We start from the raw sequence: 57671 nt of genomic DNA on the forward strand, positions 1-57671 counted from the left end.
GCCTGATACATATATTATCTCCATTTCTGCGCCGGTCATGCGGCGCCTGATTTCTTTTCATTTCATTGCATACTGTGTTAAATCGATCACTTCTTAATAAAACGACGAAGCATTGGCAAAACCTTATCGACTGCTGTCAGCGCATAGTCAACCTCCTCCGGCGTGCTTAACACCGAAAAACTGAACCGGAGTGTGGAATCCAAAAGCCGCTCATCCACACCGATCGCACGAAGCGTTCCGCTCAGTTCCGGATGATTGGAAGAACATGCTGAGCCGGAGGATACATAGACGCCCTCCTGTGCAAGCGCATGAAGCATAACCTCGCTCTTGATACCGGCAAAGCTGGCACTGACAATATGCGGTGCCGTCTCCTCCAGAGCAATCTCATTGATCCCGTTGACTGTCACACCCTCCATTGCAAGCAGTCCGTCGATCAGCCGTTTCTTGAGCGCATATAGCTGCTCGACCTTCTGTGCGTGATCCTGATAAATAATGCGGATTGCCTCACCCATACCTGCTATCGCCGGAACATTCTCCGTACCTGAACGCATACCGCGCTGCTGACCGCCTCCCAGAATGATCGGGCTGATCTTCACGCCATCCCGCACATACAAAAAGCCGCTCCCCTTCGGTCCATGTATCTTATGACCGCTCACTGACATCAGATCGATCCCCATCCGTTTCGGAACGATCTTATATTTGCCGTACGCCTGAATCGCATCCACATGAAAAATAACATTGGGATTCTTCTTTTTGGCAATGGCGGATAACTTTTTGATATCCTCCAGCGCACCCATCTCATTATTGACCATCATAACAGAAACAAGCAGCGTATCCTCTCTGACCGCAGCTTCAAGCACCTCCGGCAGAACGTGACCGTTCTGATCCACCGGCAGATACTGCGTCTCATATCCCATCTGCTCAAGTCTGCCAAACGGCTCATGCACCGATGCATGCTCTATCCTTGTCGTGATGACATGCTTTCCGGCACGCGGATTGGCAAGTGCTGTTCCGATGAGTGCCATATTATTGCTCTCTGTACCGCCGGAGGTCAGCACAATCTCCTTCGGCTGGCACTTCAATGTCGATGCGATCTGCTGCACCGCCCTTGTGACATATCCTTCCGCATCAATTCCCTTGGTATGTCTGGAGGAAGGATTGCCGAAGTCCTTCTCCATCACCTGCAGCATAATATCACGTACCTCCGGAAATACCCGGGTCGTTGCCGCATTATCCAAATACGCTTCCATGTTCTATCCTCACTTTTGTAACTGAAACATCATGATCGACAGCAGTGCCATGCCTGCCGTCTCTGTCCGAAGTATCCGTTTTCCAAGCGTGATCGGCTTCGCTCCGATCGCAACCGCCCGGTCAACCTCGTCCTTCTCCAGGCCTCCCTCCGGTCCGATAAAAATACCGACCGATTCCTTTGCACACGCCTCGTCCACAATCTGTCTGGAAACCTGAATCCCGTCCTGTAATTCATACGGTATCATATTGTACTCTAAGGAAGAAGCCATGTCAAACGCCTGTCCCATCGTAACCGGCTCATGAACCACCGGAATAATGCCGCGGTCGCACTGTTTTGCCGCCGCCTCCGCGATCGCCTGCCAGCGCTCGGTCTTCTTTTTGATCTTTTTGTCCTCGGAAAGCTTTACCACGCAGCGTTTCATCATGACGGGCACAATCTCATAAACCCCCAGTTCCACCGCCTTCTGGATGATAAATTCCATCTTGTCCTTCTTGGGAATCCCCTGAAACAAAGTAATGCGTGTATCAAGCTCGGTCCCGCTCTCCTGCTTCTTCTCAATAGAAAGCGTCACATCATCCGGCGAGAGCGATTGGATACGGCATACATAATCAGTCCCCTCCCCATCGCATGCCACCAGCCAGTCTCCCGGCTCCAAACGCAGCACATTCCTGATATGATTAACGTCGGAATCCAGAATATGGATCTCATCCTCCTGTATCTGATCCTGTCCTATATAAAAGCGATACAACGTAATCTGCCTCCTCCAAGTTATATTTTCCTAATTATACCTATAATGTAAAAAAACACCTCCGGAACATAAACGGATAACGTTGTAAAGCCCCGGAGGTGTAACGTTCATTCATATCATATGCTGTGTCAGCAATGTGATCCCGCTTCTGTCACGGATTGCTCCACTGCCATATGCACCTGCACTCCTATAAATATCTGTCCAGCATGCCGTTGGCACCGCCAAGAGCCGCATAACGTCCGGAATATGTATACGCCGAACCGCTCCCACTCTGATATGCCTGACTGTTCGCCAGCTGATAAGTCTGTCTCGTCATGCTCTGCAGACTGTCACCATAGGAACCGCTTCCCTGAAACATGGAAGAAATATCGGTAAGCTTTGCACTTTTCAACTTGTCCTCGTTGACCACAAGCTGGTTATTCTCGCCAAGCGTAATGCCGACCTTGGACAACATGGAAAGATTTCTTGAAGTCGAGCCTACCATATTCACAGACTTACGGAGAAGTGATACATTATCCACATCAGCCGTAGACTTAATGAAGGAATTGTAGTTGCTCACGAAATCCTTGATGCTCTTTGTGATCTTATCTCTGTCGTATACGGCTGCGCCGTTCTCATCGGTGCCGGTCGGCTCATAAAGAGATGCGCTGCGCAGATCCTCCAGACTGTTGTTGAGTGCAGCTGCCTGACTCTTGACGCCGACATATTTCGCCTGCTCCTCCTTCTCCTTTGTCTCAGTGCTCTCGGAAGACTTACCAGCCTTGTCCGTTGCATAATATGCCTTCATCAGCTTTCCGTAAGAACCGTTCTGGATCATCGTCAGATCGCTGAGTCCGAACGAATTGCCCGTATCCTTACTGCTGCCAATCCCGAAGATGCTATTATAAAGATTTGAAATATTCGATGAATCATAAACTCCATTTACTGCCATAAACATTCCCATTCCTTTCTCAATGTGCAAACCTCAGACTGCACGCCTGATATTTGCAAAACGGATATCCTCCGCTTTGTGCCGATGGCTTTCATGCCACCATTCCTGCATACCCTCTTATAATTCTATATTAACACAAATTAACCGTTATGTCTTACTTTTCTCATTAATATTTTCTAAATTTTTTCCGGTCCTTTCCTTTGCCCCTGCTTTTATTTTCTTTCTTACGGTGATCATGCCTTTCTTCCCACTTCTTTTCACGCCAGCGTTCCTTACGCGGGGCGATCAGACACTCCGGACCAAACCCGATCAGATCCTCTCTGCCTGCTTTGATCAGTGCCTCCCTGACAAGATCGTAATTGTGCGGATTGCGATACTGCATCAGTGCACGCTGCATCGCCTTCTCGTGTGGATTGACCGGCACATAGACCTTCTCCATCGTCCGTGGATCAAGCCCTGTGTAATACATACAGGTCGATAACGTTGAAGGTGTCGGATAAAAGTCCTGCACCTGCTCCGGCATATACCCCAGATCCCGCAGATATTCCGCCAGCTCCACCGCCTCCTTAAGCCCTGAGCCAGGGTGGGAGGACATCAGATACGGTACAAGAAACTGCTTTTTGCCGGTCATCTTATTGACCCGCTGATAACGCTTGACAAAACTTTCATAAACGGCATTCTCCGGCTTTCCCATGTAATGGAGTACCCGATCCGCCACATGCTCCGGTGCTACGCGAAGCTGACCGCTGATGTGATATTTGCAGAGTTCCCGTATAAAGGAATCGTCCTTATCCTCCATCACATAATCAAAACGGATTCCCGACCGGATGAAGACCTTCTTGACGCCTGGCAGACTGCGCAGCTTACGCAGAAGCTCCAGATAATCCGAATGATCCACAGTTAAATTTTTGCACGGTTTCGGAAACAGGCACTGCTTTCCGGTGCATACTCCGTGCTCCAGCTGTTTCTGACAGGATGGATGACGGAAATTGCCGGTCGGACCACCCACATCATGAATATATCCTTTAAAATCAGGCTCCCTGATCATCTGCCCGGCCTCAGCAATGATCGATTCATGGCTTCTTGTCTGCAGAATCCTTCCCTGATGAAATGTCAACGCACAGAAGCTGCAGCCACCAAAGCAGCCGCGGTTGCTGGTCAGGCTGAACTTGATCTCCTGCAGTGCCGGCACACCACCCGCCGCCTCGTAGGACGGATGATACGCCCGCATATACGGCAGCGCATAGACATCATCTAACTCCATCTGTGTCAACGGTCTTGCCGGAGGATTCTGCACAACATACAGATGGTCGTTATATTTCTCCACCAGACTCTTCGCTGTAAAATGATCCGTATTGCAGTATTGTGTATAAAAGCTTTCTGCATATGCTTTTTTGTCATTGCTAACCTCATCATAGGACGGCAGCATCTCGGCATCATACACGGCATCTAATGACTTTGTGCGATATGCCGTTCCCTCTACATAGGTAATATCCTCCACTGCCATGCCGCTCTCAAGTGCCTCTGCAACCTCCACCACGCGAGTTCACCCATCCCGTAGATCAGGATATTCGCCTGCGAATCCACAAGGATCGAATGCTTCAGGCTGTTGGACCAGTAATCGTAATGAGCCAGACGCCGCAGGCTCGCCTCGATCCCGCCGATAATAACCGGCACCTGCTTGTACACGCGGCGGATCAGATTGCAGTAAACGATTGTTGCATAATCCGGCCGCTTTCCGGCAACGCCGCCCGGCGTATAGGCATCACTGCTCCTGCGCTTCTTTGAAACAGTATAATGATTCACCATGGAATCCATATTCCCCGCGGACACAAGAAAGCCCAGTCTCGGCATGCCAAAAACCTGAATGCTCTGTTCATCCTTCCAGTCCGGCTGTGCGATCATTCCAACCCGGAAGCCGTGTGCCTCCAGAACACGGGTAATGATCGCCGCCCCAAAGGAGGAATGATCTACATAAGCATCCCCACACACATAAACAAAATCAACCTGCTCCCATCCCCGGTCCAGCATTTCCTGCCTTGTCACCGGTAAAAATCCCTGACTCATATATTAATGATCCTTCCTTAATTAACAGTATTTTCTTGCATAATCCATCACATTCCATTATACTTACATGGGCATTTGAGACCCTTGCATCATAAAGAAAGGACGGTACAAAAGATGCGTAAACTTCTTTTTTTTTGATATTGACGGTACGATCCTGTCAGAAGGTGAAAAACGATATATTCCCGACAGTGCTGTGGAGGCAGTCCACAAGCTTCAGCAAAACGGTCATCTCTGCTTCATCAACTCCGGCAGATCATGGTCTGAGATCAACGACAACATTATTGATCTCGGCTTTGACGGCTTCGTCTGCGGCTGCGGAACATTTATCAACTACCACGGAAAGCCGCTTCTTGCCGATGAGCTTCCGATGGAGCTTGCCGATGCGATCTATGCGGATCTTCACAGCTATAAGCTGGAATGGCTTTTGGAGGGACAGCATGCGATCTATTACAGCACTCTCCCATACCGCACACACATCGGTGATTTCTATAAGGAATACCATACTCTTTTCCCGGATCACTGCGTGGATTATCCACCGGAGACACGGGGACTGCATTTTGACAAATTCTGTATCTGTGTCACACCTGAAAGTGATCTGTCCGGTTTTATGGACAAGTACAAAGACAGACTTACCTTCATCGACCGCGGAAACGGTTTTTATGAAGTTGTCCCTGTCGGTCATTCCAAGGCAACCGGCATTCAGTTTCTGATGGATTATTTTGACATTCCACTGGAGGATACGATCGCGATCGGCGACAGCAATAATGATCTTCCCATGCTGGAATTTGCGGGCTTAAGCATCGGCATGCAAAAAAGTGATGCCGACGTTTTGAGTACTGTAGACTATGTAACAGATACGGTTGAAAACGACGGCATCTATAAGGCAATGAAACATTTTCATTTAATCTGATGTACGTTCCAGTGCAGTTTTATATAACATCATCAGGTATGCGTCCACAAAGCAGAAACGGTTGCAGACAAACTCGTATACCTTGTACAAAAAGCACAGACCAATCAGTGCCAGACTGACATTGGTCACAGCCGGCTGCAGTCCCATGGCGATCAGTACGACATTCGCCACGATATAAAACAGAAACACAAAACTGAACTGACGTGCGATCCGAAATGCCTCCAAAAGAGTGCCCGCAAGGCGCTCTTTTTTCTTGGCAATCTCCTCCGGAGTCCATTCCCGGATACGTTCGCACATTTCCCGATACACTTCTTTGCCATCTGTCTCAATCTCGTCCAGCGGATTGTTCTCTTTCATTTCCTCACGGCACATTGTCACAAAATGCCGGTAGCTCTTCTGCCCAAACTCTGCCCGCAGGCGTTTCCGAAAAACATTCATTGTCTTTTCCCCATCTTTTATGATATCGGACCGCTTACACGGTCCGTTTTCTCTTCTTGCATCATTATATGATGTCGGAGTCAAAAAGTGTTTGTCTCCAACCGGTGCTGAGTATTGCTCCCTTGCATCCCTATATGATAAAGTCAGAAATGGGTGTCTGTCAAGTCTCTGATCGATTCCAAAATGAAATACACTAATCAATTCCAAATCGAAATACAGTGTAATGCTTATACGTCTCTCCCGCCTTCAGCACGATATCCGGAAACTCCGGTGTATTGATGGCATTCGGAAAATTCTGTGTTTCAAAGCAGACAGCACTGGACGGGCCATACACCATGCCATCTTTTCCCTTCTCTCCGGAAAGCTCCGGTGCCGTATACATCTGAATGCCCGGCTGGTCGGTCAGAACGGTAAGCGTCCTTCCGGTCTCCGGTGCCCTGCATACTGCCGCCGTAACAACCTCACCCTTCTCATGCTCAAGCACAAAATTATGGTCATAGCCCTTGAAATAGTCCGGACTACTCTTATCCGAAACAACATCGGTACCGATCACCTTAAATTCTCTGAAATCAAATGGTGTACCTGCCACATCGACAAACTCGCCGGTCGGATATAACAGCTCATTGACCGGATTATACTGCTCTGCCAGAATCTTTACCTCATGATTCAGGATCTGTCCACCCTTGTGACCGCCCTTTCCCAGATTGAAATAAGAATGATTCGTCATATTGACTACGGTGTCTGCATCGGAAACACCCTCGTAATCAATGATCAGCTCATCGTCGTCCGTCAGATGATATGTAATGCTGTATGTGAAATTCCCCGGGAAATGCTGTTCCCCATCCGGCTGATCCTGGAAAATGTCAGAATCTCCTCGCCATCTCCCTTCTCATACTCCGCCTCATACATCAGATAATTAAACCGTAAGAAACCACTGTGAAGACAGTTCGTGGAATCATTCTGATCAAGCTTATACTCGACTCCGTTGATCGTAAAATGACCATCCGAAATACGGTTTGCGCAGCGTCCGACCGGAGCGCCGAAGCTTGGTTCGTTGACTTCGTAGGAAGCGACATCATCATATCCGTGTACAACATCATCAAAATTGCCGTCCCGGTCCGGCACCCAGATATTTGTGATAACCGCTCCGAGATCAATAAACGATACCTTCATTCCGTTCTGATTCGTCAACGTATAACGCGTTACCTCACGTCCATCCTTTGTGGTTCCAAATTTTTCCTTCTGCATCATTTTCCCTCCATACCTTAAGTTTGCTAAGCTCCCTATTTCCAGTCACTTAAAACATTAAGTTAATTATAGCAAAAGTAACTATATATGACAAGACTTCACAACCGCAATCTGATCGATTCCGTAATACAAAAAGACGTCAACCATCTCTCCCGTGATCTCCTCTCCGCTGACGGCGATCGGAATTGCCGGCGGGCATGATACAGTTTCCTGTGCAAGAATCCTGCCAACCGACTTCTTCACCGGGATCATTTCCGAATCTGCAAAAACAGCTTCGCGAATGCTCATCCTGCGTACGGCAGGTGTCTGCCCGACTGGCATTGCCGGCTTTAACGGCTTCCTGCGGTGGCGCAGTCTCGTTTCGCGGACCCAAAGCCTCATATTCTCCCAGTCAATCGGTGAAGTCATCATTCCCACCATCAAAACAACCGTGTTGCAGTCTGCAAATTCACATTCAATGCTCTTTCGGGTGGCTCCATTCACATTTGCCCCACCGGCACGCATTTCTTCTGCGATCACACGACCATCGTAACCGGAGGCTCCCGTGTCAATCACGATCTTGAGCGGCTCGGATTCCCGGACATAAATTCCTGCGAGATCAGTTATCCTTCGAAACCGTTGTACCTGCTCGATGCTGTGCGCAAGCTCTGTTCTGATCCGCCGGTCCAGATAATCATTACACAGATCCAATGACTGCAGAATCAAATACGACGGGCTTGTAGAGCCAAACATCGCCAACCCCTTTCCGGCATAATCCTGCAGAGCCTCCGCCATGTTCCTGCTGATATGAAGGTATGCACCGCCCGTCAGAACGATCAGTGTCTTATGGGCGGAATCACAGCAGATATCTGCACCGAGATAGATCGGATGTAAGCTTTCTTCCAGAAAAGCAAGATATGCTCCATGTGCATTGTCCACGGCAAGCAGTGTACCCTTTTCATGACACACCGCCGCAATCCCCGCAACATCGCTTAAAACACCCAGATAATCCGGCGAGGTGATATACACAGCCGCCGGAAGGTACTCGCATTCCTCCAGAGCCTTTCGGACATCCTCCGGCTCCACCACCGCCGAGCAAAGTCCCTGCGCCGCCCCGCTTCGTATAAACTCAATATCAAGATCTAACAGTGCACAGCCATCCAGCATGGCACGGTGAACATTTCTCGCCGCCAAAATGTACGGTCTTTTCCCTCGGTTCTGTGGCAGTCTCTTCCAGTACATCACCACCGCATAGAGCATTGCCTTGACCGCCAGAGAGGATCCCTCTGTAGAGTACAGCGTGGCACCTGTCCCAAATAACGTACCGGCATTCTTCTGACTCTCCCCAAGGATCCCCTCTGATTCCGATAAAACATCCGCCCCTGCGATCTCCGTAATATCACGTTCTTCGATTCGGAGCGGACCGATACCCTTGTGTCCGGGCATGTGTGCACGGACACCTCTTGCGGCTATGTATTTTTCTACAAAATCATAAACCGGTGTATTCACGATTTCTTCTCCTGTCCGGCAGTGTTCGCCTGCGTTTCCTGCTGTCCGGCTGCATTTTCCTGCGCTTCCCTCTGCTTCAGCGCATCGCGGATCTGGTTCATATAGATCTGCTCACGCATACGATTGTTTGCTTCTGTCTTTTTCTGAAGACCGGCAAGCATATTGATCGCATAGAGAACCATCGGCACAAGCACTGTCATCATGATACTTCCGATAAACCAGTTGCGTGATCCGTCTGATGCAAATATTGCCGTAATGATCGTCATCACATACATAAATACCAGCAAAATAACACCAATCATTGCCAAAACCCGTTTAAATTTGTCCATAAATTCACCCTTCCTTTCTTTTAATCACAATTTTCCAATCTCTTTAAAATGTTCTTTTATCTTCTTCTCATAGCCATTGTCCGACAGGTTAAAGAAGGTTGTTCCCTCAAGCTCATCCGGAAGATACTGCTGCTTCACATAATGATACGGATAATCGTGGGAATACAGATAGCCGATGCCATGTCCCAGCTTCGCCGCACTCTTATAATGTGCATCCTGCAGATGTGCCGGAATCGGACAGGTCTTGGAATGTGCCACAAGATCCATCGCCGCATCGATCGCCATGATCGACGAATTACTTTTCGGGGCACACGCCACATACGTCGCCGCCTGTGCAAGCACGATCCGCGCCTCCGGCATGCCAAGCCGTTCCACCGCCTGTGCCGCACTTGTCGCCACAACTAATGCCTGCGGGTCTGCATTCGACACATCCTCTGCCGCACAGATCATGATACGACGTGCAATAAACGCCACATCCTCCCCGGCATAAAGCATACGTGCCAGATAATACACTGCAGCATCCGGATCGGACCCCCGCATACTCTTGATAAACGCCGAGATCGTATCGTAATGATTGTCCCCGGACTTGTCATAGCGAAGCACCCGTTTCTGAATACATTCTCCGGCAACCTCCATATCAATATGTATCTTATCATCCTCACTGCGCTCTGTCGACAGCACGCCAAGCTCCAGCGCATTGAGGGCGCTTCTGGCATCTCCGTTTGCCACGTCCGCCAGAAAATCTGCCGCATCATCCTCCAGAACAACACGATAGCTTCCCATCCCCCGCTCGTTATCCTCCACCGCGCGGAACAAAAGCTGTCTGATATCCTCCTTTGTAAGCGGCTTTAATTCAAAGATCACCGACCGCGAGATCAATGCGCTGTTCACTTCGAAATACGGATTCTCCGTGGTCGCACCGATCAGGATCACGGTTCCGTCCTCCACATAAGGGAGAAGATAATCCTGCTGACCTTTGTTAAAACGGTGAATCTCATCCACGAAAAGGATCGTCTTCTTACCGTACATGCCTGCCTGATTTTTGGCTTCCTGTACTACCTCTTCCATATCCTTCTTACCGGCAGAGGTCGCGTTGACCTGACGGAATACTGCACTTGTCGTATTTGCGATCACCTTCGCAAGCGTTGTCTTACCGGTTCCCGGCGGTCCGTAAAAGATAACCGAGCTTAACTTATCTGCCTGAATCGCACGATACAATAACCGATTCTTTCCGACAATATGCTCCTGTCCCACCACTTCATCTAACGTCCGCGGACGCATCCTGGAGGCTAACGGGGCATCATCGTCCTTCGTCTGTTCCCTCATATATTCAAATAAATCCATAACAATATAACATTCCTTTCCCTTTGCCGGCTATTCCTCAAAGATCATCGGTTTTCCGTCAAGAACCGCAAAAAACAACGGATCCGACACCTCAAGCTGTGCCTTTCCCGCCGTTGCCTCTGTGATCTCCTTCTGAAGCAAGGTGCATTCCTCCTCCGGCACAAGCACATCCATCTCCACCGCCTCCGCATAGCGCGTATCAAGCACCGGAATATTTCTCTTGCCGACAATATACTGCATTTTGCCGATGCCATTGTAATCTGTGCCGATCAAAAGCTTTCTGCCTGACTGCCTTGTCATGATCCGGCTTGCAGCAAGTCCCGCCTGCGTCGCCTGTGAATATGCGCGGACAAGACCACCGGTTCCAAGCAGTGTACCTCCAAAATAACGGGTCACAATAACAAGCACATTATGTATTCCTCTGCCCTGCAGCACCTCCAGAATCGGGCGTCCGGCAGTTCCGGACGGCTCTCCGTCATCACTGCATCGGCTGATCTCATCATTCGGTCCAATCACAAAGGCATGGCAGTTATGACGGGCATCCCAGTATTGCTTCCTGATCTGTTCAATATGTTCCACAGCCTCCTGTTCGGAATGCACCGGAAACACATGCGCAATAAACCGTGATTTCTTCTCCACGATCTCATCGCTGCCTCCCTCATAAACAACATCATAGGTCTGTTTCATTGCCATATCATTCCCTTTCTTTCTGTCCGGTCACCTTCATCATACCGGTCCCCAGCGTTACAAACGCTCCAATGATCATCAGTATATAGAAATTAACACCGCGGCTGAGCAGCATCGCCGACATCGCCGTTTTCTTATTCATGATCTGTTTAAACATCGTCACAAAGAAGCCTTCATTGATCCCGACCCCTCCCGGCATTGGCAAAATATCAATGCAGACGGCAACAAAGCTCTGCAGCATAATGACCTCCCACGGCGAAACGCCATGCTGTCCGAGTGCCAGATATACAAACCATGTCACCGCAAAAAAGCTGAGCCGCTGCAGCACCGTCACTGCCAGCACAATAAAGAACACTTCCCAGTGTGTTCTCATGTAGACAGCTCCCTCCTGATACAGTTCCAGCGAACGGTCTAACTTCTCCATAAAACGTTTCTTGTGGCGGATGATCCGCAGCTTATGGCAGATCCAGGTTCCAACGTGTGCCAGATTGCGGACACCGTTTCGGGAAAATACCACGATCGAGTACAAAATAATGGATACCAGATTCACAACGATCCCTACCAGAAACAGCCAGTAATAGTGTCCCAGATACTGATGAAGAAATCCTCGGAAAAACAGCATCACAACGCCTTCGATCAGAAGAAGCGCTATCTTGTAAATGATTGTCCAAAACAAAAGCGCCACGGAAGAAACACCGATCGAGATGTTGTCCTCATGCATATAATAAACCTGCATCGGCTGCCCGCCACTCGCAGACGGTGTGATCGCATTAAACAAAAATCCGATAAACGTATAACGGATCCCATCCTTCAATCTCATCGGTGTTCCTGCCGACTGTACAATAATTTTTAAGGAAACGGCCTGCAGTACAAGATACGCCACTGCAAACAAAGCCGCAAATATAAGCCAGCTTTTGTCTGCCCCTCTCAATACTTTCAGGATCGATCTAAGATCTTCTCCATGCAGAAGGGTATAAAAGGTAAAAATAAGAACTACGATCATCAATATGATGTTAAATACATAGGTTGTCTTTTTACGCATCAAATGACCTCACCTTTCTATCGAATCTGCCTTCTCCCCGTCAAAATCACCGCAGCCTGAACGTCTTCGGTGCCAGCTTCCATACAAACAAAATACCAACCACCATCGTAACTACGGTCACGCTAAGCAACAGCACCGCAAAATAGGTTGGCGGTGTGTGAAGCTGCAGGCAGCTGTATGCGGCAACATATACGCCGATGTTACATGCCTTATAGCCGACACTTGTCGTATTGCCTGCTTCCGTGAATGGCTGAAAAATATAATACATGCACAGAAACAGAACTGAAAAGAATACAGACAGTATCACGATACAGCCCAGAATTGCCACAATCTGCAGCATGTTCCGAAATCGACCCAGCAGCATCAGATTTACAAATACGCCGACACAAAATGTCAGAATAAATGCGACTTCTGTCTGAAGCATATATTTCAGGCGGATGCGAAAGCTTGAAATGATCGCCTCCGGCGTCCGGTAATATCCATATTTTAAAAGGGAAGCATCACAATGGAAAAACATCGCCTGCGTCAACTTCTCACCACTCGAAAAACTGTACATCACAAACACAAGAATCGGAAGCAGTAAATTCACGGCTTTCCATGCGCTGTCACTCATCGACTGAAACTGTGCACCGGAGAGCACAAAACGACTGACGATCACAGCTAAAGCCGCAACTGCAAAAATTCCTTCTGCCAGCCAGCGCTTGATCTGACTCGGCCTGCGAAGCAGCTTCTTATGCCGTTCAAAAAAGATTGCATGAAGATAATCATAGCCATTCTTATTCGGAAAAAGACGTTCCGGTACCTCATCCTCATCCAGCGAATTTTCCAGTTTTGTTTCGATGGAACCGGCACCCTCCGCCTGCTTTTGTTTCTCCGTCACACGCGCAAAACCGCAGCATATTCTTGCAACCTGCAGATACTTCGGATATGCTCTCAGATACCTTACACTGACAACGGCTGCCACCAGAAGGATCAAAAGAAGAACCGCCTGCAGTCCCAGCGAGAAACGTCCCACATCGAACAGCGGATGAAACACCTGTATATGTTTGTCACCCAGTCTGCTCTGCAGCAGATACAGAACCGGATAACACAAATACGCCAGAAGCACCATGGCAAAATTATACATGTAATATCCGCCCTGCACTTTAGGGCTTTTATCCTGATACGGAATCTTGTCATAATATTCACAAAGTTTTAACGAAACCGCCTCCCCGATCGGGCGGCAGCAGATGTAGCACAACAGCACCCACAGAAAAACTCCGGTATGTCCCGGACAGATCCGTCCCACGATCAACAGAAATGCAACCGCCCAGTAAACAGTCTGACTGGCAGACTGGAACAGAGACCTTGTCAGATAATACTGCTTTGCATCGATCCGCATCAGATTCAGAAGAAGGTAATCCTCCTCATTACCATCGGTAACGATCCTGCTGTGTGTAAAGGTTCCCATAAAGCAGCTGCATATCAGAAATGTCCACGCAAACATATTGCCAAGTGCCTTATTATCCTCAAAGCCAAGACCGCCGGCAAGCAGACTATTCGGCACAATGATCACCAGTATGAAATAAAATGCCTTCCATATAATATCCTTTAACACATTCCATATCATGCAGAGGATTCCCAGCGCCTTCTTGATATCGCTGCGCACATACCACTCCTCGGAGATCAGTCCCTTCAACGGTCTGAAATTCAGGACCGTGTAGATCAGCTTATTGATCTTCTGCGCAATGATCAGCTGGAATTGACAAATTATATTATTCATTCACAAAATCCTTTCCCGGTCTCATTACTGACTCAAAAGCTCCATCACATGCTCTTCGAAGCCTTTGTCGTGACAGTCAAGATCCTCAACTCCGGCAAGCTTTCCCTGATGCAGCAGCACGATCTCATCACACAGATCCTGTGCAAGCTGCAAAATATGAGTTGATAATATAATGATGTGATCCTTCTTCATTTCCAGCAAAAGCTCCTTCATCTCATGAGCTGCCACAACGTCAAGAGACGTCAGCGGCTCGTCCAGCAGAAGGAGCGGCGGTTTACTGATCAGCAGACAAAGCATCTGCATTTTATTCTTCATGCCGTGGGAATATCCCTTCAGCAGGCGGTCCAGATCCGGAAGTTCCATTCCAACCATCTGTGCATATTCCTCCACGGTCCGCGGATCCTTGATCCTGTCCCTGTTGATATCCAGAAAGAACTTGATAAATTCATATCCGGTCAAAAACTCCGGCAGCACCGGAGTTGAAAAGGCATACCCCATCATATCATAGGAAATGTCTTTCTTCTCGCCGTTCTCTTCCATATAAACCGTACCCTCGTCATATTCTATCTCCTGACTGATACAGTTGAACAGTGTAGTCTTACCGGCACCATTGCGTCCCAGCAGTCCGTATATCTTTCCCTTTTCAAACTGAAAGGATGCACCGTTTAAAACCTGCTTCTCCTCAAAGCTCTTCCCGATCGCATCGACAACTAATCTCATATCAATATAAATCCCCTTTTCTTAAGCAGCCTGTTACAAAGAAAATCCACGCAGGCAGTTGTCTTCTGCCCCCAAAGCTATCTGTTGTCCGGCAGCAGCTTTGCCACCGCAGGAAACAGCTCCACGCTTCTCTTTAATATACCTTTCACATAGGCAATAAAAATCCCATAATTAACAATCGGCACCTGACACTGCTGTGCCCGGAAGATCCGGTGCTTCATTTCCTTCTCATGAAGCGTACAGCCACCGCAGTGAATGATCAGAGCATAGCCTGACAGATCCGTCGGAAAGCCTGTTCCGCTGCAGGTTTCAATCGTAAGAGACTTACCGGTGTACTCTGCAAGCCACCGTGGAATCTTCACTGTCCCGATATCGTCACACTGGCGGCGGTGCGTACAGCCTCTGCGATCAACACACGGTCACCATCCTTCAAGCGGTCCACTGCAGTCACACCTTCCACCAGCGCCTGCAGATTACCTTTGTGCCTTGCAAATAAAATGGAAAAAGACGTCAGTGGAATGTCCTGCGGTACAATGCGGGACACCTCACCAAACGCCTGTGAATCTGTAATCACCATACGCACCCTGCCCTTCAGCAGATCAAGTGTCATAGCAAGTGACGGCACCTGCGTCACCACCGATACCGCCTGATTATCCAACAGGTCACGAATAACCTGCTGCTGTGGCATGATCAGACGTCCCTTTGGGGCTGCCGAATCGACCGGAACAACAAGCAAGACGACATCATCTTTCTCGACAAGATCTCCCAGGATATGCAGCTTCAGATCCGTATCCGGTGCGAGCATCACCAATGCATCCTTCAGGGCATCGAGTCCCATATTTTGGACAGTGCTCACTGCACAGACCGGAACCGTTCCATTCTTAGCCATAATACACTGGCGGCGGTGCGTAAGCTCCTCCCCGGAAAGCTTGTCCGCCTGATTTAATACGATCACATAGGGAAGCTTTTTCTCCTCGATCATCGCAAGGATCTGCTCCTCCTCAGCGCCCATTCCTCTGCCACTCTCCAGCTCCTGCTTCGTAAGTCTGGAAACATCGAGAACAAGCATGGCGATATCCGTTCGGTTTAACACCTCAATCGCCTTCTCCACGCGCATCCTTCCTAGTGCGCCCTCATCATCCAGTCCGGGCGTATCAATAAACATACACGGTCCGATCGGCAGTATCTCCATCGCCTTGTAAACCGGATCTGTCGTAGTTCCCTTCACATCTGATACGATGGCAAGCTGCTGCCCTGTCACCGCATTGATCACACTGGATTTACCGGCATTCCTCCTGCCAAAAATCGCTATCTGCACTCTGTCTCCATTTGGTGTTGCTGTCAAACTCATGATGTCGCCTCCTGCTCATAATCCACTGTCTGTCATCTATAATTACCGGATCTGTCCATCTCCACTGATCAAATACTTCATGGTGGTCAACTCCTTCAGTCCCATCGGACCTCTTGCATGAAGCTTCTGCGTGGAAATGCCGATCTCCGCACCCAGTCCAAATTCACCGCCATCGGTAAAACGTGTCGAACAATTCACATATACGCATGCCGAATCCACCTCTGCCTGAAACTTCGCAGCGTTAGCGTAGCTTTCGGTCACAATGCACTCGGAATGACCGGTCGAATACTTTGCAATGTGTGCGATTGCCTCATCCACGGAATCAACGACTTTCACCGCCAGCTTATAATCTAAAAACTCTGTCGCATAATCCTGCTCAATTGCCGGAACCACACAGTCCCCAAGAATCTGCGCCGTTCTCTCACAGCCTCTGAGCTCCACCTGATGCTCATCCAGCTTTGCCTTCAGCATCGGCAGAAATGCCTCTGCCACGCTCTTATGTACCAGACAGGTCTCAAGTGCATTGCAGACACTCGGTCTCTGCGTCTTACCGTTGTCAGTGATCTCCACTGCCATCGCAAGATCCGCTGTCTCATCCACATAAATATGACAGTTACCCGTTCCTGTCTCGATAACCGGAAGTGTCGCATTCCGGACAACTGCCCGGATCAGTCCTGCTCCTCCTCTCGGAATCAGAACATCGATCAGACCGTTGGCTTTCATCATCTGTGTGGAAACTTCCCTGGATGTATCCTCCACAAGCTGTATAATATCCTCCGGAAAACCACAGGCTGCCACTGCCCCACGCATAGTATCCATCAGCACCTTGTTAGAGCAGATTGCCTCCTTGCCGCCACGCAGGATTGCTGCGTTACCACTCTTAATACAAAGTGATGCCGCATCCACCGTCACATTCGGGCGGGACTCATAAATAATGCCGACCACCCCCATCGGTACACGGATCTTGGTGATCTTCATACCGTTCGGACGGGTAGAACCCTCAATAACCTGTCCCACCGGATCCTCCAGATTGATAAGCTGGATACATGCATCCGCAATTCCCCTGATCCGCTCCGGAGTAAGTCTTAAACGATCCACCATCGTCTCGGAAATTCCGTTCTCCCTTGCGTTCGCAATATCCTTTTCATTCTCTGCAAGAATCTGCTCCTGCTTCTGTAAAAGCCGGTCTGCGATACAGCGCAGGATCTCGTTCTTCTGTCCTGTGGACGCTGTCGCCAGACTCTTCTTGGCATTCTGTGCTTTCTGCCCTAACTCTTCAATATAATTCATCCTTCTGCCCCCTTCTGATGCTTCTGTCATTCTCTTCCTGCATTCCTGTAAGGTCTACTTAGGAATTGCTTTTGAACATGCAACTGCCAATGCACCCGGTCCGATATGGCAGGATACACTGAGCGACAACGGATTGCAGACGATTTCGTCCCTTACCCGAAAATGCTCCCGCAGCTCTTCTACAAACTCTGCCGCCGCTTCCTCGTTGGCGGTATGTGCCACCTCAATATGAATATTGTCCATATTATCCAGACCGCCGAAACGCTCCTTAATATCTGTCTCCATCGCTGCGATCATTTTGGATACCCCCTGCTTCTTGGTGCGGGCAATCGTAAAAGCATCTAACTTCTCTCCCTGGATCTGAAGCACCGGCTTTAAACGAAGTGCTGTTCCAAGAGCCGCTGCTGCCGGCGTAATTCTTCCGCCCTTCTTCAGATACGTCAGAGTATCTAACATAATATAGATACTTGACTGCATTTTCTCCTGTTCGAGAAGTGCCTTGATCTGTGCTGCATTCATGCCGCGCTCTGCAAGCTCTATGGCATCCATCGCAGACTGACGCTGTGTAACGGAAATTCTCTGGTTGTCAACTACCTGCACTCTGCCATCATAATCCTGTGAAAGCATCTGTGCTGTGGAACAGGAACCTGACAATCCGCTCGACATCGGGATATATACAACCTCATCGGCATCCTCAAGTGCCTTATCCCAATACTTTGTGACATCCTCCACGGAAGGCTGTGATGTGGAAACCGTGGCATTCTGTGCCAGCTTCTCATAAAACTCCTCCTGTGTCAGACTGATATCCTCATAATAAATCTTATCGTCAATGATAAACGGCATCGGCAGAACGGCGATCCCCATTTCCTTTGCCTCAATCTGTGTAATTCCACTATTGCTATCTGTCATAACTGCAACTTTACTCATGATAATCCTCCATATTCCATCGGAATCTGCATTTACACATACTTCCTTAAATTATATATGAAATCCCCGCCAATAGCAACATTTTCCTTGATTCTTCGCATACCCCGTAGTAGAATGATTATTGTTTAAAAAAAGGAGGTGATCCCATGCATCGTTTTTTACGTTCCATCGGTTTCAGTCACATCAATACCAGGCAGGACATGGATAAGCTGCTTGGAATCATCATGAATGAACCGGATCAGACGAAAAAGATCGCTTTATCAAAGAATCATATATATACAGAATTTACCAAAGAATTTGCCAGCCACGCCGGCATTGTTGTCCGTGGAGAGTATGATGAGAAAGGTTTTTTTCATATTGAACATCATTTTCCTTATCTGAAAGGAACGCTTCTGTCCACTAATTCCGATATCACGGTGAACAAGCGCGTGGATACCGATGCCTTTACCGGCATGTGCGATGATATCCGTCTTGGTATTTCAATGATCTTTTATCTGCAGAATGCCGTGGATTATCTGATGCTTAACTGCAGCGACAACACGCCGCATAAAGCAAGAACTTACCTTTCCGGGCTCGCGCTGGAGGGCACGATTCTTCTCGGCGTCGAGAATAACGAGGATACCCGAAAACGTAAGTCATACCGCACACGTATGCGTAATCAGCTCATCGCCATGGCAAAGTCCGGTGATCAGGATGCCATCGACAGTCTTACCGTGGACGAGATTGATCTGTCCTCACAGATCAATCGCCGAATCCGCACAGAGGATCTGTACAGTCTTGTCGAGACAAGCTTTATCCCATACGGCTCCGAATCTGACAATTATCAGATCCTTGGAACGATCATCAACTGGAGCTGTGTCAAAAATCAATATTCCGGCGAGGATATTTATGAATTACTGATTTCCTGCAATGACATTATTCTGACCATTGCCATCAATCGGAGTTCTCTGGTCGGCGAGCCAATGATCGGACGCCGTTTCAAGGGCGTTATCTGGATGCAGGGTACCGTGGATTTCCAGAAGATTAATTCATAAAAGAAACCTTCCTATGCCACCAATCGATGTATGCTCATAATATTTCTTATGACAGAAAAATCAAATAGGCATTTTGCCTCGTAAAACAAATGAATCCGTGAACTGTGACGAAAAAATTGACGCAGATCAGTAGGATTTCTGAAAAGTCTTTGCTTTGCAATGCTTTGATAAATACGCATCCGCACGACTGAGCCCCGTAGGTGGGCTCAGCTATTTCGGACGGCACGCTCCCGCTACCACTGCACCACGCAACGGTACATAACGCCCCAAGTACTAAACAAATTAAGAATATATATTTAAAACTTGGGCGTAAGTACCGGCGGGTGCAAGTGCCTTTCGAAACATCTGAATCCCACCTCGGGGCGAGTACGGTAGGATGCGTTTATCAAAAATCAAAGCAGCAAAGCATATAGACTTCTCGAAATCCGCAAGTGACAAGTCAATATTTTCGTTATAGTTCACGGATTAATTTATTTTTTGAGGCAAAATGTCTATTTGATTTTTCTGTCATAAGAAATAATATGACCACACGTTTACCATCATTTTAAGTGGTATCTTTTAATTTGTATAGGCAACATCGGAGTCTAGTTTATAGTCGTAGCGTTCCCATGTGACGTCGACGGCGGTTGTTTTGCCGCGTTGATATTCTATGTTGATCATTGCCTTGCGACCGCGATATGCAAACATGCCAAGACTTACAATGATGCTGCTTCCATCGCTCCCATACAAATAGTTTTCGAAGGATTGATGATCTTTTCTTTCCAGTCGGATATACATAGTCTTTCCCGGTTGGATGACAAGTTCAGCATCATCGGCAAGTTTGCGATACGCATTGTTTTTCCTCTGCTTATACGATATCGCCATCTGGTCGATCGAGTTCACATCATTTCCGAGACCTCCCATCTCCATATCTCCGATAAAGAAGTCGAAGCCCCCGCCCCAGCTTGTCCGGCTATTATATTTCTTTCCAAAACAGATATCTCGTTCGTCCGTAGAGTGGATCTTAAATTCATAATATTTGATTCGTCTGGCATTCTTTACATTGATCTGAGCCATGCATTTTCCATCGGAATTATCGGTTGCGAGCCAGCGCACCTCGGATCTTTCCCCAAGCTTACGTTCGCCGCCAACGATGACATATGGTCTGACCTGATAAGTGTACACCTGCTCCGGCTGTGCCGTGTAATCCTCATAAAGAAAACCTCTTTTCCCCGTGTCAAGCTTTGTCTTCTGAAGCTTTTGTTTCTTCACAACGTCAATCCTTTGCATATTACTCTTTGTCGTACCGCGGTATATTTCAAAGCCATCCGCTTGAACCGAACCAAAGGTTCGGAATACGAGACGGGAAAAGCCTTTGTCTCCTCTGATGTCATCAATTGACTGATCCAGCGTTGTGCCATACATTTCACAGAATATCTCGCGGCTGTTTCCCTCGCTCTTCGGATCTAAAAGCCACATTCCTCCCTCCTGGAATACCTCGATCTCATAACGAAATACATCGCCGTAAGAAAACTTCTGTGTAAACTCATACTGCTTCTTCCCCGGCTTGTATGTTTTTGTCATTTCCTTCCGGTCAGGCTTATCGTCCCAGACGCGGTATCTGGTCAATCGATATTCTTGTGCATTGGTCAGCGCCTCCCAACTCACCTTGATCGTCTGTTTCTTCTGATCGAGCTTTACCTGCAGATAATCTTTTCTATGTACCATTGACAGAATCTCTTCCTCATCTGCAGCCGGCGCAGCTGTTGGATCCGGTGTCTGCGCCGTATAGGACTGCTTTCCGGCACCACCGCGCTGCCGCATACTTTCCTCACGATCCGTCCACAGGATTGCGCCGATTACTATGATACCCAGTAATATAACACCTGTCACTATAAGAATTTTCTTGTTTATTGTTTGCATGGGCACCGCTCCTTTCACGCTGATCCATCTTACACTTGCGTGAATAATTCCTGCTCAACAGCTTGCAGTTCGGCTTCGGAGTAATCCATAGAAAGGATCATTTCACGGGATAATCCGCTTCCCAGCATTTTGCGTATTGCCTCCAAACGCCCTGCCGTCAATCCTTCTGAACGTCCCTCAGCCAATCCCTCCGAACGTCCTTCTTCTCGAACGATTTTTTCACGCTCTTCCGCATAATTTTTCGCATAATCCTCTACTGTTTTGCACATTTTCCCCAAACCTCCCTCCGTCTCTTTGAAATACTTAACTGCTTTGCTTAATGCGGGGAATCTGGCATCTTCAAATACATCTTTTCGTAAAAATAACTGGAGTAGTTCGGATTTGTCCGAACCATCCTTCACTACTGTGTTGGCAAAGAAAATATCTTCCCCGTCATCCACAGGAGCATACCCCTCATTTGTTTTCATGCACCTTTTCACATGTGTGATCATCTGCCCGTTATGTAGAGCGTCATACTCCGTAATATATAAGATGGTTACCTGCGGGATATCCGAAAAATCGGTTCCCTTTGGCGTATATGCTGCCGTAGTTGATGATGCATAAAACCGATTCCTCTTGATATCGTCATTACCGGAACCCTTCTGCATCTCAATGTTCATATATGTTCCGTTTTCCAGAATACAGAGTACATCCAGAATAATCTCTCTGTGTAAACTCGTGATAACACACTGCGGTGTTACACTTACCACTTTTAGCTGTGGCCGGTCCAACAGTGTGCGGAGTATCTCCTGGCAGACTTCCTTTCGTTCCGCCACCAGCCGGAACATGGCATCATCAATGATCCTTAAATTCTCTGCTGTTTCTCTTATCGCTTTTGAATATTGTTCAGTACCCACTGCCTTACCTCGCTTCCCCTACTTATCGTAGACGTGTTCCAAAACAAGTAGGGTTCAGCTTCTGGTCTGACATCCCCGCTTGCTTTATGGGGATACCTGGCCCGGAAGGTATCATATAAGCTCTGCTTGAGAGACTCATTTAAGTTCTTTGTTTATATGTTCATCATATCATCATTGGTCAAGCAAATCAACACCAGCTCGTTAACCGGTGGCGTAAATTTATCTTTGGATTATGTATTGCAGAATATGCCTGTCGTGCTTTGAAGCACTAAATGCGAATAAATAAGTTTATTATACTCTATTTTGCATTATTGACAAGCCTGTTTTTAACTGGAAACGATACTAAGGATATGTAACTGAAAAATGACTTCGTACAAGCTGTCTCTTCAGGTTCTGCGGATATACCTTATCCGTCACCGCAAAAATCTGTATCATCAGTACCTGTCGGTAATTCTTCTGCTCCAACGCCGTACGAAGCAGCGCCTCATATTCCTCCTCTGTCAAACGGTTCTGAATATCTTCGTGGTTGCTCTTTTTGCGGATATTGAGACTCTTGCACTGCAGATCTGTACGACCGGCAAACTTACAATACGACTTAATACTGGCAATGATCGAATTAATACTACATGCCTCATATCCCGCTTCCGGCAATGACTTCAAAAACGCATCCAAAGAATTCTGAGACAGAGTCTGGGTTTGATCCGACAAAAAATGTGCGAGCTTTTTCACGTCTCGCACATACTTTTTCACTGTATTCAATTTTACATTAGAATCCATCAGATACGATTGAAACTGTTTGATATCTGATGAAGTGAGTGAATGTGTCATAATACATATTATGTCGCTTTTTTATAGAATCGTTGGAAAGATCCTGTTTTTCCTGCTTCCGGCAGCATTATCGCTTTGTTCAATCTTCTGATACCACTGCTCCCATTTCTTTTTGTCCGATCCGGAAAGGGTACTCATAAAACACATCATCTCCAGAGGAAATAATATCCGCTGTGAAAGATAGGTGTTGTCTGCCATAACACGGACGTTTTCGGCTGTTGCCAGTATGATCCCGGATTCTGTTGTCCGTACCGGCTCATGCCCTGCCAGCCCCCCATCTTTGTGGTCAACGACCATGTTCATCTGATCGAGCTGCTGCTTATGCTCCTTTCCAGTTGATTTCACGTAGATGCGGGTTGTGTCAATGCTGCTGTGTCCGAGTACATCAGCGAGCTTGACGATATCTCCTGTCTGCTGATAGAACTCCCTTGCAAACAAATGGCGCAGATTATGGGGAAATGCTTTGCCGGAGGGCACTCCGGCTGCCATTGCCGCTGCTTTCATCCGCCGCCATACTTCCCTGCGGTCAACCGGCTGATGGTTGCGGTTCTGAAAGACGGCGCCTTCACAGATATTATGCTTCTGTACATATTCTTTCAGCAGTTCCTGCAGAGCGGACGGTAACAGGATCCGGCGCACCTTTCCCTTGTTATGGACATCGACCATGCCGTTTTGTAAGCATGCTACATTGATGTAGCTGAGTTCACCGACACGGATGCCGGTCCCGGCGATCGTCTGCAGAAGTCTTGCTGTTTTCTCTTCTCCCTGGCGGCTGGCTGTGCTGACCATGCTTTTATATTCTTCCATGGTCAGCTCTTTTCTTCGTTTTCAAATGCGGTTCGCTGTACTTTGATCGTCTTGATGCACAGATCGTTCCATTTCATAACGATGCAGAACCGATTGATCGCTGTGAGAAATGAGTTGATGCTGTTCGCTTTATAACCACCCTGTTCCTCCAATTCTTTTTTGTATGCAATCATCAGGTCTCTGGTGAGACCTCTTCCGTCTGCATATGTCTGCAGTTTCCGCACATCACGTACATATTTGTGGATGGTGTTTGGTGTTTTTTCGGATTTTTTTAATTCTTTTTCAAACCGGGCGATATTCTGCTCTGTTACGATTTTTTCTTTCATCTTTTGTCCTGCTTTCTCCAATAAATGGCATATTTTCTATCATTATATCCAAACATACCCGGAAGCAAAAGAAGGGAACGCCTCCCCCTGCTTTTCTGCCTGAAATAATTCTTCAAAAAATATACTCGTAAGAAAGTAACTTACGAGTATATTTTTTAATCCCTATAAAACAGAGGAAAAATTCCCACAATTGCCTACAATAACCGATCACATAATGCTCCCCAGCCAGTAGATCACCCCGACCACCCAGCTGCAAAATATTCCATACAATATCACCGGTCCCGCGATCGTAAAGATCTTGCAGCCGATACCAAAGACCTGTCCCTCTGCCTGAAACTCGATCGCCGGGGATACAACGGAATTGGCAAAGCCGGTGATCGGCACGATGCTTCCCGCGCCGCCAAACTGTCCCAGCTTCTGATAGATGTTTAGTCCGGTCAGGATAATGCTTAGCAGGATCAGAGACAGTGTGGTATAAAGCCCCGCCAGCTCCTTATCATTGCCGAGATACTGATAAAGACTGTTAAAGCCTTCTCCCACGACACAGATCGCGCCACCCACCAGAAACGCCTTGGCACAGTTTAAGAAACGATTGCTTTTCGGCGTGATATTGCTGACGTAGTCATTATATTTTTGCTTCTGTTTTTCGCTGTCTTTCTCCTGAAGAACCTCCTCAATGGATGGGTCATTATTTGAATTCATATCACTCTCTCCTTTTCTCTGTCCAATTTTACGGACACGTCAATTTTATGGACATATCTGTTTTAATGCTGCATCCGGAAATATAGTTGATAGAAGCAGGCAATCGCCTTGCCAAGTGCAAGCGCCAGGATCACAAGCGGAAGTCCCGCCGCGAGTTTTACTCTCTGTACCAGAACCGGAATGACCTTAAGCGTTTCCGCCAGCGCCATGGCAAGACAGCCCACAAAGATGCCGGAAAATAGTCCGAACACGGCTAATGTCGCACTTCCAAACGGAATGGAAATGTGAAACACCGTCAGTACTGCCCCTGTTACACCTCCCAGAAATATACAGTTTTCCAGAAAATAGACACGGTTCGCTGTATGCAGACGGCTCGCCAGTCTCGGCAGCATTTCCAGAATAGAGATAAATGCGAACACGCCGCCGGCAACACTGATTCCGCCCGCAAATCCGATCGCTCCCAATAAGATCAACTTCCATATCATGAGATTTCTTTGCCCTCCCTGGATGCATTTTTGATGATCGCATTGTTCATTTCCTGCTCATAATTGCGCATTTCCAGATGAAGCGGTGTCGGATCATCCCTCTCATTCCGGGCAGAGAAATGATTGTAAAAGCCGAGGATTCCTATGGCAATCCCCACGCAGTAGGTAATCTCCATGATGCTGCCCTTGGTCTGCTCCGTCCCCATGACCAGCCTGTAGAACAGAGAAAATACATCACCCACGCTGACATCCGTGTTAAATGTCATAATTGTAAAACCTGCGCCGAAAAATATGATCAGACTGACAAAGGCAGCCTTGACAATCTCCAGCCACTTGGCAGGCTTCGGTGTGTCCTTATACTCTACGATAAAATCCGGTTCTCCGATATTGATCACCTGCAGACCCGGGCGCTGTTTCTGCAAAAGCTCAATGACCTTCATCGCCGAAAAGACAAGCTTTTGCTCTTTCTCCTGCGAAAAAGTATAAAGCACCAGCTTGCCGGATTCCTTCTGCAGCGTCTGATCCGCAGTCAGGATCTCGGCAACATCCTCCAGTAGAACTTTTTTGTGTGACACCTGACTATTTTGTTCCAATTTTAAGTAGATAATATCTGACTTCATTGTCGGTTCCCTCCTGCTCCACAAATTTGCCGTTTGCATAGGTTGTCCGTGCATTACGCATAATTGCTATATAGCAGACGGTACTTAAGGTCATGATGCCAATGAGCAACACATAAAACCACATTTTCTTTTTCCGCATTGCATACTCCGCCTTTCTCTTTTGTGTAAAGCATTTCCAAAATCGGAAATTTTATACTAGTTGTTGACGCAATCGAAGCAGAATTTTCTTTTCCAGGCGGCTGACCTGCACCTGACTGATCCCAAGCTCAGCCGCCACCTGCGTCTGAGTCATGTCCTCGTAATAACGCAGACGGATCAGTTTGCGTTCCTTGTCGCTCAGCGTATCAAGAAGCTGTTCCAGCAAAACATGATTGATCACATGCTCTTTTTCTGCATCAACTCCGGAGTCTGTTTCTCCGGTATTGGCTCTTGCAACTGCTGTTCTTGACACATAACCGACACTTGCATTCTCCCCGGCAACCACCTGATCGATCAGGCAGATCTCTTTGCCCTCCGGCTGATAGACCGGACGATAGATAGAGTCCACATCCCTGTTTGCCTCGATTGCCACTGCGATCTCCTCCGGTGCCAGCTCGGTTGCAGCCGCAATCTCATCAACCGTCGCCTGCCGTCCAAGCTCCTGCCCCAGCCGCTGCGCTGCCACTTTGATTTTCCATCCGTTCTCTTTCATGGTACGACTGATCTTTATCATTCCGTCATCCCGCATAAACCGCTTTATCTCCCCCATGATCATGGGCACTGCGTATGTACTGAACCTGACCTCAAAGTCAGATTAAAATGATCAATCGATTTGATCAGCCCGATGCAGCCAATCTGAAACAGATCCTCCGGATCATATCCTCTTCCATTGAAACGTTTCACAATATTCCAGACAAGTCCCACATTTTCTTCCACCATACGATCTCTTGCCTGTCGGTCTCCGGCACGGGCTTTTTTCAATAATTCTATCGCATCCATAGGATCCTCCATACCTCTGAAATCCCCATTTTACAGGGAATTTTCACACGAATTGCCGATACGCTTACTGAGTTTTACCCGCGTGCCTTTTCCCACCTCCGAATACACCTGCAGCTCATCCATGAATGCCTCCATAAAGGCAAAGCCCATCCCTGACCGCTCCCACTCCGGCTTAGTTGTATACAAAGGCTCCATCGCTTTTTCGATATCCGGGATCCCGACTCCGTGATCTGTGATCTCCACAAATACCTCCTGCCCCTTGATCTCACAGGTAATCTCGATCAGTCCCTCCCCGTTGTTGTAACCGTGAAGAATGCTGTTTGTCACCGCTTCCGAAACTGCTGTTTTGACATCCGCCAGCTCCTCTAATGTCGGATCAAGCCTTGTAATATATGCCGCCACAACCGTTCTTGCAAATGCTTCATTCTGCGAATTGCTATCTATGATCAGCTTCATTTGTCCTGTCCTCCTCTTTTATTCAGTCCTGCCACCGCCTGCTCCGGCGTGGCGTACCGCTCGATGATCTTAAACAGCCCGGACAGCCGGAAAATCCGCTCTATTTCATTTCCCACATTAGTCACAGCCGCCTTGCCGCCCCGAAACATCACTCTCTTGTAACGTCCCATGATCAGACCGATTCCGGAACTGTCCATAAAATCGGTCTTTGCAAAATCGAAAATAATATGTCGAATATTGCCGGCATCGATCAGCCGGTCCGACTGCTCCCGCAGCAGATTCACCGTATGGTGGTCAAGATCCTGTGATATGTAAATGATCAGACAATTCTGCTGTATTTCATAATGGATCGATTCTCTTTCTTTCTGGTTCAAAATATCTCCTCCTTCTCTCCAAAAATATAAAGCCCATAAAGAGTCGCTTGCGACTCTTTCGCGCTCGAGCGGTGCTGTTTACAGCTAACTTCTTCTCCGCGAGATGCGCATCCTCGCGGAGCGTTTTTTGCTTTATAGGAAACGAGAAGTTTCCTATAAAGCAAAAAAGACCTGCCAGAGTCATACGTTCTGTATACTCTGACAGGTCTCCCTATCATTTTCTCATGCGATATTCTGTGGTTTCCCACCTTGTCTTATGTGTTACTGACCAATCTCACGCAGTCTGCTCTTTGCCTCCGCAACTCTTGAGGAATCCGGATAATCATTGACCACCTGATCATAATACTGCTTTGCTGTTTCAAAATCGGACTTCTGCTGATAGCTGCGTCCCAGAAAATACATGGCATCGGTATTATCCGCGTTGAATTTGAGGGACTTTTTCAGAAGCTTAATCGCCTTATCATAGTCCTTCTGTCCGGAATAATCACCCTGACCATTATAGCAGTCTCTTCCCTTTTCAAAATAGGAGGTCGATGCTGTATCGTAGGTTTCCTTCTTGATCTTGTTATAGAACTTCTTAGCTCCGTCGCCGGACAGACTGTCGGCATCCACCTTGTCCAGTGCCTTTGCCGCAGACAGCTTATCATCATTCATGTAATACTGCATTGCCTGAATGAGATTATCATAGACCGCCTGAACACCGTCCAGATCAGTCGGACTGCCACTCTGGTAATCGGATAACCGCTTTGTCAGCTCATCCACCTGCTTCTGAAGCTCCGTGTTAGCATTCTTCAAGGTACTGACATCGCTTTCTCCGGATGCCAGATTCTCGCTATAGGTCTTGAATGCCTTATTATCGTTGCTGCTTGATCTCTGCTTCAATGCCGGTGTGATCAGAAACTGCATGATCACAATACCTGCGATCAGACCGAGAAGGACATGCACAAACGGCAGGACAGATGGCTTTTCTTCCTTGTACAGCGTGATCGGCTTATACGCATTGTCATCCACTCGCGGAAGTGTTTTGCGTGCCGGCTGCTCACTTGTCTTTTCTGCCTTCGGCGCTGCAAGCTCCCCTTTGACATGGACGTCTGACAGCTCCTTCAGATAAGCGAGTGTCGTTGTATTGGTCACATCGACACCGCTGATGGATTTCAACAGCTTGTAAGCACGTACGCGGTTCTCCTTCTTGCCGGTCTTCATATAAAGAAGTGCCAGCAGCTGATGCGCACGTATAAACTTCGGATTGGTGCTGACTACCTTTTTGAGCTGGATGATCGCCATATCCTCATCGCCGTTCTGCGCAGACATTAACGCAGAGTTGTACTTTTTGACCATCTGACTGTATGTCTCCAGACGGTTTGGATTGGACTGAACCAGCTGAATGTAGTGGTCTGCCTCGTTATGCTCCTCCTGAAAATGCTTGCTGATCACCCACTCACTCAGTGCGGAAACGATCTCGCCCTCTTCAAAATAAATGAGTCCCAGCAGGTTTCTTGCGTTGGTATTTAATTTGTTAAATTTTAAGCTTTTGTGCAAAGATGCGATCGCTCCGGACAGATCTCTGACCTTTGCCTGTTCCAGACCGCGGTTATAGCAAATATTGGACGCACTGAGAACTCTGCGGTAATTGCGCAGCTCCTGTCCACAATTGTCACAACGATCTTTCTTGAAAGACACCTCTGCATTACATCTTGGACATCTCATGTTTCTTCCCCTATTCTGCTTTCTTTGAGCCTGTATTCACATCTGCCAGAATACTCTGGAGCAGATCCATCACATCGGTTGTACTGTTTCCATAAATGGCATCCTCCGCCTGCTCAATATCAAGACTAGGCTGAAATTTTTCTAATTCTGCCTCGAAATCCATCTTACACTACCTCCATTTATTCATCAAATCATTTTTGCCGCAATAATCGACATTCGTCGGAATTATTTGTCCAATGCCTTTAATTCTTCTTCCACCTTTGCCATCATGCTGGTGTATTTCTCTAATTTCGCTTTCTCCTCAGCGACCTTTGCCTCCGGTGCCTTGCTCATAAACTTCTCGTTGTTCAGCATTCCGTTGACACGCTTTAACTCGCCCTCCAGACGCTTCTTCTCCTTGGTCAGACGTTCCTTTTCCTTCTCGAAATCAACCAGATCAGCCAGTGGCATATAAATGGTTGCCTTCGGAATAACAACAGAAACAGCATTGTCTTCTACGCCTGTCTTATCCATCTGTACAAACAGCTCAGATGCATAGATCATATGCTCATAAGCATCTCGACTTCCCTCGAGTACCTTACAGGTCTCCTCATCATCTGCCACGATATATACCTGCGCCTTGCGGGCATTGGCAACGTTCATCTCGGTACGGATGTTACGGATACCGCGGATCACGTTCTTGATGTGCTCTGCCATTGTCTCTGCTGCAGGATTGTTCCACTCCTCCTTATACTCCGGCCATGAAGAGATCATGATAGACTCCTCCTCTGACTGGATCGTGCAGAAGATCTCCTCTGTGATAAACGGCATGTACGGATGAAGCAGCTTCAGAGAATCGATCAGCACGGTACGGAGTGTCCAGAATGCTGCATTTGCAGATGCCGGATCCTTTTCCTGCGCAAAAAGTCTTGGTTTAACGATCTCAATATACCAGTCACAGAACTCGGTCCAGATAAAGTCGTTGATCTTCTGAACCGCAACACCGAGTTCGTATTTCTCCATGTTCTCGGTAACTTCCTTCGCCAGAGTATTTACCTTGGAAAGGATCCACTTATCTGCCTCCTTGAGTTCCTCATAAGCAGGCTCTGTGATCGTATTATCACCCAGATGCATCATAATGAAACGGGATGCATTCCATACCTTATTGGCAAAGTTACGGCTTGCCTCAACACGCTCCCAGTAGAAACGCATGTCGTTACCCGGCGCATTACCTGTAACAAGGGTGAAACGAAGTGCGTCTGCACCGTATTTATCAATAACCTCCAGCGGGTCAATACCATTGCCGAGGGACTTACTCATCTTACGTCCTTGTGAATCACGAACGAGTCCGTGAATCAGAACCGTATCAAACGGAACCTTTCCGGTATGCTCAAGTCCTGAGAACATCATACGGATAACCCAGAAGAAGATAATGTCATATCCGGTAACAAGTGTACTTGTCGGATAGAAATAATCCATCTCCTCGGTGTTGTCCGGCCAGCCAAGTGTGCTGAACGGCCAGAGGGCGGATGAAAACCAGGTATCAAGTGTATCCGGATCCTGACGCATCGGCTTGCCACACTTCGGACAATTGCAGCTGCTTTCCTTGGTAACAACCATCTCGCCACAGTCATCACAGTAAAATGCCGGAATCTGATGTCCCCACCAGAGCTGACGGGAAATACACCAGTCACGGATGTTCTCAAGCCAGTGATAATATGTCTTATCGAAATGAGGCGGTACAAACTTGGTATCACCGTTCTTCACTGCATCGATCGCAGGCTTTGCCAGATCCTCCATCTTCACAAACCACTGAAGAGAAACTCTTGGCTCAACCGTTGTATGACAACGATAGCAGGTACCTACATTATGCTCATGATCCTCGATCTTAAGGAGTGCTCCCTCTGCCTCCAGATCCTTCACGATTGCCTTACGCGCCTCGTAACGATCCATGCCTGCATACTTTGGATAATCGTCCACAATCTTCGCATCGTCTGTCAGGACATTGATGACCTCCAGGTTGTGACGCTTTCCAACCTCGAAATCGTTCGGGTCATGTGCCGGAGTAATCTTTACAACACCGGTACCGAACTCCATATCTACATAATCATCCGCGATGATCGGGATCTGACGGTGTACGATCGGCAGATCAAGCATCTTACCAACCATATCCTTGTAACGCTCATCGTTCGGATTAACAGCAACTGCCGTATCACCGAGCAGTGTCTCCGGACGTGTCGTTGCAAGATCAATATATCCGGTGCCGTCTGTGGTCTTATAACGCAGATGCCAGAAGCTTCCTGCCTGATCCTCATACTCTACCTCAGCATCGGAAAGGGATGTCAGACAATGCGGACACCAGTTGATGATACGCTTTCCACGATAGATCAGACCCTTATTGTAAAGATTAACGAAAACCTCCTTGACTGCCTTAGAGCATCCCTCATCCATGGTGAAACGCTCTCGATCCCAGTCGCAGGAAGAACCGATTTTCTTAAGCTGTTCTACAATACGTCCGCCGTACTGTTTCTTCCAGTCCCATACATGCTCCAGGAACTTCTCTCTTCCGATATCATCCTTGGAAATACCCTGCTCACGAAGCTTCTCTACTACCTTTGCCTCTGTAGCGATGGATGCATGGTCTGTTCCGGGCACCCAGAGTGCCTCATAGCCCTGCATTCTCTTAAAACGGATCAGAATATCCTGAAGTGTGTTATCCAGTGCATGTCCCATGTGGAGCTGTCCTGTGATATTTGGCGGCGGCATAACGATCGTAAATGGTTTCTTGCTGCGATCTACCTCCGCATGAAAATATTTTTTCTCCTGCCATTTGTCATAAGTTCTTTTCTCAATGTCCGCAGGATTGTAGTTTTTCTCCAGTTCTTTTGCCATTATCTTACATCCTTTCTTCTCATTATCTATAAAATTATATGCTTTATCATCACTTGGCAGAGCTTCAAAGCCCCTTAATATGAGCTCGTCAGAGCTCCTTAGATCTTACGTTTGTCCACCGGGTTAAGTCCAAAGCTTTCATACGTACAGTCATAATACTTCCAAAAATCTTTCGCCTTGGAAAACAGATTATCGTATACCCTGCCGTTTAATTCAACCCACGCATGACTGGTGTCGTGGCAGACATATACGTTCCGGTAACCGATCTCATGAAACAGAAATGCCAGTGCCGATGATTCGGACACGCAGCAGCCTGCATGATGCTTGAAAATATCATTGGCAAAGGTGGATTCCCAGCCCTTTTTCTTGTAGATCGGCTCCAGAAAACGATATCGTCGGTAATCACATTTCATGATGTACCGATAACATTTCATTTTCTTTTGCTCCATCGTATCCGACGGCTTTGTGATCTTTGCTGCGACCCTTGCCGCCGTACGCATCGTGTCGATCTTTCGTACATTCAGCCTGCTTTTGACCGCATGATCCTTCCGGATGCGGATACCGTCCACCTTTCCCTGATGTACCATCACACCACTTGCACGGTCAAGATAATAATACTGACCGGCTAATTTCAGCCAGCCCTTATGCATATCTCCGCTTTTATCGAAATAATATGTCTTCTTCCGTATGGTAATAAAAGAATGCTTCAGCTTCTTTCCACCGCAAAAAACATAATTCGTCGTATATTTTCTGTGCACAAGCCTGCCCGGCACCGGTGTTACTGTCGGTTTGACCGTCGGCGATGGCTTTACTGTGGGCGGCTTGCTCTCTGCCGGCTTCGCCGTGGATGCCGCTGCAGGACTTTCCGACAAAGCTGCATCCGCCGGCTCCGGCGAATTCACAGACTTTACTGTCTCCGGAGTGTTCTCCGGGCTGTCGACTCGAAAAACACCTCTGGAATCATCATAAAAGGAAATGCCTGCATGGACATTTGCCTCATGTTCCTTTACGGCTGCCTCACCGGTCCGCACTGCACCTCCGGTCAAAAGCAGGACTGCCGTCAATGTCAGGACGGTTCCCGTCCAAAATCTGTTCTTATTCATGCTTCTTCCGCCTATTCTACACTATCTACGATCCATGTCTTTCTGTTCTCGGTGTGACAGTAGACGACGAAACCGTCATATTTGGCAATACCATCATATTCATTCTCATAATAGCAGCTTGCTGCTTTGGAAAGCTTCTTGTACTTTCCGATGGCCTTCACAAGACTGGTCAGCTTCTTTCCAATATATTTCTTCGCCTTTTTCTTCTGCTGCCGGATCTTCTTCCGGGATTTCTTTGTCTTCTTCCCGGAAGTCGTTGTCTTCTGCGTCTGTGTCGTCGTTGTTGAACGGCTGGCAGCACTGACATATACTGTTTCCATTCCTGCCTGACCGGCAATATCCGATGTCGGCGCCGTCATGCTGACTGCCAGAATACATGCCAACAGACTTGTAAGTGCTCGTTTATTTTTTTTCATACTAATCCTACATCCTTTCTCAGTCCTCAGATTTCGGACCGCTGGCACAATATCTGCAAAGCACATGATCTCATACGATTGCCTCTTTTACAGATCAATGCCTACAGTATCATGCTCATTTTATCACATATTCCCCCAGAAATCCAGTTGTGTAGTAGTTTCTGTCTTTTTTTGTGATAATTTCCAGCCGATAGTCATCTGACGGCATGGAGGAGATATCAATATACGCACCGTAGCTGTAGGAACGGTCTGCTTTTTCGTCCATCGGATCATAGACTGACGGAAACGCCTCAAACATCAGAAGGTTCTTTTCCCCATAGAAGCTGATATAAACCGGCGAATCGTCATCCGTAAAACGGGGATCCGTCTGACCGCTGACCCGGAGCACCCCGTCCTGCTTCTCCGTTTCCATTGTGGCAGTCGTTCCTTTGATCTCTTCCACATCCTTATCAAAGGAAACGCCCGGTGCCATCATATACGGCACTCCCTCCAGTAATGTCGGGATCTGCCGCTGCGCCAGCTCGATCACCACATCATCCGCCTTACTCTGTGACAACAGGCTCAGATCATACGGCACCTCCTTGGTGAAAAATCCCTTCTTATACTCCTGTGCCACAAACGGGACAAGCGCATTGCCAAAGGAATCCCGGTACATTAAAATGTTCCGGTGCTTTGTTTTCTTTCCTCCGGCAGATGAGTCCACAGATTTATTCTCCGTTCTGATCTCCATCTGCTCCGTGGACACCACCTTATTGGTATAGCGGTAATCCTGCTTTTTCGAATAGATCACGTTCCAGTCCTTTTTGCTGCTCTTCGGAAACAACATCCCCTGAAGATCTCCGTCAAAACTTTTCTTTCTGGTATACGCCTCCTTCTCATAGGAGGTATGCTTCTTTCCAAGGGCATCCAGAATATTCTCACAGGCAATGGAGGCTCCGAGATTATTCCAATGTGTGTCCAATTTATGGTACACCTGCTCCTTCTGCTCAGAAAGGACTTCGCGCAGATCGACATAATGAACCCCCTGCTCCTTCATTGAAGTGATCAGAGCATTCAAATTACCCTGTCCGTTTAATGGGACATACCGGTCCGGCATATATTCTCCGTAAAGCGTGTTCTTATTCGGTGCTGCCACAAATACAAAATCAGCATCACAGACCTCAACGCCCTGTTCAATCAACTTCAGGACTCTGGCACAATTGTGGATCTGCCGTTTATTCAGACAGTTCCGTTTCATATAATCGTCTAATGTCTCCTCAAAAAACAGCCATCCATCCTTGCCGACGATCACCTTTTCATTTGCCGAGCTTTGAAACAGATCCGCCTTCACCCCGGCATCTGCCGTGATAAGTTCCTGCCGGAACGCAAAATGATCCGCCATATAATCGGTCAGCTCCTGAAAAAACTGCAGATTCACCTTTCCGTCCGTCACCGGCTGTGGCAGTGCTTCGTCATGCTTCTTCTCTATGCTCAGATCCGCCTTGTAGAAGCGCATTCCCACAAATGGAACAAGAAGCAGTCCCATAAATATGATGATAAAAAGTTTCTTCTTCATCAAGCCATCCTTTCCTCTGCTCAAAACAAAAAGTGCAGCGAAACAATGTATCCGGCTCTTCGCTTTCTGCAGATCAGCTTCTCTTTTTAGAACCGGAAATAAATAAATGGGTTGTAAGCCGCTCCGGCAAGACTGCAGACGCACAAAAACAAAAGCACCAGTACACCGAGATACTTAAGTACCTCCCATACCGCCGCATATCTGTCCCGCAAGCTTCCGGTACATTTCAAAAGCTTTGCCGTCACCGGATAGGAAAACAGGATTCCGCCGGCGATCAGCACCACCGTATATCCATCAAGCTGCTCCATCAGAAAGCTGCGGGACACCAGATCAAACCGCAAGCCGGTAAACATCGTCCGGATCATCCTCCAGCCATACGCCGCCGTGTCTGCCCGAAACATAACAAATGCCGTGATCGCAATGATCCATGTGTACAGATTCCCGATCCACTTAAACCGGCACTTGCGGATCGGCAGAACCGTATCCTCCAGTACGTTCATAATACCGTGGATCATTCCCCAGATCACAAAGGTCCAATTGGCACCATGCCATATTCCTGTCAGAAGAAAAACAAGCAGCTTGTTGCATTCTGTGCGAAGCTTTCCCTTTCGGTTGCCCCCGAGCGGAATATATACATATTCCTTAAACCAGGAAGACAGGGAGATATGCCAGCGACGCCAGAATTCATGAATGCTGTCCGCACTGTACGGATGCTTAAAATTCTCCTGAAAATGAAATCCAAACATGGATGCCATACCGATTGCCATATCGGAATATCCACTGAAATCATAAAATATCTGAAGCGCATAACACACAGCACCCAGCCAGGCAACCGCCATCCCGTACTGTCCGATATTCAGGCAAATACATGATCTGCCACCTTTCCCAGTCCATTTGCAAAGATCAGCTTCTTAAATAAACCTTTTACAAAACGGCAGATGCCATCTGCAATCTCTGTCTCGTTCAGACAACGGTGATCGATCTGCTCCTCGATCTCATTCCACCGGACGATCGGACCGGCGATCAACTGCGGGAAGAATGAAATGTAGAGAAGCACCTTCATGAAGTCCTTCTGACACATGTCCCGATTTCGGTACACATCGATCACATAGGACATTGCCTGAAATGTAAAAAAGGAAATCCCAACCGGCAGCCTGATCGCCGGAACCGGAAGTGCAATTCCAAACAAAGCATTAACATTCGTAACCGCAAAGCCCGCATATTTGAATACACCGAGAACAGCCAGATCACAGATTACTGCAAGTACAAGGAGCAGTCTTTTCATCCTCTTACCGCGAACCGCCGCAATGCCTCTGCCAAAGCCATAATTGACGCCTGCCGATGCGATCATCAGAAATACATACACCGGCTCGCCAAATGCATAAAAGATCAGACTTGCCAATGTCAGAAATGCGTTCTGCGCCCACCGCTGCCGGATCAGTAAACTGCCGATAAATGTCAATGGTAGAAACGCAAATAAAAATATCGCCGAACTAAATACCATCTTTTGTCCTTTCCGATACCAGAAGAAAAAGAGCCCCGAAGGACTCTCCTTGATTTATATTCGTATGGAATTATGCAAGTTTGCTCTTAGCAACCTCAACGAGAGAAGCGAATCCCTCCGGATCAGAGATAGCCATCTCAGAAAGCATCTTTCTGTTGATATCAATCTCAGCGAGCTTCAGACCATACATGAACTTGCTGTATGAAAGACCGTTAAGTCTTGCTGCTGCGTTGATACGAGCGATCCAAAGACGTCTAAACTGTCTCTTTCTCTCTTTTCTGCCTGCGAAGGAAGAAGTCAGGGCTCTCATAACAGACTGCTTAGCCACTCTATACTGCTTAGATCTTGCTCCTCTATATCCCTTTGCAAGCTTTAAAACTCTATTGTGTTTCTTCTTTGCATTTAATCCGCCTTTAATACGTGCCATTTGTCTTTCCTCCTTTTATTATTTAGAATATGGTAAAATGCGCTTCATCATCTTAGCGTTTGTTGCATCTACCTCTACAGCTTTTCTCAGGTTTCTCTTTCTTTTTGTTGACTTCTTATTCAGGATGTGGCTCTTGTAAGCTTTCATCTTCATAAGCTTTCCTGTTCCTGTAGTTTTGAAACGCTTTGCAGCTGCGCGCTTTGTTTTCATTTTTGGCATGATAGTTTCCTCCTTATTTGCATAATATTTATAAACCGGCGTATCTGTCTGCGACAAAACACCATCTTGAAAGCCTTGCTCACCGATAAACGGTCAGCCAATCTTTACTGTCTCTTCTCTGATAAGAACATTACCATGGTACGGCCTTCCATCTTGGCCGGCTTGTCAACAACGGAAATGTCCTCAAGCTTCTCATAGAAGCTGTCCAGAATCTGCTTGCTGTAATTGATGTGTGCGAGCTCACGACCACGGAAACGAAGCGATACTTTAACACGGTCGCCCTTACTCAGGAACTTTCTCGCTTGATTTGCCTTTGTGTTCAGGTCATTGACATCGATATTCGGAGACAAACGGATTTCCTTGACTTCCATTGTTCTCTGCTTTTTCTTTGCCTCTTTCTCACGACGTGCCTGCTCATAACGATACTTACCGTAATCCACGATCTTACATACCGGCGGCTTTGCGTTCGGTGCAATCTTTACCAAGTCAAGATCTGCTTCTCTCGCAAGCTTCATGGCATCTCGTGCTGACATGATTCCCAACTGTTCCCCGTCCTCGCCGATCAGACGAATCTCTCTGTCTCTGATCTGCTCATTTACTGCTGTCCTACTAATGATTCTGCACCTCCATAAAAAAAGTGGATAAGCAAAGCTCTATCCACTGATCCTATCACAAACCCCAAACCGGAGACTGATGTCATTATTTAACCCGAGTCACGCTCTGTGCTAAGGTGAGAGTGGATTTCTCTGCTTTGTTGTTATATTCTCCGCTGTACATCGGCTGCATCACAGCACATTTACTGCACAACAAAAATCATGTTATCATATGTTTTTTTATTTGTCAAGCACTTCTTCCACAATTTCCGAACCGTTTTCACTGCTTCCAGCCACTTCACGGATCTGCTTTTCATAATCCTCTTTGACTTCGGTGTTATAACGGATCTGCTCACGCAGCTTCTGCCGTCTCTGATTCAGGTCATGACGGATTTCCACCATCTCGCGGTCATCTAAGATTGCGTAGGTCTGCACCAGCCATACCTCGGTGTCGGAAACCTCATGGCGGTCAAGCTGCTGCTGCAATGCATCATTACTCTTAGAAAGCTGCTCGGTGTTTTCCCGGAATCTCCGCTCGTATTCCTTCGCCTTACAGTATTCCCCCCAGAGTTCTTCAAAATCAGCAGCATTTTTCACACCAAACTTTTCACGGTTATAATCAAGCACACTGACATTGTTGACATACTTGATCTTCGTCCTGTTCAACAGCTCCACTGCCTTGTTATATTTTTTCTCGGACAATGTGATCTCATACCGGTTCTTGTTAGACTCAGTAAAGATCACAACCGCAGATACCGCCGCAAGTGCCAGTGTTCCAATATACGGATAGGTCATATTGCTGTCCAGATTAAAGTACAGCAGTATAAACAGCACGATCAGCGAGCCGATCAGACCGGAAATACCCTTGGCAAGCTTTTTTAAAAAGTCCTGTCTCCCGGCAATCTCTCTCTGATTCTCCTTAATATATGCCTTTTCTGCCTCGAGATGCTTCATATCACTGTCGATCGCCTTCTGGTACATCTCATTCTCATACATTTTCTTGATCTCATCGATCAGCTCGTCCTGATACCGGTCAAACCGCCGCATCTGACGCTCTGTGATCGTGAGTGTCCGGTTCTTATATTGATTTCTCTCCTGCAGCAGACGCTGGATCCGTTTGCAAAGCTCGAGCAGTTTTTCTCTTTCTTCACCTGCAATCCGGTCAATCTTCTGAATGTCCGTCAGGTATTCCGTCACCTGCCCGTATTCTGCGCGGGCAATCTCTGTCTGCCGCTCACATTCCCGGATCGACTCGAGACAGGCCTGTACGAAGCGCTTCTGCTCCGCTTTCCCCTTTGGAACCACACGCTCTGCCGCAAGCTCTTTCTCAGAAAGACGTTTCTCTTCTCCAGTCATCTCTTCTGCCACTTCCTGCGAAAGGTTCTGCTCCTGTGCATTCTCCTCCGCCCGGAGACTATTTTGCTTTTTCTTTTTCCGATGCCAAAATGCCATCTGTGATAACCCCTCTTTCTACCTATGAAAGCATGCTTTTGCGGTACTCGTCTTTCCACTGAAATACCAGCTCAGCTGCCTGCTTCCGATAAGCTTCATCGCCCTGTTCCTTCATCCGCCGTATCCTTCGCACCACACGGCACTCTCTGCTGTCCACACTCTGTCTGAGTGCCTCCTCATACTGTGCCTCCATGAGGTCTGCTGTTCTCTTGTCACCCCAAGCTCCTGAATGCGTTTCTGATATTCTTCAGTCCGCCCCGAAAGCTTGAGGCAGTAAAGACAGGATTCCAGTGCCTTCTGGTCATTGACATATTCGTAGGATTTCTGGAATGCCTGCGCCGCCTGGCGGTATTCTCCCATGCCTGCCGCCGCTGTTCCCAGCCGGTAATACAGATCTGCATACTCCCCGGACTGCGCATTTAACATATCCGGCTTTTCAGGATACGCTCATACTCCTGTCTTGCCCGCTCGAGACTGCCGCTTTTCAAATAGGTGTCCGCCTTGATCTTCTGTCTTCCCCTCATCGGCACATTCTGTGTCTGATCCATAATGACGATCAACTCATTGATCTCACTCTCCGTATAATAATCGCAGCTGCAGCACAGCGTAACAACAATATCCTTGAGATTATTGTGATCCTCCCGCATACGGTCAAGCTTATCGGCGGTCTCCTCCATGCCAAGCTCCCCTCGGATCCAGTCCGCGAACCCCCGGTCAAAGACCTCCTCCTGCATCATATAAATATTATTTCTAATGTAATAGCAGACCTCCTCGATGGAATACACCTTCGTCTTCGTCATCGGAAAACAGTAGGGATTCTTCGCAATGACACTGCTGCATAATATTAACTTTCCCATGAAATTCCTCCAATCACAGACTGAGATAACGTTCCCAGATACGATTGCTGGACGGACAATACTCTCCAAAGCCATTATCCTTCAGCGTCACAATGCAGTGAGAAGCATCGGCAAATCGAAGCCTCAGCGTAAAACGCGTCATTTTATTTGGACGCTCGTCAAAGCCCTCCAGCGATAACAGATGTACCGTTGTCTCTCTTCGAAGCACATTCTGTATCGTCAGCTGCAGCTCCTCCTCGTCATCCGTAATAAAATCCACACTGACATCTACATCCTTCCACGGAACTCCTGCTCTGACCAGAGGCAGTTCCTGCATTTTGGCATCCTTATAGACCCGCAGGGAAATGCCGGTGTGGATCATCTCCTGATCCAGAAACAGAAAATCGCTCATCACACCTTCCCCGGCAAACTCCCTCGCCGCAATGCAGGCACCCTTTGTAAACAGATTTCCACCACGAAAAACACGTCTGCCGGTACACAGCTGGCTTAATGCGGTATTGGCCCATTCTCCCTGAAAACCCTCCCCGGTCACATAGATCGTGGAGATCATCTGCTTATGCATCTGTGTGTTGGCAAGATTGACAAACGCATATTCCATCTTGAAGCTGCTGTCATGCTCCATCATATCCCAGTTCAAATTCTGGCTGAGATCGATCTTTTTGACGCCGACAATATACGGAATATTTCTGCGGTCAATATGGATCTGCGAATAAAACAGACCGTCCCTGCCAAACTCAAACAACGCCACATCATTGAGCCACAGCTCTTTCTTCTGGCTGAGTGCATAATACATATAACTCTGCTGGTGCAGCTGAATCACATAGCGTTCCTCGCCGATCCCGATCCTGTTCAATGCCCCCTTGAGCGCATTCACCAGATTGTCCGTTTTATCGGACACTGAGATGACCAGCTTACGGATCGTCTCACTCGGAAAATATTCCTTCAGGCAGCTTAACAGCTTGACAAAAAAACGCACCAGTGCATCGACCGGTTCAAGCTCCATATCTCCTGCCGTGACCTTGTTCTTCTCGGAGATCTGTTTTAACATGTCCCGAAAAAGGTACACCTCTTCGCGCTCTGCTGCCATCAGTGCCTCTGTTCCAAACAGCCACTCTTTCTTGACCGGCTGCCAGGATAAAACGGTTGGGCATTCATATTCTCTCTCTCTTCCAACCAGACGCCCTGCCGGTATCACCTTGTCAATATCCCGTCGATAGCAGGACAACTGTGTGAAATCATTACTCAGATCAACTCCTACCAGTAATTTTCTATCTTCGGTCATTTATTCCTCTGCCTCCATCATCCGGTTTCATCAATAGCTTTACGATCGCCCGTTTCTCTGCATACTCCTGCATCAGATCCAACAGTTCCTCATCTCCGGTATTCTGTCTGGAAAGCATATTGTTTAACATACGGTAACCATTGATGCCTTCCTCTTCACCCATCTGATCCACATAATTTAAGCAGACAGGCTCCGTGCATTTCTCGTTGCCGTCCTCATCAATCTCCAGCACCTGATACTCTACTGTCTCATCCTGAAACAGGATAAAGCCGCGGACACGGATTCCTTCAAACACATCCGGCATCACCTCCGTCACCGTCGGCTGATGCTGTCCGTCCACAATATAGGTGTACCGGATTTTCACCTCATGCGCCGGATCTGCCGTATATTCTACATACTGCTCCTTTAGCAGGGTATCCGGCAGGACAAGCTTATCCTTAAACTTCTGAAAATAAGGAAGAATAATATTCTTTTCGTAGAGCTGATGCAGATTGTAATCCACAAACACAGCCTCCGAGCCGGCAAGCATACCATGATCCGACAAATGCTTCAGCACTGCCAGCAGACACGGCCGGTTCTCCTCGACCTGCACATGTTGGTAGAAGGAAGCGAAAATCTCCTCCGGCAGCGTTTCTCCTTGCACCAGATAGCGATATGCCGCTCTCTTCAAAAAAGCACGGATCAGCTCCTGTTAAAACCGTTCTCCTCATAGGAAAAGAATACCTGATACGCCTCCGGAACCATCTGATCCGTAAATAGGATCTGTGCCAGAAGTCTCTCTGACAATATCTGGATATCAATCCCGAACTCCCGGCAGGCATTCCAGATCTGCACCATCTCCGGAATCGTCCCGCTGTAATGATCGCACAGATACATCAATACCGGCTTGTCAAATTCTCCGGCACGAAAAATGTACCACGCAAGCTTCGTGAGTGTGACATCCTCACCGGCACCGACAAAGGCATGACCGGCGATCTTGAGCACACGTTTCGGATCCATACCTTCCCAGCCAAACATCATAAGACCTTCCATGCCTTTTTCATACTTATGACGCACCGCACAATACTCGATAAATTTGCCACGGTCTCTCGACAGAACCTGTTCCCAGTCCATATGCTCCAGTTCCCGGTCCAGAAGCTCCCCCTGAAAATTATCAAAATAATATTGCATTTGTATGGCAAACAGGGATCTCTTCCATTCCGGTTCCAGCCCCGCAATCCCAAGGATCCGTCTGCGCATTCCGGCAATATCCTCTCCGGTGCGGTTTTCACTGACCGCTTTTTCGTACAGATGCAGGAGCACACGCACATTATCTCCGACATACGGAAGGCATTTTACGATCAAATGATCCAGATGCACCATGCGGTGTACCGTATAACCGATCGAGGAGGAATAACGCCTTCCAAGCCGATCCGTCAGGAATATCTGCGGCTGTGCCGTAAACACCGCGATCATCGCTCTGCCATTGACAAAGGCAGCCGTCTCCTCCTGCTGAAGCTGGCGATGACGTACAACGACGCCTGCGATATGCGGATCATCACAGCGGATCTCTCTGGCAAAAAGAATTGCCGGTAATGCAGCAGCAAGCTGCTCATCCACATCCTCCTCGCCGATAAATTCCTCATAGATCACCGCCAGATGATCATTGAGCCTTCCCTGCAAAAGCTGCTCTCTGGCAAACTTTTTCATCGTATCGCAATAGTGATCGTAGGTCGACTTATCGCGGTCCTTATGGCGGATCACATAGGCATAAAGCATCGCCTTCTTAGTCGCATTCAGTTGATTATTATAAGAAAAATAAAGCAATATGCGGTTCGGAAGCACCATATCCGGCGTCTCCTGAAGTGCATAAATATAATTTTCATAAAGATCGGTGATCTTTAAGTTGTGTTCGATTCCCAGAAGGTACCATTTGACATTCTCCGCAGATGCTCTGCGCTCCCGCATCAGAAGCTGGCAGATCATCGTCAGCAGATCATCCGATGGCTGCTCCTCATACATCCGGTACATATCCTGCAGCATGACCCCGGAGAAATCTCTCGTCCGGCTGATCAGATAGGCATAGCGGAACTTTAATTCTTCCTCCAGCATACGGTTTGCAAGTCCCCAGTGAAATACCTGCGCCCTGGCATCGGACAACTCCAGTACAAGCTCCGGCGTACTGTTATAAAGACGGCACAGCTCCAGATACATCAGCGGACTGTGGCAGCCTGCCTCTATCTGCTCTAACACCGCCTCCTGCCGCTTCACGGAAATCTGATACCGTTCATCCATCTGCAATAAAAACCACAGGATCAACCAATGATGGGACTGCGTCCGATAGCATTCCCGGATCTGTTCCAGCGCCCCTGCTCTTTGTGCCGCCTCCGGCTTCCACAGATACATCAGATAATAATAAGAACAGTATAAGAGCGGCTCCTGATTTCGGATTTCTATAAGATTTCCCTCTAACTGGGACATTTCCAGATGAAAGATTTCCTCCATGCCGTTAAGAAGTGCCAGATGGATCCGAAACACTCTGGCAAGCCAGCCGTATTTATCTCTGTCATGCTCCGGCTGATCCTGCTCAGACTGAGCAAGGCTGCCGACATTCTTTTCGACGGATGTGGCATAATCCTTTTCGGATAATTTTCCTGCCTGATAATAGACAAAGCTTTGATACAGGCTGCTGACCGCCTTCTGCTGCGTAATCTTCTCTCTGCGCTCCTCGTCCGACATGCAGTACCGGCGTGCGATCACCCTGATCTCCAGCGTCTGTCGGGCACTGCTGATCGTGATGCGCGCAAAATTGTGTCCGATCGACATGCAATCCGGATTGATCACAAACGGCAGCTCATAGACGTCCCCGGCAAAGTCTGTCGTACGGACACAGGAACGGTCAAAACGCACAAATGCCGCATCCGACTTTACCTCATATTCACCGTAACCCCAGGTGTCCCTGCGAAGTACAAGCTTGTCCGCAAATACTTTCTCGCAGTTCGGGTACTGCAGCTCCCTCTTCTCCACCGTAAGCTGTACCGGTGTTTTCTTATGCGCAGCGATCAGAAACTCCTCTAATGCCATGCTTTTGTCGTTGCCCTTCATGAGACCGTGGTAGCGCTCCAGATATGTCTCCTTATTCTGCAGAAAGATCCTTGCAAAGGACGGACTCTGAAAAAGGCGGAGTGCCTCCACATAATGGCTGCGCACCAGCTCCGTAAACTGATTCAGATCGCGGATACGCCCCGCAGAGGTATCACATGCAGGTACGGCAACGTTCACGGTAAATGCAAGCTCTGCCACGCCGCAGTCCGAAAGGATGCGGATCCTTCCGTGGATCACATCTCCCGGCTCACAACAGGTTCCCCGGAAGGCGAAAGAGATTTCATTGTCCGTCCCCTGAAATGCTTCCTTTTCCAGTATCATACTTCCACAATCCGTGCAGACGATCCCCTTCATGCTGCGTCCCGCACTATTGGAAACCCGGAAGCTTCCCTGCGCGATCTCACCGGCATCCACAGACACAGAAAGTGCAGAAGGCGTCATAATCACCTCCGGCATATGATATTCAAATATTCCCTTTGCATACTGATCGATCTTCTCTTTCATGCTGCCTCCCGTAGCTTACTTGCATACCAAGCATAATTATAAAAATTATACCATTTTGGCAGGGAGCATTTCAAGGGTAATGTCTTGAAAAAGGACAAAAAGGTCTCCGGCTGCTGCCGAAGACCCTGATGATACAAGCTATAAAATTGTGTTGCGATACGGATGCAATCATATGCATCATTCCATATCCGAAAAACATCGTCCGAGGGATCAATAATCTAATGCGATATCCTCTGAAAATACCGGATGCTTTCCATCCTTCTCGGAAATATTCGGAACGACTCCCTCCGGAATCGGCCACTCTACACCGATCGTCTCATCATTCCACATAATGCCTGCCTCGGAAGAAGGATCATAAAAGTCCGTACACTTATATGCAAACTCTGCTGTATCAGACAATACATAGAAGCCGTGAGCAAAGCCTTCCGGAATATAGAACATGTTCTTCTTCTCTGCGGTCAGTGTCACACCGAACCACTTGCCGTATGTCTTGGAGCCGCGACGGATATCCACTGCCACATCAAAAACCTCACCGCTGAGCACACGGACCAGCTTGCCCTGTGTATGGTTCTTCTGATAATGAAGACCACGAAGCACGCCCTTTGTTGAGCTGGACTGATTGTCCTGTACAAATACCATATCAAGACCAGCTTCCTTAAATGCATTGTAATTATATGTCTCCATGAAGTATCCGCGGTTATCACCAAATACCTTTGGCTGGATCAGATAAAGACCCTCGATCTCACCGCATTTTTCAAATGTAAAATTCCCCATTGTTCTCACCTTTCTTGGTTTTCTCTTGTTTTTCTGTGGCTCATTATACCACTACGGCACTTACTTCGCAAATAATTTTTTCCTCTTCGCCTTTTTTCGTTCTTTTCGCCGCTCCCTGTGGCAAAACTGCGTCACATCCCCCGTATTTTCCTGTGCGGCTGCAATCTCCTTCGCCGCCATTGAAGCATCCCCGTTTTCAGGCTGCATCTGTCCGCCGGAAACGTTTTCTTCCTGTTCCCCCTTGACCTGCTGTAAAATTTCCTTCAGAAGATGAATCTGTTTTTCCTGCAATTCCTCCTTCTGCATCAGAAGATAATTCATCTCCTTCTGCATCCGCACGGAAACCTCCTCACAGATCCGCCGTTCGGACTCCCTGCCGACCTCCTCGACCGAGGACCGGATCATCTGGCGAAGCATTGTCTCAAACTGGCGAAGACGCTCTAATGAAGCCGCCTGCGTCTGTCCATAACGGCTCTGCACCGGCTCCTTCTCCCGGCTCTGCTCCAGTTCATAGCTTTTCTCCTGCCATGTTTTCTGCCGCTTCTCATAACGGTCCCTGGCATGTTCGATCGAGGTGACGGATCCTCTGGCATGCTCCATTGCCTCCCGAAGCACCTCCCCATTCAGCTCCTCCCGAAGCTGATACAGCATCTGCGGATCCATATTCTCCACCCGTTCCAGATCCGGCAGAAGCTTTTTGATCGCCTTAAGCTGAAAACCCTGCTCCTTTAAATCCTTCACAGTCCGTAACAGTTTGATCTCCGAATCCCTGTAAAAGCGATGTCCGAGTTCATTGCGCGGGATCGGCAGTTCCAGTTCCTCCTCCCAGTACCGCAGAACGTGATTTTCCACCTCCAGCATTTTTGATGCATCCGATATCATATATCCCTTTTCCATGTCCATCCTCCATTTTCATTCTACATATATTCTTCTAATATCTCCTCAAACAGCCGCGCCTTTTCCGCCGCTGTCTGTTCGGATAATGCATTCTGTTTTCCGGCGATATCCCGGTCAAGCTTCATTTCCTCCCGGAAGGTTTCCAAAAGCTCCTTTAACTGATTGAGTGCGGAAAGCTTTGCCGCAGCCCCCTCGCCGTTTCCTTCCTCCAGAGCCGCAGCGGTGGCGGCAGCATCCTGCGTATCCTCAAAATATTCCCTGCGATACTGCTTCGTTGCCTCCTGATTGAAATATTCGTTTTCCAGACGAGCCCTCATTGTATTTTCCATGTAATCGATCAACTGGATCCGGAACACCCGCAGACATTTGTGGGTATCAAAAAACAGCTCCGATGCTCCCTGCACGCACAAAAGCAGGAGACTCACAAGCCCCGTCACCCAGAACCATTCTGCCGTCATCCCATAATATCCCGCCAGAAAACAGGAAAGCCCCGTTCCCGCCAGAAGCAGACCCGAAAAATAGTAGCCGGTGTTTTCCCAGGTCTGCAGGGAAAGCCCCAAAAACCGGTAATGATACAGGTAACGGTCCACAAAATTCTCCACATTATGTACACTGATATGCAGCTTATAATACGCTTCAAACTTTGACATCATTGCTTTCATCCAACGGTTTCTCGTTGTCCCCATCTGATTGGAATCCCATAGCAGCTTATGAAACATTCCGTAGCTTACTGCCTTCATCAGAACCGCAAATGCACAGATTCCCATCAGAACAAATAACACATTGTAATTTTCCAGTTGTGCCTTCATATCCATCCTCATTCTTTCCTCCCTTTTTCTCGATGAAATAACCAGCTTCACCCGCCTGTCACAAAAAATAATTTACGGTATTTTCTTTAACAGGAGATTCAAACTGTTTCTTTCATGATAGCGGCAGGAGACGGTTCTGAACAGACGGCATCGCTTGTCATTTTCATGTTTCTTTCGACAAAATGTGATTCCGACATCTTTTTTTCATGTTTCTATGGTAAAATGTATAATATAGAGATTGTGGAAATTGCCCGGCAATGGAGCAATCCGTAACATCACTTGGAATATCATATTTTACAGAAAGGGGGCTCTTTTTGAAAAAACATACCATTACCGCGGTCCTTATAACCGTCGCCCTTACCGTATCCGGCTTTAACTGCGTTCCTTACACACAGGCATCGGATACCTCCACACTGTCGATCATCCGCCGCATTGATACCAAAGGCACCGGCGGGCTGATCCACTCCCGATACATTGACGAAGACGGCGAAGAGGTTTCTATCGAGACACACTCCTCCAAAACCGGTTCCCGCCGAAGGGCTGCCGCACTCCCGTCAAGCTATGACTCCCGCGAGTACGATCTTGTCACACCGATCCGGAATCAGGGCGTCACCGGAAGCTGCTGGTCCTTTGCAGCTATCAAGGCACTGGAATCCGACAGCATCCGTCAAGCGCTCGTCTCCCTGAATACTGCAGACTTTTCCGAGAGCCATCTGGTCTGGTATGCTTATGATCCTCTGTCCGATATTACGGACAGTCTTTACGGCGACTGTCTGACTGACTCCTCAGATCCGGACAGCTATTATAATCTCGGCGGTAACGCTTATATTGCCAGCTTCATATTAGCGAACTGGTGGGGTGTGGTATCCGAAAGTGCCGCTCCGTTTTCCGCAGGAAGCTCACAGGAATTAAAGCAGATGGTCAGCGATATGTCCCAAAAACCGGACACATTTCGTACGCAGTCCGAGCTTCATCTGAAGGAAGTAAATTTCTATGATACCGATGATATTGCCGGCATCAAGAAAGCTGTCATGGAGCATGGTTCCGTTGATATCTCTCTTTATTTTGACAGCTCCAATATGTACCATGATGACACCGTCACCTCTGCCTACGAGCACAAACGTACCGCAGATGACGCCAACCACTGCGTCACGATCATCGGATGGGATGACATCTTTAATCAGTACTCCCGCGAGGCTCCGGGCAAGGGAGCATGGCTGATCGCCGGAAGCTACGGCGAGAATTACAAGTACAGCACCAATGGCTATTACTGGGTATCCTACTATGATACTTCTCTGTGCGAGGCATGTACCTTCGAGGCAGAACCGGCAGACCGTTATGATACGAATTTCCAGTATGACGGCATTGGCTGGGGCAATATGTTTTATGATTCCTCAGATATTTCCTTTGCAAATATATTCACGAATGATACCGACAATGCCTGCAGCATCGGTGCCGCCGGTTTCTACACCTATACCGATGATCAGCCGTATCAGATTCAGGTATACCGCCATATCACCGGCACCCGCCCGACAAGCGGCACACTGATCTCGCAGTGTACCACTTCCGGGACAGCAAAGCATGCCGGTTACCATACGGTTTCTCTGACCACTCCTGCTGCGATTGCCACCGGCGAGAGCTTCTCACTGGTCATGACCTATTATGCGGGAAACGGTAATCAGGTCTATGTTCCGATCGAGGGATCCAACGATTCCTCCACTCTTGCCACATATCACAGCAGCACAGGACAGAGCTTTCTGTACACAGACGGAAAATGGATGGACAATACATCCTGCACGATCGGACACAAAACCTACAATATGAATAATGTCTGTTTGAAAGCACTGGGAAACAAGATCTCCGGAACGGAATATGATGCCGTGGATAATTGGAAAAACACAGAGGCTCCATCCTCTGCTTCACCATCAGCCACTCCTGCTCAGACCGGTTCGGCTGCGCCGGTGCCTTCCGCCGTTTCCTCCCCCGATCCGGCAGCATCACACACCCCGGCAATATCACGTACCCCGGCAGTATCACCTGCCCCGGCCGCTTCATCGTCAGCAGCTCCGTCCGGTTCCGCTTCAACATCACCTTCTTCTTCATCCGCTCCGTCTGATCCATCCGTCTCTGACACACAGACGAGTGCCAAAAGCGGAACAGTAACGGTGAAACTGAAGAAGAAAACCATCCGGATCAAAAAGGGACGTTCTAAAAAGCTGCCGATCATCGTAACCCCTTCCGGTTCATACCGGAAGCTGACCTTTCAGAGCAAAAACAAACGGATCGCATCCGTCAACAAGAAGGGAAAAGTTAAAGCAAAGAAAAAGGGAACAACAAAGATTACGATCCGGCTTCCGAACGGCAAAAAGAAAACGATTAAGGTGATTGTCATGCGTGCGGCGCGCAAAAAGGCAAAGTGATAACACCTTCCTAATACGGTAAGAACAAAGTGGGCTTGCCCACTTTGCGCGTCACCGCACAATTGCTTATGCAATCTTCCTCTGTGCGGTGATCGCATCCTCGCGGAGCTTTTTGACATTATAGGAAACAACAAGTTTCCTATAATGTCAAAAAACGGAGATTTCTCCCGGGCTTTCGCCCGGAAGAAATCTCCGTTTTATTAATCATAGGGAATGACCCTTGTTCTATTTACACCAGGCTCCATACGGTTCCCTCACGGGTATCCTTGATCGCAATCCCCTTGTCCAGAAGCTCCTGACGAATCGCATCCGCCTTTGCAAAATCCTTTTCCTTTCTGGCTGTCTGACGCTCGGCGATCTTCTCCTCAACAAATGCTGCAAGTGCATCGTCCGCCTGATTCTCTTCCTCCTCTACGGTCAGATCAAGAGAGAATACCTTATCGAAATCCTCAACCAGATAACGCTTCGTTGCATCGCTGATATCTGCCTTTAAAACATCATACAATACCGTCAGTGCCTGAGAGGTATTGATATCGCTTCCCATTGCCTCTGCAAATGCATCCTGATAAGATGCTGCTGCCGTCAGATCCGGCTCACCATCCTTCGACAGTGCTGCCACACGCTTGCGAAGCTTCTCGTATGCCACCTTGGAATTATCTAACACATCGTATGTGAACAAAAGAGGCTTGCGGTAATGTGACTGAAGACAGAAGAAACGGTATACCAGAGGGTTGTAACCCTTCTCCTCCAGAAGAGAAACCGTCAAAAACTCGCCCTTGGACTTACTCATCTTGCCGGACTTGTCATTCAGATGCTGTACATGGAACCAGTAGTTACACCACTTGTGTCCCAGATAAGACTCACTCTGCGCGATCTCATTGGTGTGATGTGGAAAGATATTGTCCACTCCACCGCAGTGAATATCCAGATATTCGCCCAAATGCTTCATGCTGATGCAGGAGCACTCAATATGCCAGCCCGGATAGCCAACACCCCATGGACTGTCCCATTTCAGCTCCTGATCCTCGAACTTAGACTTGGTAAACCAGAGAACAAAGTCTGTCTTATTGCGCTTGTTCTCATCCTCCTCAACGTCATCACGCACGCCAACCTGAAGATTCTCCTCATTCTGACCGGAAAGAACATAGTACTCTTTAAGCTTACTGGTATCGAAATAAACATTGCCGCCTGCGACATATGCATATTCCTTCTCCAACAGCACCTCGATCATATGGATAAATTCCGGAATACAGTTGGTTGCAGGCTCTACAATCTCCGGAATCTTGATATTTAACTTCTCGCAATCTGCGAAAAATGCCTTGCGGTAGAACTCTGCAATCTCCATAACGGACTTGTGCTCACGCTTTGCACCGGCAAGCATCTTATCCTCTCCGGTATCTGCATCGCTCGTCAGATGTCCGACATCCGTAATGTTCATACAACGCTTCACATCATATCCCGCATATCCCAGATACTTCTCCAGAACATCCTCCATCATATAGCTGCGGAGATTACCGATGTGGGCGAAATGATATACGGTCGGTCCACAAGTGTACATCTTCACCTTGCCCTCTTCGATCGAGTGGAACGGCTCCACCTTCTTCGATAATGTATTATAAAGTGATAATTCTCTCATGACTATGTCCTTTCCTTTCCAAAATACTGCATGCTTCGGATTGCAGTCATCATTTTTCTTTTAGAATCTCACTCTATACTGTACAGGATTTTTGCCATTTCTTCAAGTCCTACTTTGCCGCCATCAACGCCTCATAGCGTGCAGAATCTATAAATTCATCCACAAACGCCGTTGCCGGATGCAGACAGATCTCCTCCGGTGTGCCGATCTGCTCAACTCTACCCTCGTTGGTGACAATGATCGTGTCTGCCACCTCCATCGCTTCCTCCTGGTCATGCGTCACAAATATGCTCGTCACACCGACCTGACCGATCATTTCCTTCAGCCAGTTTCTAAGCTCCCGCCGCACCTTTGCATCGATCGCCGCAAACGGCTCATCCAACAGAAGCAGATGCGGGTTCGGTGCCAGTGCTCTTGCAAAGGCAACTCTCTGTCGTTGACCACCGGACAGCTGGTGCGGATATCTTTTTCCAAGATCCTTCATCGAGGTCAGCTCCAAAAGCTCATCCACCCGCTCTTTGATCTCCTTTTTGCTCTTTTTCTGGATCTCCAGTCCAAACGCAATATTCTTCTCCACAGTCATATAACGAAACAGCGCATAATTCTGAAATACGAAGCCGATCCCCCGCCGGCTTCCCGGAATCTCATTGATCCGTTTCCCCTCTACCAGAATATCTCCGTCATCCGGACGGTCCAGTCCGGCGATCATGCGGAGAATCGTTGTCTTACCGCTGCCACTCGGACCGAGCAGAGCCGCCAGATGACCTTTTTCTATGCCGAAGGACACATCTCTTGACGCATGAAAGCCGTCAAAGGTTTTATTGATATCTTTCATTTCTACATACATAATTTATCCCTTTTTCCTTTCTCCGACAGCCCTCTTACACTGCTTCGGATGCATTTTTACCGCTTATCTCCACGATCAGGGTGCGGATCACAAGGATCACGACCGCCATGATCACAAGAAGCGAAGATACTGCAAATGCCGCCGTTGTATTAAACTCATTGTAAAGAATCTCCACATGCAGCGGCAGAGTATTCGTAACGCCACGCAGATGACCGGAAATTACGGAAACTGCGCCAAACTCTCCCATTGCTCTTGCTGTACACAGAACGATGCCGTATAACAGCGCCCATTTCATATGAGGAAATGTGATCCTTGAAAAGATTCTCCATTTACCGGCACCCATCAGTGCCGCCGCTTCCTCCTCGTCTGTCCCCTGACTCTGTAAGACCGGAAGCACCTCCCGGAATACAAACGGAAAGGTTACAAATATCGTTGCCAGAATGACACCCGGCACCGCAAATACAATCTTGATATCATGCGCCTGCAAAAATCCTCCCATCCATCCCAGATTGCCGAAGGTCAGGCTGAACACCAGACCGGCGATGACCGGTGAGATGGAAAAAGGAATATCGATCAGTGTCGCAAGCACCTGTCTGCCACGGAAATAATATTTCGAAATCAGAAGGGAAGCAAAGATGCCAAAGATCGTATTGACCACCACGGCTGACACGGTCGCAAGCACGGTCAGACGAAGCGCCTTGATCGTGTACTCGTCAAGCACCGCCTGAAGATAGGCATTCCAGCCATCTTTTAACGCACTTGTTACCACAAGGATCAAAGGCAGAACCATCATCACCGCCATAAATAAAACGGCTGTCCCGATCAGTCCCCATTTCACGGCACTGTGGCTGTCCTTATCATAGGCTTCGACCACCTTTTTCAGAGAACCGCCATTCTCTGCTCCCCCCTGAAAGCGCTGCATATACACCTGAACAGAATTGATCAGCAGCATGATCACAAACGAAAGGATCAAAAGTACCACAGCAATTGCCGTCGCATCATTATACTTATACTGCTCTAACTTCGACATAATAAGAAGCGGTGCGATCTGTGTCTTATACGGAATATTTCCCGCAATAAAAACAACACTTCCGTATTCTCCGATCCCTCTTGCAAGAGCAAGCCCAAAACCTGCTAACGCCGCCGGAAAAAGCTCCGGCAGTATAACTTTGAAGAAGGTTCTTGTTCTACCGGCTCCAAGCATCTGCGCTGCCTCCTCGCAGCTTCGGTCAAGCTTGACAAGCACCGGCTGCACGCTGCGCACAACAAACGGAATACCGATAAAGATCATCGCGATCGTAATTCCGGCACGGGTATAAGCAATCTTGATCCCCGCCTTGGCAAACAACGCTCCTACCCAGCCCTGATCGGAATATAATGTTGTCAGCGAGATGCCTGCTACCGCTGTCGGCAGCGCAAAGGGAAGCTCGATCATTCCGTCCAGCAGTCTCTTGCCCGGAAACTCGTAGCGCACTAACACCCATGCGAGGATCACACCGAACACCACATTGATCAACGCCGCTGTCAGTGCGCAGGAAAGACTGACCGCATAACCGGACATTACCTGCTTCGAAGTTACCACCGCAAAAAACTGTGCCGGGCTTAATTTGCCGGCTGACCAGATAATGGAAGCGAGCGGGATCAACACCAGACAGCTAAGCATTGACAATGTCACACCAAGCGTCAAACCAAATCCCGGTATTACCCGGACCCCATGGGGATTTTTCTTTTTTATGATTCCCTGCATTTTCGTTCCCCCGTTCCCATGATTTATTCACTGTAAATCTGATCGAACACGGCACCATCATCAAAATAGTTCTTGAATGCCTGATCCCAGCCGCCAAAATCATCAATGGTTACCAGATTCATGTCCAAATTAAACTGATCCGAAAACTCCTTTAAGATCTTCTCATTCGATGGACGATAATAATTCTCCCCGGCAAGACGCTGTGCATCGTCGGAATACAGATAGTTCAGATACTCCCTGGCAACCTCCTCGGTTCCGCGCTTCTTTGCCACAGAATCCACGACTGCCACGGATGGCTGCGCCAGAATACTGATGCTTGGCGTCACGATCTCATAGTCGTCCGGATACTCTTCCATCGACAGATATGCTTCGTTCTCCCAGGCAATCAGAACATCGCCCTGACCTTTTTCTACAAATGTAGAGGTTGCTCCTCTGGCTCCGGAATCCAGTACCAGCACATTCTGATACAGCTTCTTCATAAACTTCTTGATCTGTTCCTCATCGTTGTCAAACTGCTCTCTGGCATACGCCCATGCTGCCAGGAAATTCCAGCATGCACCACCTGAGGTCTTCGGATTCGGCGTGATCACGTCCACACCGGTTCTGACCAGATCGTTCCAGTCATGAATATCCTTATCGTTGCCCTTACGCACCAGAAAAACAATTGTTGAAGTATACGGTGAACTGTCTTTGTCAAACTCATCCATCCAGCCGTCCTCGATCAGACCGGCGTCCTGAATTGCCGTGATATCATGTGCCAGTGCCAGCGTCACAACATCCGCCTCGTTGCCCTCGATCACGGAACGTGCCTGGGAACCGGAGCCGCCGTGAGATGCGGTAACCTTAACGGTCTGTCCTTTCTCCTTCTGCCAGTGCTTCTGGAACAGCTCATCATATGCTGCATAAAACTCTCTGGTCGGATCGTACGAAACATTTGTGATCGTTATCTCCTTTGCATCCTTAGAAGCAGTCTCTTTATTTTGTCCGCTGCAGCCGGTAAGCACCGTCCCTGCTGCCACAACGGTTGTTAACAATAATGCGATTAATTTATTTTTCATCTGTGATTTCCTCCATTTCTTTATTTCAATCGATTGATTTAGGCATAGTATATGCTCCCCGAAGCAAAAAAGCAATAACATATTCCAAATTATTTATGAATCCATATGTAAATCAATATGTTTTATCAAAAACCCATACGGGAACACTTATGATGATAACAATCCGGATTTATCCCGGATAACGATTTCATGCCTGCGCACCCCCGGATTCACAGGCATTCGGAAAGGTATGGTGATCCACATGATCAAAAAAGAAAAACCGGAAATCAAGACAATGGACGATGTCCGTCTTCTGCCCCGCGAGGAACAGACCAAATGGGAGATTGCAAACGAGCTTGGCTACTTTGACAAGATCGTAGCCTCAGGCTGGAAATCCCTGACCAGCCGCGAAAACGGACGCATCGGCGGCGTTTTGTCCGCCCGTGCCAAAAAGAAGGAGTCCGTAAATAGCACAAAAAATGAGCCGGAACACGGGAAATAACCCGCCTCCGGCTCAGTACCATCCAATTTAATCCACAAAATATCAGTAGTACTTTTCGGAAAATCCCAGCTTACAAAATACCGGCAATCTCCTCAAAAAATCGCGCTTTATAATATATTCGCGATATTCTCCCGGTTGCCCGGCATAAACAAAAACGGAAGTTTGCGCGACTCGTCGCCGTAAATATACCTGGCATAGCGTCTGCACATTGTCTCATATGTCTCTGAGGTATACTTGACGTTCAACGCTCTCGCCATGCGGTGAAGCACAAGCGGCGCAATGCAGTGTCCCCAGAGCTCACCGTCTCCCTGATTGAACATATCCGGTGTGATCGTCATCCGTTCCTTCGTCCGGTCATTGACCACCTCCAGACGGACAAAATCATTGTCCGGATCCACCGAACACTCAAGCACACAGACATCCTCACCCTGACGCACCGTTACGAGTTCTGCAAGTGCCCCCGATACCTCGCCAATCGTTAGGATCTCCTCGTTCTTAGCTCTGCCATCGTTAAAACGAAGCATCTCCAACAGCTTGTCAATGCTCGCCTGATTGAGAACAGAGCTGTCAACCGTCTCTCTCTTGTCACTGATAAATTCGATCAATGTATCAATTTCCGACTGCGAAAGCAGCGAAAAATCCTGATTCTGTGCATTTTCCATAATTCTTCCTCCTTTCAGTTCCGTATCGTCAGCCTGTGTCTCCTGACACGATTCGATTCTGTATCATATGTAAATGATAATGGGTTCAAAAGGTATTTGACCCTTGCATCATATAAATGATTCTTTTCCTTAAAACGCTTTCATATACACATCATGATAGCACGGATCTGACCCTGCCGCAAGGATTTCCTTCCCCTTACGAAGGCGTTATATCCAGTTATAATCTCCACCGGTGACCGCCAGACTCAGGAGCTGATCATACTTCTCGATTTCTTCCTCTCCCTCAAGCATCTTCACCAGCTTTGCATCCTCACTGATCTGTGGCATTTCTTCGTCCGGTCCGATCTCCATATCCGGCTCTTCTCCACAATACGGGCACACAAGAACCGGTCCGATCTTAATGTCAAGAAAACGATTTCCACAGCTTTTACATTCATAATAACCACAGCGTGTGGTTCCATCCGGCACATAAAACATATCTCATCTTCCTTTCTCTGTCGCATGCAGCGTTTTATCGCTGCCGATCACTACCCTTGCTCCCTCGTCAAGCTTCCGCTGATACATCATGGCGTCCTCCATCTCAAGAACCCGTTCCATCCCCTGCTCATCCTTAAGATAGACCTTCACCATCGGAACATAGCCCTCCGGTCGTCCCTCACAGCCAAAATCAGCCTCCTCGATCCGGGTGATCGTATATATTGTCTGTTCTTCTTCCGTACAAAGATCAAATTCCAGCAGGGAACAGTTGTCGATTCCGAATGCCGCAAATTCCTCATTGGTCATTTCCCGAAAATAGGACTGCACAATTCTTGCAATACCGTTAT

At 47.9% G+C, this 57671-nt stretch carries 55 protein-coding genes and 7 pseudogenes (2 of these 62 cut by a window edge); 4 read left to right on the plus strand and 58 right to left on the minus strand.

The window, feature by feature from the left end:
- The 5 genes and pseudogenes from thiI to DXA20_RS04005 form a co-directional block, all read right to left on the minus strand.
- Positions 1-11, minus strand: a pseudogene (gene thiI / locus DXA20_RS03985) (tRNA uracil 4-sulfurtransferase ThiI); it reaches 1170 nt to the left of the window's first position.
- A gap of 75 nt (positions 12-86) precedes the next feature.
- On the minus strand, positions 87-1250 hold the full coding sequence (locus DXA20_RS03990; RefSeq protein WP_118559389.1) for a cysteine desulfurase family protein: 1164 nt from the start codon (positions 1248-1250) through the stop codon (positions 87-89).
- A 9-nt stretch (positions 1251-1259) separates the two neighbouring features.
- A complete protein-coding gene (locus DXA20_RS03995) occupies positions 1260-2000 on the minus strand; it encodes a 16S rRNA (uracil(1498)-N(3))-methyltransferase (RefSeq protein WP_118559390.1) in 741 nt (246 codons plus the stop codon).
- A 187-nt stretch (positions 2001-2187) separates the two neighbouring features.
- A complete protein-coding gene (locus DXA20_RS04000) occupies positions 2188-2931 on the minus strand; it encodes a hypothetical protein (protein WP_147403691.1) in 744 nt (247 codons plus the stop codon).
- Positions 2932-3097: 166 nt separating this feature from the next.
- Positions 3098-4926, minus strand: a pseudogene (locus DXA20_RS04005) (YgiQ family radical SAM protein); the annotation flags it as partial.
- Between the two features lie 211 nt (positions 4927-5137).
- Between DXA20_RS04005 and DXA20_RS04010 the strand changes: the two are divergent.
- Positions 5138-5908: an HAD family hydrolase gene (locus DXA20_RS04010; protein ID WP_279222351.1), complete on the plus strand. Its 771-nt coding sequence runs from the start codon at positions 5138-5140 to the stop codon at positions 5906-5908.
- On the opposite strand, the gene DXA20_RS04015 is transcribed toward DXA20_RS04010, so the two are convergent.
- The 13 genes and pseudogenes from DXA20_RS04015 to DXA20_RS04075 form a co-directional block, all read right to left on the minus strand.
- A complete protein-coding gene (locus DXA20_RS04015; RefSeq protein ID WP_147403692.1) occupies positions 5900-6430 on the minus strand; it encodes a hypothetical protein in 531 nt (176 codons plus the stop codon). The genes DXA20_RS04010 and DXA20_RS04015 overlap by 9 nt on opposite strands.
- A gap of 109 nt (positions 6431-6539) precedes the next feature.
- Positions 6540-7208 (minus strand): aldose epimerase family protein, encoded by a 669-nt coding sequence (locus tag DXA20_RS17090; protein ID WP_118559394.1) that lies wholly within the window; start codon positions 7206-7208, stop codon positions 6540-6542.
- Positions 7136-7597 (minus strand): aldose epimerase family protein, encoded by a 462-nt coding sequence (locus DXA20_RS17095; protein ID WP_118559395.1) that lies wholly within the window; start codon positions 7595-7597, stop codon positions 7136-7138. The genes DXA20_RS17090 and DXA20_RS17095 overlap by 73 nt, the downstream gene beginning before the upstream one ends.
- A 78-nt stretch (positions 7598-7675) precedes the next feature.
- Positions 7676-9082 (minus strand): PLP-dependent transferase, encoded by a 1407-nt coding sequence (locus DXA20_RS04030; RefSeq protein ID WP_118559396.1) that lies wholly within the window; start codon positions 9080-9082, stop codon positions 7676-7678.
- Positions 9079-9411, minus strand: coding sequence for a hypothetical protein (locus DXA20_RS04035; RefSeq protein ID WP_022305187.1), 333 nt, complete (start codon positions 9409-9411; stop codon positions 9079-9081). The genes DXA20_RS04030 and DXA20_RS04035 overlap by 4 nt, the downstream gene beginning before the upstream one ends.
- A gap of 24 nt (positions 9412-9435) precedes the next feature.
- Positions 9436-10755, minus strand: coding sequence for a replication-associated recombination protein A (locus DXA20_RS04040; protein ID WP_118559397.1), 1320 nt, complete (start codon positions 10753-10755; stop codon positions 9436-9438).
- A 30-nt stretch (positions 10756-10785) separates the two neighbouring features.
- Positions 10786-11442 (minus strand): YigZ family protein, encoded by a 657-nt coding sequence (locus tag DXA20_RS04045; RefSeq protein ID WP_118559446.1) that lies wholly within the window; start codon positions 11440-11442, stop codon positions 10786-10788.
- A 7-nt stretch (positions 11443-11449) separates the two neighbouring features.
- Positions 11450-12484 carry a lysylphosphatidylglycerol synthase transmembrane domain-containing protein gene (locus DXA20_RS04050; protein ID WP_118559398.1) on the minus strand — a complete coding sequence of 345 codons (1035 nt, stop codon included), beginning with the start codon at positions 12482-12484 and terminating at the stop codon, positions 11450-11452.
- 46 nt (positions 12485-12530) lie between these two features.
- Complete coding sequence (locus tag DXA20_RS04055; RefSeq protein ID WP_118559399.1) at positions 12531-14246, minus strand: hypothetical protein; 1716 nt, start codon at positions 14244-14246, stop codon at positions 12531-12533.
- Between the two features lie 24 nt (positions 14247-14270).
- Positions 14271-14966 carry an ATP-binding cassette domain-containing protein gene (locus DXA20_RS04060; protein ID WP_118559400.1) on the minus strand — a complete coding sequence of 232 codons (696 nt, stop codon included), beginning with the start codon at positions 14964-14966 and terminating at the stop codon, positions 14271-14273.
- Positions 14967-15043: 77 nt separating this feature from the next.
- Positions 15044-16317 (minus strand): annotated as a pseudogene (gene hydF, locus DXA20_RS04065) ([FeFe] hydrogenase H-cluster maturation GTPase HydF).
- Between the two features lie 42 nt (positions 16318-16359).
- The gene (locus tag DXA20_RS04070; protein WP_118559401.1) at positions 16360-17607 is read right to left on the minus strand and encodes a glutamate-5-semialdehyde dehydrogenase; all 1248 of its coding nucleotides are present in this window, start codon (positions 17605-17607) and stop codon (positions 16360-16362) included.
- Between the two features lie 54 nt (positions 17608-17661).
- A complete protein-coding gene (locus tag DXA20_RS04075; protein ID WP_022305179.1) occupies positions 17662-18534 on the minus strand; it encodes a DegV family protein in 873 nt (290 codons plus the stop codon).
- Between the two features lie 146 nt (positions 18535-18680).
- On the opposite strand from DXA20_RS04075, the gene DXA20_RS04080 reads away from it, so the two are divergent.
- Complete coding sequence (locus DXA20_RS04080) at positions 18681-19568, plus strand: DUF3881 family protein (protein WP_118559402.1); 888 nt, start codon at positions 18681-18683, stop codon at positions 19566-19568.
- A gap of 558 nt (positions 19569-20126) precedes the next feature.
- Here the strand turns inward: DXA20_RS04080 and DXA20_RS04085 are convergent.
- From DXA20_RS04085 to DXA20_RS04225, 32 genes and pseudogenes are all read right to left on the minus strand, one after another.
- Positions 20127-21470, minus strand: a complete 1344-nt coding sequence (locus DXA20_RS04085; protein WP_118559403.1) for a hypothetical protein — start codon at positions 21468-21470, stop codon at positions 20127-20129.
- A gap of 29 nt (positions 21471-21499) precedes the next feature.
- Positions 21500-22366 (minus strand): Rpn family recombination-promoting nuclease/putative transposase, encoded by an 867-nt coding sequence (locus DXA20_RS04090; protein ID WP_118559404.1) that lies wholly within the window; start codon positions 22364-22366, stop codon positions 21500-21502.
- A gap of 342 nt (positions 22367-22708) precedes the next feature.
- Complete coding sequence (locus tag DXA20_RS04095; RefSeq protein WP_118559405.1) at positions 22709-23194, minus strand: site-specific integrase; 486 nt, start codon at positions 23192-23194, stop codon at positions 22709-22711.
- Positions 23195-23215: 21 nt separating this feature from the next.
- The gene (locus tag DXA20_RS04100; protein ID WP_118559406.1) at positions 23216-24001 is read right to left on the minus strand and encodes a tyrosine-type recombinase/integrase; all 786 of its coding nucleotides are present in this window, start codon (positions 23999-24001) and stop codon (positions 23216-23218) included.
- A 2-nt stretch (positions 24002-24003) separates the two neighbouring features.
- Complete coding sequence (locus tag DXA20_RS04105; protein WP_118559407.1) at positions 24004-24327, minus strand: site-specific integrase; 324 nt, start codon at positions 24325-24327, stop codon at positions 24004-24006.
- Between the two features lie 207 nt (positions 24328-24534).
- Positions 24535-25029 carry a stage V sporulation protein AC gene (gene spoVAC, locus DXA20_RS04110; protein WP_118559408.1) on the minus strand — a complete coding sequence of 165 codons (495 nt, stop codon included), beginning with the start codon at positions 25027-25029 and terminating at the stop codon, positions 24535-24537.
- A 62-nt stretch (positions 25030-25091) separates the two neighbouring features.
- Positions 25092-25514, minus strand: coding sequence for a stage V sporulation protein AB (locus DXA20_RS04115; protein ID WP_118559409.1), 423 nt, complete (start codon positions 25512-25514; stop codon positions 25092-25094).
- A complete protein-coding gene (locus tag DXA20_RS04120; protein WP_022305453.1) occupies positions 25511-26134 on the minus strand; it encodes a stage V sporulation protein AA in 624 nt (207 codons plus the stop codon). The genes DXA20_RS04115 and DXA20_RS04120 overlap by 4 nt, the downstream gene beginning before the upstream one ends.
- Positions 26094-26273 (minus strand): hypothetical protein, encoded by a 180-nt coding sequence (locus tag DXA20_RS16100; RefSeq protein ID WP_022305452.1) that lies wholly within the window; start codon positions 26271-26273, stop codon positions 26094-26096. The genes DXA20_RS04120 and DXA20_RS16100 overlap by 41 nt, the downstream gene beginning before the upstream one ends.
- A 51-nt stretch (positions 26274-26324) precedes the next feature.
- Positions 26325-27112 (minus strand): annotated as a pseudogene (locus tag DXA20_RS04125) (sigma-70 family RNA polymerase sigma factor).
- 30 nt (positions 27113-27142) lie between these two features.
- Complete coding sequence (gene spoIIAB / locus DXA20_RS04130) at positions 27143-27568, minus strand: anti-sigma F factor (RefSeq protein WP_022305450.1); 426 nt, start codon at positions 27566-27568, stop codon at positions 27143-27145.
- Positions 27565-27942 (minus strand): STAS domain-containing protein, encoded by a 378-nt coding sequence (locus DXA20_RS04135; RefSeq protein WP_199877048.1) that lies wholly within the window; start codon positions 27940-27942, stop codon positions 27565-27567. Before DXA20_RS04135 ends, spoIIAB begins: the two co-directional genes overlap by 4 nt.
- A gap of 261 nt (positions 27943-28203) precedes the next feature.
- Complete coding sequence (locus tag DXA20_RS04140) at positions 28204-29649, minus strand: tetratricopeptide repeat protein (protein WP_118559411.1); 1446 nt, start codon at positions 29647-29649, stop codon at positions 28204-28206.
- A 10-nt stretch (positions 29650-29659) separates the two neighbouring features.
- Positions 29660-29812 (minus strand): hypothetical protein, encoded by a 153-nt coding sequence (locus DXA20_RS16345; RefSeq protein WP_022306774.1) that lies wholly within the window; start codon positions 29810-29812, stop codon positions 29660-29662.
- 62 nt (positions 29813-29874) lie between these two features.
- Positions 29875-32520 (minus strand): valine--tRNA ligase, encoded by a 2646-nt coding sequence (locus tag DXA20_RS04145; RefSeq protein ID WP_118559412.1) that lies wholly within the window; start codon positions 32518-32520, stop codon positions 29875-29877.
- Between the two features lie 98 nt (positions 32521-32618).
- Positions 32619-33623 (minus strand): hypothetical protein, encoded by a 1005-nt coding sequence (locus DXA20_RS04150; RefSeq protein ID WP_118559413.1) that lies wholly within the window; start codon positions 33621-33623, stop codon positions 32619-32621.
- Positions 33624-33634: 11 nt separating this feature from the next.
- Positions 33635-34039, minus strand: coding sequence for a hypothetical protein (locus DXA20_RS04155; RefSeq protein ID WP_118559414.1), 405 nt, complete (start codon positions 34037-34039; stop codon positions 33635-33637).
- 115 nt (positions 34040-34154) lie between these two features.
- Entirely contained in the window at positions 34155-35594 is a 1440-nt protein-coding gene (locus DXA20_RS04160; RefSeq protein ID WP_118559415.1) for an alginate O-acetyltransferase AlgX-related protein, read from the minus strand.
- A gap of 86 nt (positions 35595-35680) precedes the next feature.
- On the minus strand, positions 35681-36433 hold the full coding sequence (locus tag DXA20_RS16650) for an MBOAT family O-acyltransferase (RefSeq protein WP_243100526.1): 753 nt from the start codon (positions 36431-36433) through the stop codon (positions 35681-35683).
- A gap of 17 nt (positions 36434-36450) precedes the next feature.
- Positions 36451-37098: an MBOAT family O-acyltransferase gene (locus tag DXA20_RS16655; RefSeq protein ID WP_243100527.1), complete on the minus strand. Its 648-nt coding sequence runs from the start codon at positions 37096-37098 to the stop codon at positions 36451-36453.
- A gap of 70 nt (positions 37099-37168) precedes the next feature.
- Complete coding sequence (rplT, locus tag DXA20_RS04170; RefSeq protein ID WP_022306780.1) at positions 37169-37525, minus strand: 50S ribosomal protein L20; 357 nt, start codon at positions 37523-37525, stop codon at positions 37169-37171.
- A gap of 18 nt (positions 37526-37543) precedes the next feature.
- Positions 37544-37744 carry a 50S ribosomal protein L35 gene (rpmI, locus tag DXA20_RS04175; RefSeq protein WP_022225708.1) on the minus strand — a complete coding sequence of 67 codons (201 nt, stop codon included), beginning with the start codon at positions 37742-37744 and terminating at the stop codon, positions 37544-37546.
- Positions 37745-37848: 104 nt separating this feature from the next.
- Positions 37849-38358, minus strand: coding sequence for a translation initiation factor IF-3 (gene infC / locus DXA20_RS04180; RefSeq protein WP_118559416.1), 510 nt, complete (start codon positions 38356-38358; stop codon positions 37849-37851).
- A gap of 219 nt (positions 38359-38577) precedes the next feature.
- Positions 38578-39789, minus strand: coding sequence for a hypothetical protein (locus DXA20_RS04185; RefSeq protein WP_118559417.1), 1212 nt, complete (start codon positions 39787-39789; stop codon positions 38578-38580).
- A 111-nt stretch (positions 39790-39900) separates the two neighbouring features.
- Positions 39901-40215: a hypothetical protein gene (locus DXA20_RS04190; RefSeq protein ID WP_118559418.1), complete on the minus strand. Its 315-nt coding sequence runs from the start codon at positions 40213-40215 to the stop codon at positions 39901-39903.
- Positions 40209-40646 carry a hypothetical protein gene (locus DXA20_RS04195; protein WP_118559419.1) on the minus strand — a complete coding sequence of 146 codons (438 nt, stop codon included), beginning with the start codon at positions 40644-40646 and terminating at the stop codon, positions 40209-40211. Before DXA20_RS04195 ends, DXA20_RS04190 begins: the two co-directional genes overlap by 7 nt.
- Before the next feature lie 13 nt (positions 40647-40659).
- Complete coding sequence (locus DXA20_RS04200) at positions 40660-41928, minus strand: DUF5716 family protein (protein ID WP_118559420.1); 1269 nt, start codon at positions 41926-41928, stop codon at positions 40660-40662.
- Positions 41915-42598 carry a DUF5717 family protein gene (locus tag DXA20_RS17100; RefSeq protein ID WP_118559421.1) on the minus strand — a complete coding sequence of 228 codons (684 nt, stop codon included), beginning with the start codon at positions 42596-42598 and terminating at the stop codon, positions 41915-41917. Before DXA20_RS17100 ends, DXA20_RS04200 begins: the two co-directional genes overlap by 14 nt.
- Positions 42599-42609: 11 nt before the next feature.
- Positions 42610-45516 (minus strand): DUF5717 family protein, encoded by a 2907-nt coding sequence (locus DXA20_RS04210; RefSeq protein WP_118559422.1) that lies wholly within the window; start codon positions 45514-45516, stop codon positions 42610-42612.
- A gap of 210 nt (positions 45517-45726) precedes the next feature.
- Positions 45727-46290 carry a dTDP-4-dehydrorhamnose 3,5-epimerase gene (gene rfbC / locus DXA20_RS04215; protein ID WP_022306786.1) on the minus strand — a complete coding sequence of 188 codons (564 nt, stop codon included), beginning with the start codon at positions 46288-46290 and terminating at the stop codon, positions 45727-45729.
- 60 nt (positions 46291-46350) lie between these two features.
- The gene (locus DXA20_RS04220) at positions 46351-47187 is read right to left on the minus strand and encodes a MerR family transcriptional regulator (protein WP_243100528.1); all 837 of its coding nucleotides are present in this window, start codon (positions 47185-47187) and stop codon (positions 46351-46353) included.
- Between the two features lie 20 nt (positions 47188-47207).
- The gene (locus DXA20_RS04225; RefSeq protein ID WP_022306788.1) at positions 47208-48008 is read right to left on the minus strand and encodes a hypothetical protein; all 801 of its coding nucleotides are present in this window, start codon (positions 48006-48008) and stop codon (positions 47208-47210) included.
- Between the two features lie 302 nt (positions 48009-48310).
- On the opposite strand from DXA20_RS04225, the gene DXA20_RS04230 reads away from it, so the two are divergent.
- On the plus strand, positions 48311-50416 hold the full coding sequence (locus DXA20_RS04230; RefSeq protein ID WP_158577129.1) for a lectin like domain-containing protein: 2106 nt from the start codon (positions 48311-48313) through the stop codon (positions 50414-50416).
- Positions 50417-50645: 229 nt separating this feature from the next.
- On the opposite strand, the gene cysS is transcribed toward DXA20_RS04230, so the two are convergent.
- The 5 genes and pseudogenes from cysS to DXA20_RS04250 all read right to left on the minus strand — a co-directional run bounded on the left by cysS (position 50646) and on the right by DXA20_RS04250 (position 55704).
- Positions 50646-52052 (minus strand): cysteine--tRNA ligase, encoded by a 1407-nt coding sequence (cysS, locus tag DXA20_RS04235; RefSeq protein WP_118559426.1) that lies wholly within the window; start codon positions 52050-52052, stop codon positions 50646-50648.
- 142 nt (positions 52053-52194) lie between these two features.
- Positions 52195-52899 (minus strand): annotated as a pseudogene (locus DXA20_RS04240) (sulfate/molybdate ABC transporter ATP-binding protein); the annotation flags it as partial.
- Between the two features lie 34 nt (positions 52900-52933).
- Complete coding sequence (gene cysW, locus DXA20_RS18295; RefSeq protein WP_118559448.1) at positions 52934-53821, minus strand: sulfate ABC transporter permease subunit CysW; 888 nt, start codon at positions 53819-53821, stop codon at positions 52934-52936.
- Positions 53813-54646: pseudogene (gene cysT / locus DXA20_RS18300) on the minus strand (sulfate ABC transporter permease subunit CysT); the annotation flags it as partial. The pseudogene cysT and the gene cysW, both read right to left, overlap by 9 nt.
- Before the next feature lie 23 nt (positions 54647-54669).
- Positions 54670-55704: a sulfate ABC transporter substrate-binding protein gene (locus DXA20_RS04250; RefSeq protein WP_118559427.1), complete on the minus strand. Its 1035-nt coding sequence runs from the start codon at positions 55702-55704 to the stop codon at positions 54670-54672.
- Positions 55705-55945: 241 nt separating this feature from the next.
- On the opposite strand from DXA20_RS04250, the gene DXA20_RS04255 reads away from it, so the two are divergent.
- On the plus strand, positions 55946-56185 hold the full coding sequence (locus tag DXA20_RS04255) for a small, acid-soluble spore protein, alpha/beta type (protein ID WP_118559428.1): 240 nt from the start codon (positions 55946-55948) through the stop codon (positions 56183-56185).
- A 107-nt stretch (positions 56186-56292) separates the two neighbouring features.
- On the opposite strand, the gene DXA20_RS04260 is transcribed toward DXA20_RS04255, so the two are convergent.
- From DXA20_RS04260 to DXA20_RS04270, 3 genes and pseudogenes are all read right to left on the minus strand, one after another.
- Positions 56293-56847: a hypothetical protein gene (locus tag DXA20_RS04260; RefSeq protein ID WP_118559429.1), complete on the minus strand. Its 555-nt coding sequence runs from the start codon at positions 56845-56847 to the stop codon at positions 56293-56295.
- Positions 56848-57054: 207 nt separating this feature from the next.
- Positions 57055-57324, minus strand: coding sequence for an FYDLN acid domain-containing protein (locus tag DXA20_RS04265; protein WP_022306029.1), 270 nt, complete (start codon positions 57322-57324; stop codon positions 57055-57057).
- A 246-nt stretch (positions 57325-57570) separates the two neighbouring features.
- Positions 57571-57671, minus strand: a pseudogene (locus DXA20_RS04270) (histidine phosphatase family protein) (its annotated part continues 432 nt past the right edge of the window); the annotation flags it as partial.

Origin of the sequence: Roseburia sp. AM59-24XD (genome assembly GCF_003478445.1) — a bacterium.
GTDB lineage: Bacteria > Bacillota > Clostridia > Lachnospirales > Lachnospiraceae > Jutongia.

Coding starts and splice junctions, on each gene's coding strand:
- DXA20_RS03990 (WP_118559389.1), bottom strand. CDS start 1,250: ATGGAAGCGTATTTGGATAATGCGGCAACGACCCGGGTATTTCCGGAG.
- DXA20_RS04000 (WP_147403691.1), bottom strand. CDS start 2,931: ATGGCAGTAAATGGAGTTTATGATTCATCGAATATTTCAAATCTTTAT.
- DXA20_RS17095 (WP_118559395.1), bottom strand. CDS start 7,597: ATGATGCAGAAGGAAAAATTTGGAACCACAAAGGATGGACGTGAGGTA.
- DXA20_RS04035 (WP_022305187.1), bottom strand. CDS start 9,411: ATGGACAAATTTAAACGGGTTTTGGCAATGATTGGTGTTATTTTGCTG.
- DXA20_RS04040 (WP_118559397.1), bottom strand. CDS start 10,755: ATGGATTTATTTGAATATATGAGGGAACAGACGAAGGACGATGATGCC.
- DXA20_RS04045 (WP_118559446.1), bottom strand. CDS start 11,442: ATGAAACAGACCTATGATGTTGTTTATGAGGGAGGCAGCGATGAGATC.
- DXA20_RS04050 (WP_118559398.1), bottom strand. CDS start 12,484: ATGCGTAAAAAGACAACCTATGTATTTAACATCATATTGATGATCGTA.
- DXA20_RS04055 (WP_118559399.1), bottom strand. CDS start 14,246: ATGAATAATATAATTTGTCAATTCCAGCTGATCATTGCGCAGAAGATC.
- DXA20_RS04060 (WP_118559400.1), bottom strand. CDS start 14,966: ATGAGATTAGTTGTCGATGCGATCGGGAAGAGCTTTGAGGAGAAGCAG.
- DXA20_RS04070 (WP_118559401.1), bottom strand. CDS start 17,607: ATGAATTATATTGAAGAGTTAGGGCAGAAAGCACAGAATGCCAAGAAG.
- DXA20_RS04075 (WP_022305179.1), bottom strand. CDS start 18,534: ATGAGTAAAGTTGCAGTTATGACAGATAGCAATAGTGGAATTACACAG.
- DXA20_RS04080 (WP_118559402.1), top strand. CDS start 18,681: ATGCATCGTTTTTTACGTTCCATCGGTTTCAGTCACATCAATACCAGG.
- DXA20_RS04085 (WP_118559403.1), bottom strand. CDS start 21,470: ATGCAAACAATAAACAAGAAAATTCTTATAGTGACAGGTGTTATATTA.
- DXA20_RS04095 (WP_118559405.1), bottom strand. CDS start 23,194: ATGACACATTCACTCACTTCATCAGATATCAAACAGTTTCAATCGTAT.
- DXA20_RS04100 (WP_118559406.1), bottom strand. CDS start 24,001: ATGGAAGAATATAAAAGCATGGTCAGCACAGCCAGCCGCCAGGGAGAA.
- DXA20_RS04105 (WP_118559407.1), bottom strand. CDS start 24,327: ATGAAAGAAAAAATCGTAACAGAGCAGAATATCGCCCGGTTTGAAAAA.
- spoVAC (WP_118559408.1), bottom strand. CDS start 25,029: ATGAATTCAAATAATGACCCATCCATTGAGGAGGTTCTTCAGGAGAAA.
- DXA20_RS04115 (WP_118559409.1), bottom strand. CDS start 25,514: ATGATATGGAAGTTGATCTTATTGGGAGCGATCGGATTTGCGGGCGGA.
- DXA20_RS04120 (WP_022305453.1), bottom strand. CDS start 26,134: ATGAAGTCAGATATTATCTACTTAAAATTGGAACAAAATAGTCAGGTG.
- DXA20_RS16100 (WP_022305452.1), bottom strand. CDS start 26,273: ATGCGGAAAAAGAAAATGTGGTTTTATGTGTTGCTCATTGGCATCATG.
- spoIIAB (WP_022305450.1), bottom strand. CDS start 27,568: ATGAAGCTGATCATAGATAGCAATTCGCAGAATGAAGCATTTGCAAGA.
- DXA20_RS04140 (WP_118559411.1), bottom strand. CDS start 29,649: ATGAGATGTCCAAGATGTAATGCAGAGGTGTCTTTCAAGAAAGATCGT.
- DXA20_RS16345 (WP_022306774.1), bottom strand. CDS start 29,812: ATGGATTTCGAGGCAGAATTAGAAAAATTTCAGCCTAGTCTTGATATT.
- DXA20_RS04145 (WP_118559412.1), bottom strand. CDS start 32,520: ATGGCAAAAGAACTGGAGAAAAACTACAATCCTGCGGACATTGAGAAA.
- DXA20_RS04150 (WP_118559413.1), bottom strand. CDS start 33,623: ATGAATAAGAACAGATTTTGGACGGGAACCGTCCTGACATTGACGGCA.
- DXA20_RS04155 (WP_118559414.1), bottom strand. CDS start 34,039: ATGAAAAAAAATAAACGAGCACTTACAAGTCTGTTGGCATGTATTCTG.
- DXA20_RS04160 (WP_118559415.1), bottom strand. CDS start 35,594: ATGAAGAAGAAACTTTTTATCATCATATTTATGGGACTGCTTCTTGTT.
- DXA20_RS16650 (WP_243100526.1), bottom strand. CDS start 36,433: ATGGCGGTTGCCTGGCTGGGTGCTGTGTGTTATGCGCTTCAGATATTT.
- DXA20_RS16655 (WP_243100527.1), bottom strand. CDS start 37,098: ATGGTATTTAGTTCGGCGATATTTTTATTTGCGTTTCTACCATTGACA.
- rplT (WP_022306780.1), bottom strand. CDS start 37,525: ATGGCACGTATTAAAGGCGGATTAAATGCAAAGAAGAAACACAATAGA.
- rpmI (WP_022225708.1), bottom strand. CDS start 37,744: ATGCCAAAAATGAAAACAAAGCGCGCAGCTGCAAAGCGTTTCAAAACT.
- DXA20_RS04185 (WP_118559417.1), bottom strand. CDS start 39,789: ATGGCATTTTGGCATCGGAAAAAGAAAAAGCAAAATAGTCTCCGGGCG.
- DXA20_RS04190 (WP_118559418.1), bottom strand. CDS start 40,215: ATGTTAAATGCGCAGTCCGGGGAGTATGCAGATCTGTATTACCGGCTG.
- DXA20_RS04195 (WP_118559419.1), bottom strand. CDS start 40,646: ATGGGAAAGTTAATATTATGCAGCAGTGTCATTGCGAAGAATCCCTAC.
- DXA20_RS04200 (WP_118559420.1), bottom strand. CDS start 41,928: ATGACCGAAGATAGAAAATTACTGGTAGGAGTTGATCTGAGTAATGAT.
- DXA20_RS04210 (WP_118559422.1), bottom strand. CDS start 45,516: ATGAAAGAGAAGATCGATCAGTATGCAAAGGGAATATTTGAATATCAT.
- rfbC (WP_022306786.1), bottom strand. CDS start 46,290: ATGGGGAATTTTACATTTGAAAAATGCGGTGAGATCGAGGGTCTTTAT.
- DXA20_RS04220 (WP_243100528.1), bottom strand. CDS start 47,187: ATGGAAAAGGGATATATGATATCGGATGCATCAAAAATGCTGGAGGTG.
- DXA20_RS04225 (WP_022306788.1), bottom strand. CDS start 48,008: ATGAGGATGGATATGAAGGCACAACTGGAAAATTACAATGTGTTATTT.
- cysS (WP_118559426.1), bottom strand. CDS start 52,052: ATGAGAGAATTATCACTTTATAATACATTATCGAAGAAGGTGGAGCCG.
- cysW (WP_118559448.1), bottom strand. CDS start 53,821: ATGCAGCGCTTTCAGGGGGGAGCAGAGAATGGCGGTTCTCTGAAAAAG.
- DXA20_RS04250 (WP_118559427.1), bottom strand. CDS start 55,704: ATGAAAAATAAATTAATCGCATTATTGTTAACAACCGTTGTGGCAGCA.
- DXA20_RS04255 (WP_118559428.1), top strand. CDS start 55,946: ATGATCAAAAAAGAAAAACCGGAAATCAAGACAATGGACGATGTCCGT.
- DXA20_RS04260 (WP_118559429.1), bottom strand. CDS start 56,847: ATGGAAAATGCACAGAATCAGGATTTTTCGCTGCTTTCGCAGTCGGAA.
- DXA20_RS04265 (WP_022306029.1), bottom strand. CDS start 57,324: ATGTTTTATGTGCCGGATGGAACCACACGCTGTGGTTATTATGAATGT.